The following is a 49,567-nucleotide window of genomic DNA, read 5'->3' as shown; positions in this document are numbered from 1 at the left end:
AAATGCTGGTGGACGCTGTGGTCGTCGACCTCGCCCGACGTGTTGACGGGGGGGGGGTGGGTGCGCCCCCCCGCTCCTACAAGGGCGTGAGGGGGTTCAGGGCTTGGGGTTGATCTCGGCCCAAAGGGTGCTGGACATGCCGAACAGGCGGATGAAGCCCTCGGCCTCGGCCACGCCCCAGTCGGCCGACTGGGCGTAGGTGGCGCCCTTGGCATTGAGCAGGTGCGGCGAGCGCACGGCCACGGCGTCCACGCGGCCACCCTGGGTTTCCAGCACCACCTCGCCGTTCACGCAGGCCTGGCTGGAGGCGAGGAAGGCCTCGAGGTCGGTCTTGAGCGGGTCGTTGTAGAAACCTTCGTACACCAGCTCCACCCACTTGCGCGCCACCTCGGGCTTGAAGCGGTTCTGGTGCTTGGTGAGCACGGCTTCTTCCAGCGCGCGGTGCGCGGTGAGCAGCGCCGCCAGGCCCGGGGCCTCGAAGATGATGCGGCCCTTGAGGCCGATGGTGGTGTCGCCGGTGTAGAGGCCGCGGCCCACGCCGTACTTCGCGAACAGGCCGTTGAGCTTCGCCAGCATGGCGGCGCCGGGCATCACCACGCCGTCCAGCGCAACGGCCTCGCCCTGTTTGAAGGTGATGGCCACGCGCAGCGGCTGCGCCGGCCATTCGGCGCGCGGCGCGCACCAGCCGCGGGCGCCTTCGCCCGGGGCTTCCCAGCGGTCGATTTCGCCGCCGGACATGGTCAGGCCCAGCAGGTTCTCGTTGATGGTGTAGCTCTTTTGCTTGGCGCGCACTTCGAAGCCGCGCTCTTCCAGGTAGGCCTGCTCGTAGGCGCGGGTCTGGGTGTGCTCCTTCTGGATTTCTCGGATGGGCGCGACGATCTGGTAGTCGCCGGCGGCCTTCACCGCCAGGTCGAAGCGCACCTGGTCGTTGCCCATGCCGGTGCAGCCATGCGCGATGGCGCGGGTGCCGATCTCGGCGGCGCGCTTGAGCGCCGCGTCGACGATCAGGTAGCGGTCGGACACCAGCAGCGGGTACTGGCCCTGGTAGCCCTCGCCCGCCATCACGAACGGCTTCACGAAGCCGTCCCAGATGGCCGGGCCTCCGTCCACGGTGACATGGCTGGCCGCGCCCAGTTCCGCCGCGCGGGCCTCGATGTAGGCGCGTTCCTCGGCGTCCACGCCGCCGGTGTCGGCGAACACGGTATGCACGGCCCAGCCGCGCTCCTTCAGCCAGGGAATGCAGAAGCTGGTATCAAGGCCGCCGGAAAAAGCGAGGACGATGTGCTTGTCAGTCATTTCAAAATTTCCTGAATAGCCCCTCTCCCGTCCCGGGAGAGGGGTTGGGGAGAGGGGTTCTTACTGGTTGGCCAACGCCGCCATCACCGCCTTCTGCACATGCAGCCGGTTCTCGGCTTCCTCGATGGCGATGCACTGCGGCGAATCCATCACCGCGTCGGTGGCCTTCACGTTCCGGCGCAGCGGCAGGCAGTGGCTGAACACGCCGTTGTTGGTGAGCGCCATCTTGGCCTCGTCCACGATGAAGTGCTTGTGCGCGTCGCGGATGGGCTTTTCCTGCTCCCAGCGGCCGAAGTACGGAATGGCGCCCCAGCTCTTGGCGTACACCACGTCGGCGCCCGTGTAGGCCTCGGTGATGTCGTGGCTCATGCGGAAGCTGCCGCCCGACTCGGCCACGTTGTCGCGCGCCCAGCCCAGGTAGCGCTCGTCGAGCGCGTACTCGGGCGTGGGGCACAGCAGGGTCACGTCCATGCCCATGCGGGTGGCGATGGTGAGCGCCGAGTTGGCCACGGCGGTGTTGAGCGGCTTGGGGTGGTAGGTCCAGGTGAGCACGAACTTCTTGCCGCGCAGGTCGGCGGTGCCGAAGTGCTCCTGCAGCGCCAGCGCATGCGCCAGCTCCTGGCAGGGGTGGGTGATGGTTTCGAGGTTGATCACCGGCACCGTCGAATACTTCGCGAAGGCGCGCAGCACCTTGTCCTCGCGGTCCACCGCCCAGTCCTGGAACTTCGGGAAGGCGCGCACGGCCACCAGGTCGACGTAGCGCGAGAGCACCCGCGCCACCTCGGCGATGTGCTCCTCGGCCTCGCCGTCCATCACCTTGCCCAGCTCGAACTCGATCGGCCAGGCGTCCTTGCCCGGCTGCAGTACCACCGCGTGGCCGCCGAGCTGGAAGGCGCCGAGCTCGAAGCTGGTGCGGGTGCGCAGCGAGGGGTTGAAGAACACCAGCGCGATGGACTTGCCCTTGAGCTGGTCGCCGGCCTTGCTGCGCTTGAACGCGGCGGCCTGGGCCAGCACGGCGTCGAGCTCGGCGCGGGACCAGTCCTGAGTGTTGAGGAAGTGCTTCATCGCGGGATCCTGAGGGGAAAGGGGAAAACGAAAACAAAAAAGCCCAGCACGAGGCTGGGCTTTTTCCGGTGAACGAGCGACGGCGTCCGGTTACCCAGCGGAGTTGTGGGGTTCCGGTCGGCGCGCGCGCGAGGTCATGCCCGCCGCCATGTAGGCGGAGCTCAGGACGTCGGTGGCGGAAAGGCGCAGGTTCATGGGGCTGGGAGTATGCCGGCCGGGGCGCCCGGCCGCAAGGTCAGCGGACGGCCGCCGAGGGGTCGTCGGGGGTCACCGAGACCCGCACCCGCAGGCGGTTGCCCGGGTCGTACGGCAGGCGGGACATGTATTTCTCGCCCTTGTACATGTATTCCACGTCGTAGCCGACCACCTGGCGCTCCTCGCGCTCGACCTCGACGATCTGGCAGCCGCGGGCCTCGGCCTCGGCCTTGTTGCGGGCCACGTTGTTGCCGATCATGCCGCCGGCGACGGCGCCGGCCACGGTAGCGGCCTTGCGGCCGTCGCCCTTGCCCACCTGGTTGCCCAGGGCGGCGCCGACGATGGCGCCGATGACGGTGCCGTTGGTAGTGCGACGGGAGTCACGGTATTCGACCGTGTCCTCGCAGCGCTCCTCGGGGGTGCGGGTGCGGACGATCTCGACCACCTCGTCCGCGCGCAGGACCTGGGCGTAGCCATAGCTGACGTTTTCCGGCACCGACTGGGCGTATTCGTCGTAGCCGGCGTCCTCGTACGGGTCGGATTCGTACTGCGCGAAGGCCGGGGCCGAGGCCAGGACCAGCAGGGGCAGGACGCGGGTGGCGAAGCTCATGGTTCGTTCTCCGGGCAGACGCTGGAATTCAAGCACCGGACTGCTGAACCCTGGCCTAAGATTTTCGTTAATCACCGGCCGCGGGCTTGCTAGACTCAAGGTTTCCGCCTGCGCCGCGCCATGGAACTGCGACTCTACAACAACCTGAACCGCCAGCTGGAGGTCTTCGAGCCCCAGGACCCGAACCGGGTGACGATGTACGTCTGCGGTCCCACCGTCTACAACTACGTGCACATCGGCAACGCCCGCCCGCCGGTGGTGTTCGGCGTGCTCGCGGGCCTGCTGCGCCGACGCTACGGCAAGCTCGTCTACGCCCGCAACATCACCGACGTGGACGACAAGATCAATAACGCCGCCCGCGAGCTGGGCGTGCCCATCGCCGAGATCACCGGCAAGTACGCCCAGGCCTACGCCGAGGACATGGGCCGGCTGGGCGTGGCCCCGCCCGACGTGACCCCGCACGCCACCGCGCACATCCCGCACATCATCGCCATGATCGAGCGGCTGATCGAGGCCGGCCACGCCTATGCGGCCGAGGGCCACGTACTGTTCTCGGTGCCCAGCTTCGCCGACTACGGCAAGCTCTCGCGCCGCGACCCGGAGGAAATGCTGGCCGGCGCCCGCGTGGAAGTGGCGCCGTACAAGAAGGACGCCGGCGACTTCGTGCTCTGGAAGCCCTCCAGCCCCGACCTGCCCGGCTGGCCCTCGCCCTGGGGCGTGGGCCGCCCTGGCTGGCACATCGAGTGCTCGGCCATGGCCGCGGCGCACCTGGGCGAAACCATCGACATCCACGGCGGTGGCGTCGACCTGCAGTTCCCGCACCACGAGAACGAGATCGCCCAGAGCACCTGCGCCCACGGCGGACGCACCTTCGCGCGCTTCTGGCTGCACAACGGCCTGCTGAATTTCGGCGGCGCCAAGATGTCCAAGTCCATCGGCAACGTGGCCCTGGTGCACGAGCTGCTCGAACAGCACCCGCCCGAGGCCCTGCGCTACGCCCTGCTCTCGGCCCACTACCGGCAGCCGCTGGAGTGGTCGGAAGGCCTGATCGAACAGTGCGTGCGCACGCTCGACCGGCTCTACGGCACCCTGCGCGACCTGGGCGACGTGCCGGTCATCGAGCCCATCGTGCCGGTGGCCATCGAAGCCGCGCTGTGCGACGACCTCAACACCCCGGCCGCCCTGGCCGAACTGGCGCGCATCGCCGGCGAGGCCCGCAAGGCCGAGTCGCCCATTGCCCGCGCCAGCCTGAAGGCCGAGTTGCTCGGCGGCGGCCTGCTGCTGGGCCTGCTGCAGCAGTCGCCGGCGGCCTGGTTCGGCCGCGGCGGCGACGAAGGCGACGACGCCCGCATCCAGGCCCTGGTGGACGAACGCAACGCCGCCAAGCAGGCGCGCGACTTCCTGCGCGCCGACGCCATCCGCAAGCAGCTGGCCGAGGAAGGCATCCTGCTCGAGGACACCGCGCAGGGCGTGCGCTGGAGGCGCGCCTGATGCGCCCCACCGAAGCCAGCGCCGCCGAGGCCCAGGCCGCCATCGCCGATGAATTCAGCTTCTTCGGCGACTGGTCCGAGCGCTACCAGTACCTGATCGACCTGGGCCGCAAGCTGCCGCCCTTCCCCGAGGAATGGAAGACCGAAGCCAACCGGCTGCACGGCTGCCAGTCCATGGTGTGGATCGTGGCGGAAGGCGACGCCGATTCGCTCGAGTTCCACGCCATCAGCGACTCCACCATCGTCTCGGGCCTGATCTACCTGGCGCTGCGCGTCTATTCGGGCCGCAGCGCCGCCGAGATCCTGGCCACCACGCCCGACTACATCGCGGCCATCGGCCTGGCCAAGCACCTTTCGCCCACGCGCAGCAACGGCCTGGCCTCGCTGCTGCAGTTCATCCAGGACACCGCGCGCCGGCACGCCCCGGCCTGAACCAAGGAACCGCCATGCCCCGTCTCCGCCTGCTCGCCAGCTGCCTGGCGCTTGCCCTCGCCGCCCCGGCGCTGGCTTCCCAGCCCCCGTCCCTGGCCCCGGCGCTGCAGGAGATGCCGGCCTCGACCCAGGTGCTGGCGCCGGTGATCGCGCGCTTCCGCGCCGACCTGGCCAGCCTCGAGCGGGTGCGCGACACCACCGCCGGCCCGCGCCGGCAGGCCGCGCTGTACCAGCTCTACCGCGACTGGCAGACGCGCCTGGGCGAACTGGACGTGGCCAGCCTGGGCCTCGAGGACCGCCTCGACGCCGCGCTGTTCCAGCGCGACCTGGCCTACCGCCTGTCCCAGCTCGACTTCCAGCGCCAGCGCTATGAGGAAGCCGCGCCGCTGCTGCCGCGCGTGGACACGCTGATCGCCCTGGCCGAAGCCCGGCGCGCGCTCGAATACCCCGAGGGCCGCGCCAGTGCCGACACCCTGCACCAAGCGCGCCAGGCCCTGGCGGAGCTGCAGGCCAAGCTGGAGAAGGACCCCAAGGCCCTGGGCAGCACGCCCATCGTGGCCTACCGCGCCGCGCGCCTGCTCGAGGGCGTGCGCGGCGACCTGAAGCAGTGGCAGGAATTCCACGCCGGCTACGACCCGGACTTCAGCTGGTGGACCCGCCAGCCTTACGAAGCGCTCGACAAGCAGATGGAGTCCTACGGCACCCTGCTGCGCGACAAGCTCGCCGGCGCCCAGGACCCGGAAACCATCATCGGCGACCCGATCGGTCGCGAGGCCCTGCTCGAGGGCCTGCACCACGAGCTGATCCCCTACACGCCCGAGCAGCTGATGGACCTGGCCGAGCGCGAGCTGGCGTGGTGCCAGCGCGAGCTGGCCAAGGCCGCCGCCGAAATGGGCGCCAAGGACTGGCACGAGGCGCTGGAGATCGTGAAGTCGCGCCACCCGGCGCCGGGCGAGCAGCCGAAACTGGTGGTGGAGCTGGCCGACGAGGCCATCAACTACCTCGTCGACAACGACCTGGTGAGCGTGCCCGAGCTGGCCAAGCGCGACTGGCGCATGACCATGCTCTCGCCCGAATACCAGCTGCAGGCGCCGTTTTTCCTGGGCGGCCAGGACGTGTGGGTGGCCTACCCCACCGACACCATGCCGCACGACAAGAAGCTGATGGCGCTGCGCGGCAACAACCGCCATTTCTCGCGCGCCGTGGTGCACCACGAGCTGATCCCGGGCCACCACCTGCAGTACTTCTACAACACCCGCTACCAGACCCACCGCGAGTTGTTCGACACGCCGTTCTGGGGCGAGGGCTGGGCCCTGTACTGGGAATTCCGCCTGTACGACCGCGGCTTCGCCAAGACGCCGGAAGACAGGATCGGCATGCTGTTCTGGCGCAGCCACCGCGCCGCCCGCATCCTGTTCTCGCTGGGTTTCCACCTGGGCAAGATGACCCCGGACCAGGCCGTGGACCTGCTGGTGGAGCGCGTCGGCCACGAGCGCGAGAACGCCCGCGCCGAAGTGCGCCGCAGCTTCGCCGGCGACTACGGCCCGCTCTACCAGATCGCCTACATGATCGGCGGGCTGCAGTTCCGCGCGCTGCACGAGGAGTTCGTCGTGTCGGGCAAGATGACCGAGCGCGACTTCCACGACACCATCCTCAAGGGCGGCCCCATGCCCGTGGCCGCCGTGCGCGCCCGCCTGCGCGGCGAAGTGCCCGCCGGCGAGCTCAAGGCCGACTGGAAGTTCTACGACTTCAAGTGACGCGGAAAAAACAAAGCCCCGGTTACCCGGGGCTTTGCTCGACTGCCTGAAACCCGGGCTTATTCGCCCATCTGCTTCTGGCGGTGTTCCCAGCGCTCCTGCGCGTCGATGGTGCGCTCGGCGGTGAGGCGGGCTTCGAGGCGCTCGAGGCCGATCTCTTCGCCGGTGTCCACACAGTAGCCGTAGCTGCCGTCCTCGATGCGCTTGAGCGTGCTGTCGATCTTGCTGATCAGCTTGCGGTAGCGGTCGCGGGTGCGCAGTTCCAGGCTGTTCTCGGACTCGCGGCTGGCGCGCTCGGCTTCGTCGCCGACGTCGCGCACTTCTTCCTTGAGGTTCTCGATGGTCTGCTTGGACTCCTCGACCAGGTCGTCCTTCCACTGCAGCAGGCGCTGGCGGAAGTACTCGAGCTGCATCGGGCCCATGTACTCCTCCTTCGGGCTCGGCTTGTAGCCGGCCGGGAGTTCCACGCGCTCGCGCGTCGGGGCGGGCTTGATGCGCTCCGGACGCGGCGCGGCCGGCTTGACGTAGCCGGCACGGACGCCCGTGCTGGTGCGCGTGGCCGGCGCGGCCTTCGCCGCCACCGGGGCGGCGGGCGCGGGCTTGGCGGGCGCAGCCGCCGGCTTGGCCTTGGCGGCGGCCGGGGCCGGCGCGGGCTTGGCCGCCGGCTTCGGGGCCACCTTGGCCGCGGGCTTCGGCGCCGGCTTCGGCGCGGCCTTGGCGGCCGGCTTGGCCGCGGGCTTGGCCTTGGCGACCGGCTTCGCGGCCGGCTTGGCCTTGGCCACGGCCTTCTTCACCGGCTTGGCGGCCGGCTTGGCCTTGGCAGCGGGCTTCGCGGCCTTCTTGGCCACGGGCTTCACAACCTTCTTGGCGACCTTCTTGGCGGGCTTGGCGGCCGGCTTGGCCTTGGCGGCCGGCTTCTTCACCGGCTTGGCGGCCTTGACGGGCTTCTTGGCGGCCGGCTTGGCGGCCTTCTTGGTGGTTTTCTTGGCGGCCACTAGGGCGATTCCTCTCTTTCCTTGAGGCTCGAAGGCGGCGTGTTATAGCCTAGTCCTCCACGAGCGGCAACCTTATGCCGGCAGCAGCCCCGGCGCAATCAGTGAAAAAACCCGTCATCCTGCTGCTGCGCGGCTACAAGCTGGCCATCAGCCCCCTGCTGGGCCAGCGCTGTCGCTTTTACCCCAGCTGCTCCAGCTACACCATGGAGGCCGTGGAGCGTTTCGGCGTGCTCCGCGGCGGCTGGCTGGGCGCGAAACGCATCGCCCGCTGCCACCCGCTCAACCCCGGCGGCGTGGACCCGGTGCCCGACACCTGGCCCGGCAAGGACACGCCATGAGCCTCCGCCCCTTCCGCCTCGCCTGGCTGCTGCTGGTCCTGTCCGGCGCGGGCCACGCCGCCACCGAACTGCCGGCGCGCATTTCCCAGGGCGACCTGGTGCTCGGCCGCACCAGCCCCGGCAGCCAAGTGGCCTACGGCGAGCGCAGCCTGCGCGTGGACGCCGAGGGCCGCTTCGTTTTCGGCGTGGGCCGCGACGAAACCGGCCCGCTGCGCCTCACCGTGCTGCACGCCGACGGCCGCATGGAAACGCTGGAAGCGCCGGTGCAGCCGCGCGAGTGGAAGATCGAGCGGGTGGACGGCGTGCCGCAGTCCACCGTCACGCCCTCGCCGGAAATCGCCGCGCGCATCGCCCGCGAGCAGGCCGAGGTGTCGGCGGCGCGCGAGCGCGACGACGCCCGCAGCGACTTCGCCGCCGGCTTCCGCTGGCCGGTCACCGGCCGCGTGAGCGGCGTGTACGGCAGCCAGCGCATCTACAACGGCGAGCCGCGTTCGCCGCATTCCGGCCTCGACGTGGCCGCCAAGGCCGGCACGCCGCTGCGCGCGCCGGCGCCGGGCGTGGTCACCTTCGCCAAACCCGACCTCTACCTCACCGGCGGCACCGTGCTGCTCGACCACGGCCACGGCGTGAGCTCGAACTTCCTGCACCTGAGCCGCATCGACGTGAAGGTGGGCGAACGCGTCGACCAGGGCCAGGTGATCGGCCTGGTGGGCGCCACCGGCCGCGCCACCGGCCCGCACATGCACTGGGGCATGAACTGGTTCGGCGTACGCGTGGACCCGCAGCCCCTGCTCGACCCCGCCGGCAACCGCTGAAGCGTGACTTCCGGCCTTGGTGGCCGGGGGCCCTTCTGCCAGTATCGAGGCCGGGGCAATCGACCCCGCCACCCGGGAGCTTCCCATGCGCCACCCCGCCTGGTTCGCGGCCTGCGCCGCGCTGCTCTCGCTCCCCGCCCTCGCGGTGCCGCCCGACGGCGGCCACGCCCTGCCGGTGGACGGCGCCATGGACCAGGTGTCCGAGGCCCAGGACCGGCGCATGGTGGAGAAAGTGGCCGCCAACATCGAACGCCTGCGCGCCGAGGGCCGCCTGCCCGAGGGCGTCGCGCCGAAGGTGGGCGGGCTGGCCTGGCCGCTGGGCCCGGTGCCGGGCGTCGGGGTGGACTGGCACGGCATCTCCGGCTTCGTCGACCTCAACCTGGCCTGGCCCAACCAGATCCGCGACTACACCTGCGGCACCCGCACCTACGACACCAGCGCCGGCTACAACCACCGCGGCACCGACTACTTCATCTGGCCCTTCCCCTGGCACCTGATGGACACGGCGCCGGTGGACATCCGGGCCGCCGCGCCGGGCACGCTGATCGAGAAGCAGGACGGCTACAACGACCGCTCCTGCAACTGGGACGGCCCCGACACCGCCAACTACGTGATCATCCTGCACGCCGACGGCACCATCGCGCGCTACCTCCACATGAAGCGCGGCTCGGTGACGCCGCTGCCCATCGGCACGCAGATCGCCGCCGGCCAGGTGATCGGCAAGGTCGGAAGTTCCGGCATTTCCACCGGTCCGCACCTGCATTTCGAGGTACGCGCCAGCAACAACGTCAATGCGCCCACCGTCGAGCCGCACCAGGGCGCCTGCAACGCCTCCAGCTCGACCTGGGCGCAGCAGCGCCCCTACCGCGACCCGGCCATCAACCGCATTTCCACCCACTCCGGCGCACCGGTGTTCCCGAACTGCCCGAACACGGTGGACCAGCCAAAGTTCAAGGACACCTTCCAGCCCGGCGACCCGGTCAGCTTCCTGGCCGCCTACCGCGACATCGGCCGCGGCATGCTCAGCGAATTCCGCGTGCTGCGCCCCGACGGCAGCGAGTTCGCCAGCTGGACCTTCGACATGGCCGAAGACCCCGGCGCGCCCGCGTACTACAACGGCGCCTACTGGTACTGGAACAACGCCCTGCCGGCCGACGCGCCGCACGGCCTGTGGACCTACGAGGCCCGCTTCCAGGGCAAGGTGGAGCGCCACGTGTTCCGGGTGGGCAGCGCGGTGAACGCCATCGCCGACACCCGCGGCCTGATGGGCGCGTGGTTCGAGCCGGCCACCAGCGGCCAGGGCATCGAAGTGCTGTGGATCAACGGGGAAACCCTGCTGGTGTTCTTCTACGGCCACCAGGACGACGGCAGCAATATGTTCCTGCTCGGCCAGCGCACCGGCCCCTTCGACTACGGGCAGCCGCTGGTGCTGGAGATGCGCGCCACCACCGGCGGGCGCTTCAACCAGTTCGACGCGGGCGCCATCCAGCGGCCCGTCTGGGGCAGCCTGACACTCACGTTCGAAAACTGCGACCGCGCGCTGGCCGAACTGGCCGGCGCCGACGGCAACAAGGTGATGGTGCTCGAGCGGCTGGGCCGCACCGAAGGGCTCGGCTGCGACTGAGCCCCGCCGCGGTCAGCGCGAGGCCAGGCCGTCGGGCAGCGCGGTGTAGCCGCCCGGCACGCCCTTGGTGGCCACGGCCACGGCGTCGTGCGGGTGCAGGCTTTCGTGGTGCGAGGCGCGCAGCCAGAAGTCGCTGATGCGCTCGTCGCGCTCCAGCGCGGCCTGCATGCGGCGGGCGGCGTCTTCGCAGAACATCAGGTTCTGGCCGTTGAGCAGGGCGAAGGCCTGCTCGTCCACGCGCTTCACCGCCGTCTGCACCGGCGTCTTGAGCGCCTGCTCGATGCGGTCGATGATTTCCACGATCGGGAAGTTCTGGAACGAGGGCACCAGCCGCAGCTTCACCTCGGCGTAGCTGCGCTGGCTGTGCGGCGTGGCGCGGATGCCCTGCTCGGTGCCCAGCCAGGCCAGCACGGCCTCGCGGTCGAGCGAGCCACCCTCGGCGAAATCGTTGGCGAACTGCTCCTGGATCAGCTGGCGCGCCAGCGCCGCCGAACACGGGCAGGTGCTGGAATAGGCCACCGTCAGGCCCAGCTCCAGCGCGAACTGGCCGCGGTCCATCACGCCGGTGATCGACACCGGGTAGGTCTTCCAGCCGCTGTTGTCGCTGGCCAGCGCCGGGCGGCGCACCAGGTGCTCGAAGCGCAGGCTGACCATGGCGCGGTCGGACAGGTCGGCGTGCGATTCCAGGAAGTCCTTGAGCAGGCGGCGCACGGCGCCCGGCGTGGCCGGCTCGTTCGACAGCGCCTTGTCCACGTGCAGGTACAGGCGCGACATGTGGATGCCGCGCACGTCCGGGCGCTTGAGGTTGACGAAGGCGTTGACGCGGGCACCGGCGGTGCTGGTGCGGCCGTCGTCGCCCACCAGGCTCACGGGCATCTCGATTTCGCCCATGCCCACCCAGTCCAGCACGCCCGCATGGGCCGGCTGGGCTTCCTTGGCCACGTCGGGCAGCACGCGGGCGGTGTTGTCGAGATTGCTGGGGGCCATGGCGGCTCTCCTGGAAAAGACGATCGTCAAGCTAGATGGGGCGCGATGCAGGTTACGTCAATGTGGCCGGGGCGCCGGCGCCGTGCGACGCAACGTTGCGTCTCAGGCCCGCCGGGCGAGCCGCCAGGCCCTCAGCAGCGTGGCCACGGGGCCGGGCGGGTCGAAGCCGCGGCCCCTGGCCAGCCTGGCCAGGCGCGCGCGGTCGAAGCCGCTGCGCAGGCGCCGGAACAGGCTGTCGTGGGCGCGCGCCTCGGGCAGTTCGGCGGCCAGCGCGGCGGCCCAGTCGCGCAGCAGCGGCTCGCCCTGCCCCGCGGCCACCTGGGCGGCGGTGAGGCCGTGGCGGGCCAGCAGGTTCATCGGCAGCAGGGCCTGGTCGTCGGCGGCCAGGCCGGCGGGCAGGCGCTGCAGCAGCAGGTGCACGGCCAGGGCGCGGGCGTCGTGTTCGCCGGCGCGGGCGCCGAACACCGCGGCTTCGACATCGGCCAGCGCCGAGGCCAGCGGTATCACCTGGGCCAGCGCCTGGGTGGCGTCGGCGGGGCGCTGCTCGTCCACCACCTGGCGCATCAGGGCCTGGCCCAGGCGCGGCCAGTCGGCGTCGGCGCCCAGCAGCGGCGCGGTCACCGGGTGGCGGCTGCGGCCGGCGTGCAGGTTGGCCAGCTCCTCGCTCCACCACTGGCTCTTCACCGCGGAAACGCGCACGTCGCTGAGCTCGAAGCCCGCCTCGCGCAGTTCATGCACCAGCGCGCCCCAGGCGCGGAAGCGCGGGCGCTCCTGCTCCGGGCAGAAGACCTCGGCCTGGGCCATTTCCGGTTCGCGCCGGTGCCACTTGGCCACGAAGTGGGCGATGGCCTCGTCGTTCGCGCTCATGGCAGCAGGGCCAGCACGTCGGTGGCGCGGGCGGCGAGGTGGTCGGCCTGCCAGCGGTGCGGGTCGTCGCCGTCCTCGCGGTAACCCCACAGCGCGGCCACGCTGGGCATGCCGGCGGCGCGGGCGGCCTGCACGTCGCGCAGGTCGTCGCCGACGTAGAGCGCATTCGCGGCGTCGATGCCCAGCTGGGCGCAGGCGTGGTGCAGCGGCGCCGGGTCGGGCTTGCGCACGGGCAGCGTGTCGCCGCCCACCAGCACGGCGCAGCGCTGGCGCCAGCCGAAACCTTCCACCACGCCGCGGGCCAGGCCCTCGGGTTTGTTGGTGACGATGCCCCAGCGGATGCCGCGCGCGTCCAGCGCCGCCAGCAGTTCGCCGACGCCGTCGAACAGCAGGCTCTCCACCGCCAGCGCCTCGCCGTAATAACGCAGGAACACCGGCAGCAGCGGTTCGCGCTCGGCCTCGGACAGGTCGGGGAAGGACACGGCCAGCATGGCGCGACCGCCCTTGGAAACCACCTGGCGCAGGCGCTCGTAGGCCACCGGCGGGCGGCCGTGGTCGGCGAGCACGCGGTTCGCGGCGCGCGCCAGGTCCGGCGCGCTGTCCACCAGGGTGCCGTCGAGGTCGAACAGCACCACGCCGGGCGCGTCGGCCATCAGGCTTTCACCGCGCAGGCGAGGTAGTTCACCGCGGTCGGGCCGCCCACCCAGGCCTTGCGGCGCAGCGGGTCGTAGGCCAGGCCGCTCACGTCGTCCAGGCGCAGGCCGGCCGCGCGCAGCCAGGCCGCCAGTTCGGACGGGCGGATGAACTGCTTGTAGTCGTGCGTGCCCTTGGGCAGCAGGCGCGCCACGTATTCGGCGCCGACGATGGCCACCGCGAACGCCGCCGGCGTGCGGTTGAGCGTGGACAGGAACAGCTTGCCGCCCGGCTTGAGCAGGATGGCGCAGGCCTGCAGCACGGCGCCCGGGTCGGGCACGTGCTCGAGCATTTCCATGCAGGTGATGGCGTCGAAGCTGCCGGGCATTTCCTGCGCCAGCGCTTCCACCGACTGCAGGCGGTAGTCGACCTGGCGGCCGGATTCGAGCAGGTGCAGGCGGGCCACGTCGATGAGTTCGGGCGCGAGGTCGAGCGCGGTGACCCGGGCGCCCTCGCCCGCCAGCGCTTCGCTCAGCAGGCCTCCGCCGCAGCCCACGTCTAGCACGCGGGCGCCGGCCAGCACGGCGCGGTCGCGCACGTAGCCCAGGCGCGCCGGGTTGAGCTCGTGCAGCGGGCGCTGCGGGCCCTGCGGGTCCCACCAGCGGCTGGCGAGCGCGCCGAACTTGTCGAGCTCGGCCTGGCTGGCGTTGGCGTGCGTGGCGTTCATGCGCCTCCCTTCAGGCCGGCGATGCGTTCGCGCCAGCGGCGGGCCTTGGCGCGGATGGCGTCGGTGTCGATGTCGAGCAACTGGCCGCCGGAAACGCGCGACTTACCCGCCACCCACACGTCGGCCACCTGGTGGCGGCCGGTGGCGTAGACGAGCTGCGAGACCACGTGGTGCAGCGGCTGGGTTTCCAGCGGCGAGAGATCGACGCACACCAGGTCGGCCAGCTTGCCGGCTTCGATCGAGCCCACCTGCTCGCCCAGGCCCATGGCGCGGGCGCTGCCGAGCGTGGCGGCGCGCAGCGCGCTGGCGGCGTCGAGCGCCGAGGCGTCGCCCGAGACGCCCTTGGCCAGCAGGGCGGCGGTGCGCATTTCGCCGAACATGTCGAGGTCGTTGTTGCTGGCGCAGCCGTCGGTGCCGATGGCCAGGTTCACGCCGGCCTGCTGCAGCTTCGCCGTGGGGCAGAAGCCCGAGGCCAGCTTGAGGTTCGATTCCGGGCAGTGCACCACCGACACGCCGCGGGCCGCGCACAGGGCGATCTCGGCGTCGGTGAGGTCGGTCATGTGCACCGCCATCAGGCGGTCGTTGACCAGGCCCAGGCGGTCCAGGCGCGCCAGCTGGCGCATGCCGTGGGCCTTCATGGCCTCGGCGTTCTCGTGCGCGGTTTCGTGGATGTGGCAGTGCACGACCAGGTCGAGCTGGTCGGCCAGCATGCGCACGCGCTCGAAGCCGGCGTCGTTCACCGTGTAGGGCGCGTGCGGCACGAAGCACAGCGACACCAGCGGGTCGCGGCGCCAGTTGTCGTGCACTTCCAGCGCCTTGTCGAAGTATTCGTCCTGGGTGCGGGCCCAGGCGGTCGGGAAATCAATGACCGGCAGGCCCACCAGGGCGCGGAAGCCCAGGCGCGAATAGGTGCTGGCCTGCACGTCCGGGAAGAAGTAGTTCTCGGCGCAGGCGGTGGTGCCGCCGCGCAGCATCTCGGCCACGGCCAGCTCGATGCCGTCGGCGACGAACTCCGGGCCGATCACCTGGCCCTCGACCGGCCAGATGTGTTCCTGCAGCCAGGTCATCAGCGGCAGGTCGTCCGCCATGCCGCGCATCAGCGTCATGGGGTTGTGGCAGTGGCTGTTGACCAGGCCGGGGATGAGCACCGACTCCGGCCGGCCCACCACCTCGGCGGCGGCGAACCGGGCCCGCGCCTCGGCCCGCGGCAGCACGGCCAGGATGCGGCCGCCGCCGATGGCGACGGCGTGGTCTTCCAGCACCACGCCGTGCGGCTCGACCGGGACGACCCAGCCGGCTTCGATCAGGAGGTCGCAGGCCTGCGGCGCGGCGCTCGTGGTCATCCGGTCACTTCACCCGGGAGACGTACTCGCCGGAGCGGGTGTCCACCTTGATGACTTCGTCCTGGTTCACGAACAGCGGCACGCGCACCACCGCGCCGGTCTCGAGCTTGGCCGGCTTGCCGCCGCCGCCCGAGGTGTCGCCGCGCAGGCCCGGGTCGGTCTCGACGATCTTGAGCTCGACGAAGTTCGGCGCCTGCACCGCGATCGGGGTGCCGTTCCAGAGCGTCACCACGCAGGCTTCCTCGCCCTTGAGCCAGTTCTTGGTCTCGCCGATGCCGGCGGCGTCGGCCTGCACCTGCTCGAAGGTCTCGGGCTGCATGAAGTGCCAGTACTCGCCGTCGGAGTAGAGGAAGTTCATGTCGGTGTCGACGACGTCGGCGGCCTCGAGGCTGTCGGTGGCCTTCATGGTCAGCTCGACCGTGCGGCCCGACTTGATGAAGCGGTAGCGCACGCGGGTGAAGGCCTGGCCCTTGCCCGGCTTCACGTACTCGGTGTCGGTGATCACGCACGGCTCGTTGTTGACGATGATCTTCATGCCGTTCTTGACGTCGTTCATGCCATAGCTGGCCATGCGTATCTCCTGGGTCGGGCTGGCCGCCGCGGTGGGCGGGACGGCTACAATGGGTGATCTTTCCGGGCGCCCAGGCGGGCCCCGTCCAAGCCCGACATGATAACCGGCCCAGCCCCGTCCCTGCAGCAGAGCCCGACCACCCCCGCCCGCTGGCAGCAGCTGTGGCGCGACGCCGTGCGTGACCCGGCCGAGCTGCTGGCGCTGGTGGGCCTGCCCGGGCTTGCCGCGCGGGTTTCGGCCGGTGCCGCCGCGCAGTTCCCGCTGCGGGTGCCGCGCGGTTTCGTGGCGCGCATGCGCCGGGGCGACCCGCACGACCCGCTGCTGCGCCAGGTGCTGCCACTCGACGACGAAGACCAGCCGGCCCCCGGTTATGGCCTCGACGCCGTCGGCGACCTGGCCGCCAGCGGCGGCACCGGCGTGATCCACAAGTACCGCGGCCGGGTGCTGCTGGTGGCCACGGGCAGCTGCGCCGTGCACTGCCGCTACTGCTTCCGCCGCCACTACCCCTACGCCGAGCAGACCGCCGCGGCCGGGCAGTGGCGCGAGGCCCTGGACTACCTGGCCGCCGACACCGGCGTGTCGGAAGTGCTGCTGTCGGGCGGCGACCCGCTGTCGCTGGCCACGCCCAAGCTGGCCGAGTTCACCCGTGCCCTGGCCGGCCTGCCGCACGTGCGCCGGCTGCGCCTGCACACCCGCCTGCCCATCGTGCTGCCCGAGCGGGTGGACGCCGAGCTGCTGGCCTGGCTGTCGGCCCTGCCGCAGCAGGTGGTGGTGGTGGTGCACGCCAACCACGCCAACGAGATCGACGCCCCCGTGGCCGCGTCCCTGGCCCGCCTGCGCGGGGCCGGCGCCCACCTGCTCAACCAGGCCGTGCTGCTGCGGGGTGTCAACGATTCGGTGCCGGCCCTGGCCGACCTCTCGGAGGCCCTGTTCGCCGCCGGCACCCTGCCCTACTACCTGCACCAGCTCGACCGGGTGGCCGGCGCGGCCCATTTCGAGGTGCCCGACGACGAGGCCCGGGCCCTGCACGGCGAGCTGGCCGCGCGGCTGCCGGGCTACCTGGTGCCGCGCCTGGTCCGGGAAGTGGCCGGCGCCCCGTCGAAAACGCCGCTTTGAGCCCCGCCCCGGATGTTGCCCCCGCCGACATTCTGGTATTGTCTCAATCCCCCCGCGCAAGCCATTGATGCATAAGGAGTGACCCCCGGATGGCACAGCAGGACGCCGTGATCCGCCTGCTCCTGGTCGAAGACCGCCTGGAGGACGCTGAACAACTCATCAGCCATCTCCGCAACGGCGGCATGGCCGTGCGCCCGCAGCGCCCGGAATCCGAGGACGAACTGGTGCAGCTGCTGGCCAGCCAGAGCATCGACATGGTGCTGGCCGCGTTCGAGGCGAAGTACCTGCCGCTGGCCACCGTGGTCGAGCGCGTCAACGCCACCGGCAAGGACATCCCGGTGATCGCCTCGGTCACCACGCTCGACGAGAAGACCGCGCTGGCCGCCCTGGCCGCCGGCACCCGCGACGTCGCCATCCGCCACCGCGCCGAGCACGTGCAGGCCGTGGTGCGCTCCGAATTCTCCGCCCTCACCGCCCGCCGCGGCCTGCGCCACCTCGAGGCCTCGCTGCGCGAAACCGAGCGCCGCTGCGACGCGCTCATCGCCTCCTCGCGCGACCCGATCGCCTACGTGCACGAGGGCATGCACATCCGCGCCAACGACGCCTACCTGGAGATGTTCGGCTTCGAGGGCTTCGACGAGATCGAGGGCCTCTCGGTGCTCGACCTGATCGCGCCCCAGCACGCCGACGGCTTCAAGCAGCTGCTCAAGAAGCTGGGCAAGGGCGAGGCCCCGCCCAAGCAGCTCGAGATCCAGGCCCAGCGCACCGACGGCAGCACCTTCGACGCGGTCATGGAATTCACCCAGGCCACCTACGAGGGCGAGAGCTGCCTGCAGATCGTGTTCCGCCAGCAGGTGGTGGACGCCGACATGGTCAAGGAGCTCGACACGCTGCGCCAGCGCGACCAGCTCACCGGCATGTACAACCGCCAGTACTTCATGGGCGAACTCGAGGCCGCGGTGATGCGCGCCACCGAGGGCAAGGACAAGCAGGCGCTGCTGCTGGTCGAACCGGACCACTACGAGAACCTGCTGGCCGAGATCGGCCTGGCCGCCGCCGACGACCTGATCAAGGGCTTCGCGCAGCGCCTGCAGGGCGCGCTCGACGCCGACACCGTGGCCGCCCGCATGAGCGACCACGGCTTCGCGGTGCTGTGCCTGGCGCACGACCACAAGCAGAGCCAGGCCCAGGCCGAACGCCTGCGCGAAGCCTTCAAGGACCACATCCTGGAAATCGGCGAGCGCTCGGTGAACCTCAGCGTCAGCGTCGGCGGCGTGCAGATCGGCGAGAAGATCGCCTCGGTCACCCAGGTGATGGCCAAGTCCAGCCAGTGCCTGGCCTCCTGCGAGGGCATGGGCGGCAACCGCATCGAGATCTTCGACCCGGCGGCGCGCGACCGCGCCGAGGAAGAGCGCATCCAGGCCTGGGTGGCGCGCATCCGCGAGGCCCTGGCCGGCGACCAGTTCGTGCTGCACTACCAGCCGATCATCAGCCTCACCGGCGCCGAGGAAGAGAACTACGACGTCTACCTGCGCATGAAGGGCCCGGGCGGCGAGATCATCCCGCCGGTGACCTACCTGGCCATCGCCGAGGAGCACGGCCTGCTCGACGACATCGACCGCTGGGTCATCGCCCACGCCGTCGGCGTCATCGCCGAGCGCGCCAAGGCCGGCAAGCACACCAACCTGTTCGTGAAGATCACCCCGGCTTCGCTGGTCGAGGGCGGCCTGGAGAACCACATCGCCGAGCAGCTCAAGGCGCACGGCGTGCCGGGCGACCGGCTGGTGCTGCAGATCCCGGAATCGAAGGTGTTCACCCACCTCAAGGCGCTGCAGTCGTTCCAGAAGGCCGTCTCGGCCCTGGGCTGCCGGGTGGCGCTGGAGCAGTTCGGCACGGGCCTGAACTCCTTCCAGATGCTCACCCACTTCGAGCCGGCCATCCTCAAGATCGACCGCAGCTTCATCATGGAACTGGGCAAGAACCCGGACGTGCAGAAGCAGGTGCGCGGCATCGTCGAGAAGGCCCACGAGGCCGGCAAGCTGGCCCTGGCCGAATTCGTCTCCGACGCCGGCACCATGAGCGTGCTGTTCGGCATGGGCGTGGACTTCGTCGAAGGCAACTTCCTGGCCGCCGCCGGCCCGCAGATGAACTACGACTTCGGCTGATCCGGGCTTCGGGTGGCATTGGTTTTTTGCCACGGATGACACGGATAAGAGCCGATAAACACGGATAAGGCAAAAGCGATTGGGTGAAAAAGCAATGGCCCGGAGGCGTGAGCCCCGGGCCATTCTTTTGCCTCTTGAACCGATTCCGCTCGATCCGTGTTTATCGGCTCTTATCCGTGTCATCCGTGTTCAAAACAAAAGCTCACATCGAAGCGGGCATGTCGCGCAGGGCCTGGATGCGCTCGGCGAGCGGCGGGTGGGTCATGAAGAGTTTCTTGAGGCCGAAGCCCACGGCGCCGGAGATGCCGAAGGCGCGCACTTCGTTGGGCAGGGTGCTCTGGCCGTAGGTCTGGGCCAGGCGCTGCAGCGCCGCGATCATCTTCTCGCGGCCGGCCAGGCGGGCGCCGCCGGCGTCGGCGCGGAACTCGCGCCAGCGGCTGAACCACATGGCCACCACCGAAGCCAGCACGCCGAACACCAGGTCGAGCACCAGCACGATCAGGAAGTAGAACGGGCCGGTGCCGCCGTCGCGGTTGCCGCTGAGCGCGGCGTCCACCGCGCGGCCGACCACGCGCGCCAGGAAGATCACGAAGGTGTTGAGCACGCCCTGGATGAGCGCCATGGTCACCATGTCGCCATTGGCGACGTGGCTGACTTCATGCGCCAGCACCGCCTCGGCCTCGTCGCGCGACATGCTGCGCAGCAGGCCGGTGGACACCGCCACCAGCGCGTTGTTGCGGCTGGGGCCGGTGGCGAAGGCATTGATCTCAGGCGCGTCGTAGATGCCCACCTCGGGCATGGCGATGCCGGCCGCCTCGGCCTGGCGGCGCACGGTGTTCACCAGCCAGGCCTCGCCTTCGTTGCGCGGCTGGGTGATCAGGTGCATGCCGGTGCTGCGCTTGGCCATCCACTTGGAGATGGCCAGCGAGATGAAGGCGCCGCCGAAGCCGAACACCGCCGCGAACAGCAGCAGGGCGCCGTTGTTGCCGAGGGTGACGCCGAAGACGTTCTGCAGGACGCTCATGACCAGGCCGAGCAGCACCAGGACGGCCAGGTTGGTGGCTAGGAAGAGGGCGACGCGCTTGAACATGGTTTTCCCTTGCGGTTGGCTGGGGCGGAAAGTCCGCCGTTCTGGGGTTAAATGTACGCAGTGACGGTTAAATTCAAGTCGTGATGGACCCAAGCCCGACCTACCGCGGCCGTTTCGCGCCCTCGCCCACCGGCCCCCTGCACTTCGGGTCGCTGGTGGCCGCGCTGGGCAGCTGGCTGTTCGCCCGGCACCACGGCGGTGAATGGCTGGTCCGCATCGAAGACCTCGACCCGCCCCGTGAAGTCCCCGGCGCGGCCCGCGCGCAGCTGGCCACCCTGGCCGCCTTCGGCCTGGAGGCCGACCAGCCGCCGGTGTTCCAGAGCGAACGTGGCGCGCTTTATGCCGACGCGCTCGACGGCCTGCTGGCGCGCGGCGAGGCCTTCGAGTGCCGCTGCAGCCGCAGTGAACTCGAAGCCGCGGGCGGCATCCACCGCGCCTGCGTCGGCCGCGGCGCCGGGCGCACGCCGGCCATCCGCCTGCGCGTGCCCGACGAAACCCTGGGCTTCGAGGACCGCATCCAGGGCCACTTCGAACAGGCGCTGGCGCGCGAAGTGGGCGACTTCGTGCTTCGCCGCGCCGACGGCTTCTGGGCCTACCAGCTGGCGGTGGTGGTGGACGACGGCGCGCAGGGCCTCACCGACGTGGTGCGCGGCGCCGACCTGCTCGACTCCACGCCGCGGCAGATCCTGCTGCAGCGGCGGCTGGGCCTGCCCACGCCGGGTTACGCGCACCTGCCGCTGGTGCTCGACGCCGAGGGCCGCAAGCTCGGCAAGTCGCTGGCCGCGCTGCCGGTGGACCCCGCCGACCCGGGCCCGGCCCTGGCCGCCGCCTGGCGCTTCCTGGGCCAGGACGCGGCGCGCTGGCCCGCCGCCCTGCCGGCGGCGAAGGCGCTGGAGCGCGCCCTGCCGGCCTTCGAGCCCGCGCGCATTCCGCGGCGCGCGGCGCCGCCGGGCGTGGCCTCCGTCACGAAGCCGTGAAGGCGGCGTGCGCGCTGGCTTGCATGGCACGTCCCCATGCGGGATGCTCGGAAACTCGCCTGCCGTCGCGAACTTCCGGTGCCCTGCATGTCGCACGTCCGCATCATCAAGAAGTACCCCAACCGCCGCCTGTACGACACCGAGATATCCAGTTACGTGACGCTGGAGGACGTGCGGCAGCTGATCGTGGACAAGGAAGACTTCGTGGTGCGCGACGCCCGCAGCGGCAACGACATCACCCGCGGCGTGCTGATGCAGATCATCGCCGAGCACGAGGAGCACGGGCAGCCGATCTTCACCACCGAACTGCTCACCCAGGTGATCCGCTTCCGCGGCGATTCCCTGCAGGGCCACCTGGGCAGCTTCCTCGAGCGCAGCCTGCAGTTCTTCCTCGAGCAGCAGCAGAACGTGCGCGGCCAGATCGGCCAGCTGGTGGGCCAGGCGCCGTGGTCACTGCTCAACCAGCTCGCCGAACGCAACCTCGAACTCTGGCGTTCCTTCCAGCAGGGCCTGGGCGGCGGCACCGGCGCCACGCCGCCGCGCAAGCCGGCCCGCCCCGCCGCCAAGCCGCGCACGCGCTGAAATGGCCACGCCCCCGCGCATCGCCCTGGTCACCGGGGGCGCCGGTGGCATCGGCGCGGAAACCTGCCGCCAGCTCGCCCGCGCCGGCCACCGCGTGCTGGCCGCCGACCTGCCGCTGTCGCCGGAGCGCCACACGCGCTTCGAGGCGGACATGGCCGGGCACGACGTGGTGTTCCTGCCCATGGACGTCACCGACGAGGCCGGCTGCGCCGCCGCCATCGCCAGCGCCCGCGCCAGCCACGGCGAGGTGGACGTGCTGGTGAATGCCGCCGGCATCACCCGCGACGCCACGCTGCGCAACATGAGCCGCGAGCAGTGGGACCAGGTGATGACGGTGAACCTCGACAGCGCCTTCGTGCTCTGCAAGCTGCTGGCCGAGGGCATGGCCGCGCGCGGCTTCGGCCGCATCGTCAACATTTCCTCGGTGAACGGCCAGACCGGCCAGTTCGGGCAGACCAACTACGCCGCCGCCAAGGCCGGCCTGCACGGTTTCACCATGGCGCTGGCGCGCGAACTGGCGCGCAAGGGCGTCACCGTGAACACGGTGAGCCCCGGTTACATCCGCACGCCGATGACCGACGCCATGCCCGAGGCCGTGCGCGAGCAGGTGCTGGCCATGGTGCCGGCGGGCCGTATCGGCGAACCGGCCGACGTGGCGCGGGCGGTGGTGTTCCTGTGCGGCGACGACGCCGGCTACCTCACCGGCGTGAACCTGCCGGTCAACGGCGGCCTGTTCATCAGCTTCTGACGCGGGTCAGAGTTCGCGCACCACGCGGAAACCCACGCGCGCATTGGTGGTTTCGGCCGGTGCCGACTGCCGGTAGGCCGAACGCGCACGCTCGAGCGAACTGGCCCAGGACGCGCCGCGCAGTACCCGCTCGTCGCAGCCCGGGTTGACCCAGGCGCTGCCGTCGCGCGGCGCGCGGCGGTAGCTGTCGTGCCAGCAGTCGAGCACCCATTCCGACACATTGCCGACCAGGTCGAAGGTGCCGAAGGCCTCGGCCGGATAGGTGCGCACCGGCGCCGGGCCCCAGTGGCCGTCGGCATAGGCGGGGATGGCATTGGCCCATTTGCGCTTGAGCCGCGACTCGTCGCCGTCGCCGGTGAGGTTGCCGACCACGCGGCTGGGCACGCCTTCGCCCCAGGGGTAGGCCTCGGTGCGGCCGGCGCGCAGTGCGTATTCGAACTCGGCTTCGCTCGGCAGACGGTAACGCTGGCCGGTCTGCGCGGACAGCCAGGCGGCGTAGGCCTCGGCGTCCTCGAAGGCCACGTGCACCACCGGCAGCTCCGGCTGGGCGGGGCTGCCAGCGTAGTCGCGGCGCCAGTCCACGCGGCCGTGCTCGCCCATCACGCCGCCCTTCTCGTCGTACACGGTGGAGCGGCCGCGCCGGGTGGCGACGCTGCGGTAGCCGCTGGCTTCGACGAAGGCGCGGAACTCGGCCACGGTGGTTTCGTTGCGGGCGATGGCGAAGCCGCGCGCGAAGCTGATTTCGTGGCGCGGGCCTTCGTTGTCGAAGCGGCCCGGCTCCTCCTCGGGCGAACCCATTTCGAAGGCGCCGTGCGCCAGCACCACCATCTCCGGCGCCTCGCCGCCGATGGCCAGCGGCTCGCGGAACACCTGCCCCGGGCGGAAGCGACCGTAGTGCCGCGCCATGGTGATGCGTTCGCCCAGCGCGTCCAGGCCCTGGGCCTGCAGCGACACCTGCTCGGCTTCGGCCAGCCGGCGCGCGGCGAGTTCGAGGTCCAGCGCGTCCACGGCCGCATGGCCCTGGGCCAGCAGCTGTTCGGTGCGCGACTGGCGCAGTTCGACGATGCGCGCGGCCATGTCCTGCAGCGCGCTCGAGTCGGGCACGATGCGCGCGGCTTCGGCCTGCAGGCGCTCGGAGCCGGCGTAGTCGCCTTCCTGCGCCGCCTGCAGCGCGCGGTTGAGGTGCGCGGCCTGCAGCCGGGCCAGGCCGTCGCGGGCCGGCGCGTAGTCGGGGAACGCCGCCAGCGCCTCGCGGTACGCCACCACGGCGCCGCCACCCTCGGGCTTGAAGATGCGGTTGGCGGCGGCGCGGGCTTCGGCCAGGCGCACGCTTTCCTGCGCACGCCGGGCCGCGGCGATGGCCTCGCGGTAGGCGGCCAGGCCCGGGTGCTGGGGCTGGGCGCGGGTGCAGACGCGCTCGTAGCGCTCGGCGTCGGCGAAGCGCGCTTCGGCCAGGGCGGCGCGGCCGCGGCCCTGAAGCTCGGCCAGGATGCGTTCGACGCCCGCGAGCGCGGTGGCTTCCGTGGCGTCGGTGGCGAGCACGCCCAGGTAGCGCTCGAGCGCGCCGGGCGCGGGGGCCTCGGCTTCGGCGGCACCTTCGACCGCGGCGGCATCGATGGGCGCCGGCACCGGCTCGGCCAGCAACCGGCCTGCGGCTTCGTCGGCGGCGGCGGCCTTGAGCGCCTGGCGGATGCGGTTCGCGGGCACCGGGGTGATCTCCGGCGTCCAGGCCGGCACCACGGCCTCTTCGGCCAGCGGCGCCAGCACCACCTCTGCCTCGAGTTCGGCCGGGTCCACGGGCGCGGGCGCCCCGGCAGGCGCGGCGGCATCGGGATCGGGGGACGCGCCGCAGCCCGCCAGCAGCAGGGCGGCCAACAGCCCGACCGGGAGGATTCGCTCAAGCGTGGTCATCGTCGTGGAACGGCGGCGCCCCTGGCGTCGGATCGGTCTGGCGAGCCGAACTTAGGCTAAGGTGCCGGCTCCTGGCAACCGCAGCGAACCCCGTGCACCACTGGATCTCCTCCCCGCAAGCCCTTTCCGAAACCCTCGCCCGCTGGGCCGGCCAGCCCCTGGTGGCGCTGGATACCGAATTCATCCGCGAACGCACCTACTACCCGCAGCTGGCCCTGGTGCAACTGGCCGTCCCCGGCGAAATCCTCCTGGTGGACCCGCTGGTACCGGGCATGGCCGAAGCCCTGCGCCCGCTGCTGCTCGACCCGGCGGTGACCAAGCTCATGCACAGCGCCAGCGAAGACCTGCAGGCCCTGCAGCGCGGCTGCCAGGCCCTGCCTTCGCCGCTGTTCGACACCCAGGTGGCCGCCGCCATGTGCGGGCTGGGCGCCGGCCTGGGCTACCAGAAGCTGGTGGAACAGGTCATCGGCGTGCAGCTGGCCAAGGGCGAAACCCGCTCGGACTGGCTGCGCCGCCCGCTCAGCGACTCCCAGCGTGAATACGCCGCCGACGACGTGCGCCACCTGCACGCCGTGCACGCCTTCCTGGACAAGGAACTGGCCGAACGCGGCCGCCACGCCTGGCTGCGCGCCGACGCCGAACGCGCCCTGCGCAACGCCGCCCAGGACGGCGACGACCCCTACCCGCACCTGGGCGTGCGCAGCGCGCAGGGCCTGGACGCCGACGGCCAGGTGCGCCTGTGCCGCATGCTGCGCTGGCGCGAGGGCGAAGCGCGCCGCGCCGACAAACCCAAGAGCTGGATCCTCGACAACGAACTGGCCGTGGCGCTGGCCCGCCGCCCGCCGGCGGACTTCCGCGAATTCGGCGCCGTGCTCGACCGCCATCCGAAGGCCCCGCGCAAGTCGCGCGGCGAGCTCTGGGAAACCCTGTCGGCCCCGGTGACTGCCGCCGACCGCGACATACCGATGGTCAGCGGCGACGCCGTCGACAAGCAGCGTCTGAAGGCCCTGCAGCAGGCCGTGGCCGCCGTGGCCGAGGCCCAGGGCCTGCCCGAAGGCCTGCTCTGCGCCCGCCGCCACCTCGAGGCCCTGCTCGAGGGCCGCGGCTGGCCCGAGGCCCTGGAAGGCTGGCGCCGCGAGCTGCTGGAACCGCGCCTGGCGCCGATTTTGTCCGGCCGCTAGCCATCGCCGGAACATGCCTCTATAATTTCCCGACCTTCCGTGGGGGGGTAGCTCAGCTGGGAGAGCGCGTCGTTCGCAATGACGAGGTCGTGGGTTCGATCCCCATCCTCTCCACCACGATTCCGAAAGGGCCGGGCCGCAAGCCCGGCCCTTTCTTTTTCACCGGACCCACGTGACCCGCACTGCCACCGCCTTCTCCCCCGCCTCGGTCGGCAACATCGGCGTCGGCTTCGACCTGCTGGGCCACAGCGTGGCCGGCCCCGGCGACCGGGCCACGGTGCGCCGGGTGGACGCCCCGGGCGTGCGCATCACCGCCATCCGCGGCGTCACCACCGACCTGCCGTTCGAAGCCGCGCGCAACACCGCCGGCGCCGCCCTGCTCTCGCTCGCGGCCGCGCTCGGCCTGCGCCACGGCTTCGAAGTGGAACTCGACAAGGGCATCGCGCTCGGCTCCGGCATGGGCGGCTCCGCCGCTTCCTGCGTGGCGGCGCTGGTGGCCGCGAACGCCCTGCTCGATGCGCCGCTGCCGCGCGAGGCGCTCTACCCGCACGCGCTCACCGGCGAATCGCTGGCCAGCGGCGCCCGCACCGGCGACAACGTCGGGCCCATGCTGCTCGGCGGCCTGGTGATGGCCACGCCCGACCGCCTGGTGCGGCTGCAGGTGCCCGCGGCCTGGCACTGCGCGCTGGTGCACCCGCATTTCGTGCTCGAAACCCTGGTCGCGCGCGCCGTGCTGGCGCCGCCCTACCCGTTGGGCACGGTGGTCGAGCAGGGCGCCAACCTGGCGCAGGTGCTGCTGGGCTGCGAGCGCGGCGACGAGGGCCTGGTCCGCGCCGGCCTGCGCGACGTGCTGGTCGAACCCCGGCGCGCGCCGCTGGTGCCCGGCTTCGCCGCGGTGAAGCAGGCGGCGCTGGACGCCGGCGCGATGGGCGCCAGCCTCTCCGGCGCCGGCCCCAGCGTGTTCGCCTGGTGCACGGACGCCGCCACCGCGCGGCGCGCGGCCGAGGCGATGCAGCAGGCCTTCGCCGGCGCCGGCCTCGAGAGCGACGCCCATGTTTCGCCGGTGGCCGGCCCCGCGGCCTCGCTGGTGGACCCGGACTGAGCGCACTACTGGGGGCCACCGGGGGTTTCTGCGATAATCCGCGCGCCCTGGCCCCGTAGCTCAGCTGGATAGAGCGTCCCCCTCCTAAGGGGAAGGTCGTACGTTCGAATCGTATCGGGGCCGCCAATTCCCCGGCCGCAGCGCGGCCGCACCTTTCCGGAGCACGCAATGACCCACGCAGTCCTCACCGCCCTTGGCTTGACCGGCCAGGAATCCGGCACCTACCTCGGCCATGGCGAGTGGTCGGCCACCCGCGACGCGGGCGTGATCGAGCCGGTCAACCCGAGCAACGGCGAGGTGCTGGGCAAGGTCTATGCGTCCTCGCAGGCCGACTACGACCTGATCCTCGAACGCGCCCAGGCCGCCTTCAAGGTCTGGCGCACCACCCCGGCGCCCAAGCGCGGCGAAGCCATCCGCCTGTGCGCGGAAGCCCTGCGCAGGCACAAGGACGCGCTGGGTTCGCTGGTGGCGCTGGAAATGGGCAAGTCCAAGCCGGAAGGCGACGGCGAAGTGCAGGAGATGATCGACATCGGCGAATTCGCCGTCGGCCTCTCGCGCCAGCTCTACGGCCTGACCATGCACTCCGAGCGCCCGGGCCACCGCATGTACGAGCAGTACCACCCGCTGGGCATCGTCGGCATCATCTCGGCCTTCAACTTCCCGGTGGCGGTGTGGGCCTGGAACAGCTTCGTGGCCGGCGTCTGCGGCGACGTGTGCATCTGGAAGCCCTCGCCCAAGACCCCGCTGTCGGCCATCGCCTCGATGAAGATCTGCAACGAGGCCCTGCGCGCCGGCGGCTTCCCGGACATCTTCTTCCTGTTCAACGACGCCGGCAGCGACCTGGCCGCGCACTTCGTCGACGACAAGCGCATCCCGCTGATCAGCTTCACCGGCTCCACCCGCGTGGGCCGCCACGTCGGCGAGCGCGTCGCGCGCCGCATGGGCCGTTCGCTGCTCGAGCTGGGCGGCAACAACGCGATCATCGTCGACCCGTCCGCGGACCTGAAGCTGGCCATCCCGGCCATCGCCTTCGGCGCCGTCGGCACCGCCGGCCAGCGCTGCACCACCACCCGCCGCCTGTTCGTGCACGAGTCCATCTACGCCGACGTGCTGGCCAAGCTGGTCGCGGCCTACAAGCAGGTGGAGAAGAAGATCGGCGACCCGACCGACCCGGCCAACCTGATGGGCCCGCTCAACAGCGCCGACGCCGTGGACGCCTACCTCGACGCCATCGCCAAGGCCAAGGCCAGCGGCGGCAAGGTGGAAACCGGCGGCGCGCGCATCGACCGCCCGGGCAACTTCGTGCTGCCCACCATCGTCACCGGCCTGAAGAACAGCGACGAGATCGTCCAGCACGAGACCTTCGCGCCGATCCTGTACGTCATGCCGTACTCGGACCTCGAGGACGCCATCGCCATGCAGAACGACGTGCCGCAGGGCCTGTCGTCGGCGATCTTCACGCAGAACCTCAAGGCGGCCGAGGCCTTCCTGGCCGCGTCGGGCTCCGACTGCGGCATCGCCAACGTCAACATCGGCACCTCGGGCGCCGAGATCGGCGGCGCCTTCGGCGGCGAGAAGGAAACCGGCGGTGGCCGTGAATCCGGTTCCGACGCGTGGAAGGTCTACATGCGCCGCCAGACCAACACCATCAACTACTCCGACGCGCTGCCGCTGGCCCAGGGCATCAAGTTCGACCTCTGAGGCAGACCATGAACACGACTCCCCGGCAGACCAGCGCCCTCGCGATCACCAGCCTGGTCACCGGCATCCTCGGCTGGACCTTCCTGCCGCTGCTGGGCAGCCTGCTCGCCATCATCACCGGCCACATGGCCCGCGCCGAGATCCGGCGCGCGGCCGGCCAGATGGACGGCGACGGGCTGGCCATCACCGGCTTGGTGCTGGGCTGGGCAACGGTCGTGGTCACGGCGCTGACGATCCTGGCGTTCATCCTCTTCTTCGGGGGGCTGGCGGCGCTGCTGGCCCTGCTGGGCGCCAGCGGCAACCTCTGACCGGCGGGTGCGCATGTACTCGCTGGCCAAGCCTTTCCTCTTCCACCTCGACGCCGAGCGGGCCCACGACGTGGGCCTGCGCGGCATCGAGGCGGCCTATCGCCTGGGCATGAACCCGCTGCTGGCGGGCAAGCCCAAGCCGCTGCCCACCAAGGCCTTCGGCCTGGTGTTCCCGAACCCGGTGGGCTGCGCCGCCGGCCTGGACAAGAACGGCGCCCACGTGGACGCGCTGCTGGCCCTGGGCTTCGGCTTCGTCGAAGTGGGCACGGTCACGCCGCGGCCGCAGGAGGGCAACCCGAAGCCGCGCATGTTCCGCTTGCCCGAGCACAACGCGGTGATCAACCGCCTGGGCTTCAACAACGGCGGCGTGGACGCGCTGGTGCGCAACGTCTCCCGCGCGCGCCGCAAGGGCGGCCTGCTGGGCATCAACATCGGCAAGAACAAGGACACCCACAACGAGGACGCGGCCGAGGACTACCTGTACTGCCTCGAGCGGGTCTACCCGCTGGCCGACTACGTCACCGTCAACATTTCCTCGCCCAACACCGCCGGCCTGCGCGAGCTGCAGGAAGAGCAGCAGTTGCGGCGCCTGGTGGGCGAACTGCGCGAAGCGCAGGAGCGCCTGGGCGCGCAGCACGGCAAGCGCGTGCCGATGCTGGTGAAGATCGCCCCCGACCTCTCCGACGACGACGTGGACGCCTGCGCCCGCGTGCTGTCCGACCTGAAGGTGGACGGCGTGATCGCCACCAACACCACCCTCGACCGCCTGCCGGTGGAAGGCCACAGGCTGGCCAGCGAAGCCGGCGGGCTGTCGGGCGCGCCGCTTTACGGCAAGTCCACCGCGGTGCTGCGCCGCCTGCGCGGCCGCCTCGACGACGGCATCCCGGTGATCGGCGTGGGCGGCATCCTCAGCGGCGCCGACGCGGCCGGCAAGATCACCGCCGGCGCGCTGATGGTGCAGTTCTACACCGGCCTGGTGTACCGCGGCCCCGAGCTGATCGGCGAATGCGTGGACGCCATCCGCCGGCGCCGCGAGGGCGTGGCGTGAGCGGCTACCAGCTGGCCGAGAACGTTTCGCTGGCCGGCCGCAACACCTTCCGCGTCCCCGCCCGCGCCGCGATGATGGCCGACGTGTCGCGCGCCGACGCGCTGGCGGAACTGTTCGAATTCGCCATGCTGCGCGACGGCCCGGTGCTGGTGCTGGGCGAAGGCAGCAACCTGCTCTTCGCCGGCGATTTCCCCGGCGTGGCCATCTGCCTGACCATGGCCGGCGTGCGCATCGTGCGCGACGACGGCGACACCGCCCTGGTGCGCGCCGAAGCCGGCATGAACTGGAACGACCTGGTGGCCTGGACCCTGGCCCGCGGCCTGTGCGGCCTGGAGAACATGGCGCTCATCCCGGGCACTGTCGGCGCCGCGCCAATCCAGAACATCGGCGCCTACGGCGTCGAGGTGGGCGAGTTCATTGAAACGGTCGAGGCCTTCCAGCGCGACACCGGCCAGATCAAGCGCCTGGCCGCCGCCGACTGCGGCTTCGGCTACCGCGACAGCCTGTTCAAGCGCGAGGCCGACCGCTGGGTGGTCACCGCGGTCGAACTGCGCCTGCCGCGCCAGCGCGAGCTGCGGCTAGACTACGCCGGCGTGCGCGAGGAGCTCGCCGCCATGGGCATGGCCACGCCGCGCGCCGTGCACGTGGCCGAGGCCATCAGCCGCCTGCGCACGCGCAAGCTGCCCAACCCCGCCCTGCTCGGCAACGCCGGCAGCTTCTTCAAGAACCCGGTGGTCGACGCCGCCACCGCCGAAGCCCTGCAGGTCGCGCACCCCGGCCTGCCCGCCTTTCCCGGCGGCGACGGCAAGCGCAAGCTCTCCGCCGCCTGGATGATCGAGGCCTGCGGCTGGAAGGGCTTCCGCGAAGGCGACGCCGGCATCGCCGCCCAGCACGCGCTGGTGCTGGTGAACCACGGCCACGCCACCGGCGAACAGCTGCTGGGCCTGGCCCGGCGCGTGGCCGCCTCGGTGCGCGAACGCTTCGGCGTGGCGCTGGAGCCCGAGCCGCGCATCATCGGCGCCCGGTTCGACGACGCGGCGTGAACCCCGCCCGCGACCGCCCCGTGGACGTGCCGCGCGCGGTGGCGCTGATGGTCGCCGGCACCGCGCTGTTCGGCCTGATGGCGGTTTGCATCCGGCTGGCGTCGGCCCAGCTGCACGCCTTCGAGATCGCCTTCTTCCGCAACTTCTTCGGCCTGGTGTTCATCCTGCCGATGCTGTTCCGGCACGGGCCCGGCATCCTGCGCACCAACAAGCTCGGCTTCTACGCCGGCCGCTGCGCCATCGGCATGGTGTCGATGCTGGCGGGCTTCTGGGCCATCGTTCACCTGCCGCTGGCGCAGGCGATCGCGCTGTCGTACTCGAGCCCGCTGTTCGTCACCATCGCCGCCGTGATCTTCCTGGGCGAGGTGGTGCGCGCGCGCCGCTGGACCGCGGTGATCGTCGGCTTCCTGGGCGTGCTGGTGATCGTGCGCCCCGGCTCCGACGCCTTCACCGCCGGCAGCCTGGTGGCGGTGCTGGCGGCCGTGGCCAGCGCCAGCGCCGCCATCAGCATCAAGTTCCTCTCGCGCACCGAGCACCCCGACGCCATCGTGCTCTGGACCACGATGATCTGGGTGCCGATGTCGCTGCTGCCGGCCGTGCTGGTGTGGGAGACGCCGGTGGGCATCACCTGGCTCTGGATCGTGCTGGCCGGTTTCCTCGGCACCACGGCGCACATGCTCTGGACCCGCGCGCTGCGCCTGGGCGAAGCCTCGATGCTCACGCCCATCAGCTTCCTGCAGGTGCTGGTGGTGGCGGTGTTCGGTTGGTTCCTGTTCGGCGAGGTGCTCGACCGCTGGACCGTGCTGGGCGCGGCCATCATCTTCGGCTCGAACGTCTACATCGCACGGCGCGAGGCGCGGCTGGCGCGGCAGGCGGTGACCGACCCCGAGATCAACCCCGAGACGCCCTCGCCGCGCTGAGGCTCAGGGCAACGGCTCTTCTTCCAGCGACTCGCGCAGCCGGTCGGCGACGCGGCGGGCCGGCGGGTCCAGGCTTTCCGGCGCGGCGTCGAGCAGCGGCCTGACCTGCGCGGCGAACAGCGCGTCGGCCTCGGCGCGTTCGCCGAGCACCCGCAGCGCGCGCACCACCGGCAGTGCACCGGCGGCCACTTCCGGGTGACCCTCGCCCCAGGTGGCCTGGCGGGCCGCCAGCGCCGCGCGGTAGGCCGCCAGCGCGGCACGGGCGTCGCCGGCGTCCAGGTAGAGGTCGCCCTCGGTGTCGAGCAAGTGGTGCACCTGCGGATTGCGTTCGCCCAGCACCCCGACCACGTCGGCCTTCACTTCGCGCAGGTAGCGCAGGGCCTCGTCGTCGCGGCCGGCACGGCGCAGGGTGCCGGCGTGGTTGGCCTTCACGAACAGCGTGTCGGGGTGCGTGGGGCCGAGCAGGCGGGTGCGGCCGGCGATGACCTCCTCCTCAAGCGCCAACGCCTCCTCGTAGCGCTCCAGCCGCGCCAGCAGCGCCGACACGTTCAGGCGCGAACGCAGCGCGTCGGCCGAACCGGCGCCCAGCACGCGCTCGCGCGCCTCCTGCACCTCGCGGGCGATGGCCAGCGCCGCCTCCACCTCGCCCTGGTCGCTGAGCATGTTCGACAGGTTGCTGCGCTGGTTGAGCGAGTATGGGTGCTCGCGCCCGAGCTTGCGCTCCTGGATGTCCACGAGCTGGCGCTGCAATTCCAGCGCGCCTTCGACGTCGCCGCCCATCACCCGCAGGATGGCCAGGTTGCTCATCGAGGCCAGCGTGTCCTCGTGTTCGGGGCCCAGTTGCGCGGCGCGCTTCGCATAAAGCCCTTCCAGCGCCTCGCGGGCCTTGGCCTGCTCGCCGGTGCGGGCGTAGCTGATGGCGAGGTTGTTGAGCAGCCCCTGCACCTTCGGGTCGTCTTCGCCGCGGGCGGCCAGGGCGCGCGCGTGCAGCGCCTCCTGCAGGTCGCGGGCACGCGGCCGGTCGCCCAGCGAGGAAATCAGCTCGCTCTGCTTGAGCTCGATGGCCAGCCGCAGGTCGCCCACCGGGTCGAGTCCGGCGCTGCGGGCCAGCAGGTCTTCCACCAGCGCCATCGCCTCCTTGGCCTTGCCGCCGGCGTGCATGGCGTTGGCCTGCTTGAGGCGGGCGTCGAGCGTGTCGGGGTGGTCGGGCCCGAGGCTGGCCTCGCGGTCGTCGGCGACGCGGGTGAAGCCGGCTTCGGCCTCGGCCACCAGCGCCATCGCCAGGTACACGTCGGCCACCGACTCGCGCAGGCCCGCGGCCAGCGCCGGCTGCCCGGCGAATTCGCGCTCGATGGCATCCTCGGCGCCGGCCAGCACGTACTGGCCCAGCAGGGTGCGCGCCAGGTCGGTCGGGCTGGCCTGGGCCAGCACCGCGTCCAGGGCGGGCAGCTGGCCCGGCGCCGATTTTTCGATCTGCGCGCGCAGGCCGGTGGACAGGCCCACGCCCATGGCCTCCACGTCCACGCCCTCGAGCATGGACTGCTGGAAGGCCACCACGCGCTCGAGCTCGGCGCTGCGCTGTTCGGCCAGCGCGCGCTGCTGCCGCGCCTGCTGCAGGCCGTAGAGCGACAGCGCCAGACCCGCCAGCACCGCCAGCGACACCGCCGCGGCGGCGACCAGCGCCACGCGGTGCCGGCGCAGGTACTTGCCCAGCACGTAGCGCCGGCCGGCGGGCACGGCGGCCAGCGGCTGGTCGTCGAGGAAACGCTGCAGCTCCTGCGCCAGCTCGGCGGCCGAACTGTAGCGCTCGGCGCGGTCGCGGCGCATGGCCTTGAGCACCACCCAGTCGAGCTCGGTGCGCAGCACGCGGCGCAGGCGCGGCGCGCTCAGGCCCAACTGCCCGGCGCGGGCGACGGCATTGCCCGGCGCCAGCACGAGGATCTGTTCCGACGGCGGCGGCACCGTGGTGCTGGCGGTGCGCGGCGCATCGGCGGTGGCCGTGCCCACGCCCGGCCGGCGGCCGGCCAGCAGTTCGTACAGCAGCACGCCCAGCGAATAGACGTCGGAGCGGGTATCCACCTCGATGCCGTCCAGGCCGGCCTGCTCGGGGCTCATGTAGTCGGGCGTGCCGGCGCGCTCGAGTTCGCCGGCCCGTTCGCCCGCGGCCAGCGAGCGGCTGGCGGCGGTGGCGATGCCGAAGTCGATGATCTTGGGCAGCGGCCGGCCGTCCACCACCGACACCAGGATGTTGCCGGGCTTGAGGTCGCGGTGGATCACGCCCTTCTGGTGGGCGTGCTGCACGCCCTCGCAGACGCGGATGAACAGCTCCAGGCGCTCGCGCAGCGGCAGCGACTGCTGCTCGCAGAAGCTGGTGAGCGGGCTGCCCTCGATGAACTCCATCGCGAAGAACGGGAAGCCTTCCGGCGTGGCGCCCGCGTCGTACACCTGGGCGATGGCCGGGTGCTTCATCTGCGCCAGCAACTGGCGCTCGACCTCGAAATAGGCCAGGTGGCGGGCATCGAGCCGGCGCGCGTGCAGCAGCTTCAGCGCCACCGTGCGGCGCACCGGTTCGAGCTGCTCGGCCCGGTAGACCTCGCCCATGCCGCCGCGGCCCAGCAGGGCCTCGATGCGGTAGCGGCCCAGGCGGGCGCCGGGCGCCAGCGCGGCGCCTTCCGGCGCCGGCGCGGGGCCGGCGGCGGAGCGCGTCGGCAGCCCTTCCGTCGGTGCGAGATCGTCCTCGTTGTGGCCCGCCATGCGTTCCCCTCCAGGCTCCCGCGGATGTTAACGCAAGCCCGCGCGAGGGCCGGCAATCCGGCTAAACTCGCCCTGTCCTCTGCCGTCCCCCGAGCCGCATGAGCACGAACGACCAGGAACCGATCACCACCCAGCTGACGATGCTCAGCGGCGGCCCGCGCCGCAGCGGCCCGCGTTCGGCCTGCGTGGTGGTGATCCACGGCGAGGGCCTGGGCAAGCGCGCCGACCTCGAGGACCGCCCGATCATCGTCGGCCGCTCGCAGGAGGCCGACCTGCACATCCCGCACAAGTCGGTCTCGCGCCAGCACTGCCAGATCTGGCGCGACGGCGACGCCTACCGCATCCGCGACCTCGAGGCCACCAACCGCACCCGCGTGAACGACCTGCCGGTCACCGAAACCCTGCTGGCCGACGGCGACCACATCACGCTGGGCGAATCGATCCTCAAGTTCATCAGCCACTCCAGCGTGGAGGCCCGCTACCACGAGGAGGTCTACCAACTGGCCACCCACGACGCGCTCACCGAGGTCTACAACCGCCGGCACTTCGTCGAGCTGGTGGACAAGGAAATCGCCCGCGCCACCCGCCACGGCCGGCCGCTGGTGATGTGCATCATCGACGTGGACCTGTTCAAGCCGGTGAACGACAAGTACGGCCACATCGCCGGCGACGGCGTGCTGCGGCAGATGGCGGCCATCCTGCGCGGCTTCGTGCGCGGCGAGGACGTGGCCGCGCGCATCGGCGGCGAGGAGTTCGCGGTGATGCTGCCCGAGGCCAGCCTCGACGACGCCCGCGCCTTCGCCGAGCGCCTGCGCGAGGCCGTGGCCGCGGCCACCTTCGTGCTGGGCGGCGAGCCGCAGCGGATCACCATCAGCATCGGCATCGCCAGCCTGGCGCCGGGGCGCGGCGACCGCAGCGCGCTGATGAAGGCGGCTGATGCCGCCCTCTACCGGGCCAAGGACGAAGGCCGCAACCGCGTCTGCGTCGAGGCCTGAGGCCGGCTCAGCCGGCGTCGCGGGCGGCGTAGCGGCGCGCGACGTATTCGTCGATCACGCCCAGGAACTCGTCGGCGATGCCCTCGCCGCGCAGCGTCATGGCCTTCTCGCCGTCGATGAAGACCGGGGCCGAGGGCGCCTCGCCGGTGCCCGGCAGGGAAATGCCGATGTCGGCGTGGCGCGATTCGCCGGGGCCGTTGACCACGCAGCCCATCACCGCAAGCGACAGGTTCTCGACGCCCGGGTACCTGAGCTTCCACACCGGCATCTGGCCGCGCACGTGCTCCTGCACCTTCTGGGCCAGCACCTGGAAGAATTCGCTGGTGGTGCGGCCGCAGCCCGGGCAGGCGGTGACCAGCGGCGTGAACGCGCGCAGGCCCATGGTCTGCAGCAGTTCCTGCGCCACGATCACTTCCTGGGTGCGGGACGCGCCCGGCTCCGGCGTGAGCGAGATGCGGATGGTGTCGCCGATGCCTTCCTGCATCAGCACCGCCAGCGCCGCCGCCGAGGCGACGATGCCCTTGCTGCCCATGCCGGCCTCGGTGAGGCCCAGGTGCAGGGCGAAGTCCGAACGCGCGGCCAGGTCGCGGTACACGGCGATCAGCTCCTGCACGCCGCTGACCTTGGCCGAGAGCACGATGCGTTCGCGCGGCAGGCCGATTTCCACGGCGCGTTCGGCCGACTCCAGCGCCGACACCACCAGCGCCTCGCGCAGCACGCGGGAGGCGTCCCAGGGCTCGGCGCGGGCGGCGTTTTCATCCATAAGGCGCGCGGCCAGGGCCTGGTCGAGCGAGCCCCAGTTCACGCCGATGCGCACCGGCTTGCCGAATTCGATGGCCTTCTCGACGATGGCCGCGAACTGGGTGTCGCGCTTCTTGCCGAAGCCGACGTTGCCCGGGTTGATGCGGTACTTCGCCAACGCCTCGGCGCAGGCCGGCTCGGCCGCCAGCAGGCGGTCGCCGTTGTAGTGGAAGTCGCCGACGATCGGCACCGGCACGTTCATCATGTCGAGCTTGTCGCGGATGCGCGGCACCGCGGCGGCGGATTCGGGGTTGTTCACCGTCACCCGCACCAGTTCGGAGCCGGCGCGCCAGAGCTCGGCCACCTGCTTCACGGTGGCGGCGACGTCGGCGGTGTCGGTGTTGGTCATCGACTGCACCACCACCGGCGCGCCGCCGCCGATGCGCACCTTGCCCACGTCGACGCCGCGGGTGCCGCGCCGGGGCATGGCCTTGGCCTCGCTCATGCCGCCTCCCCCGTCGTTTCAGCGCGGCGTTCGCCCAGCAGCACGTAGTCGCCGGCGTTGAGCAGCACCTCCACGTCCTCGAGCAGGTCGGGGCCGCGGGCGCCGACTTCCGGGATGTAGCTGGAGGCGTCGTGGATCACTTCCACCCGGCTGCCGGCGTCGATGGCCGCGCCGCAGACGAAGCAGCGGCCGCCGGCGCCGTCGATGGGGAAGACTTCCACCGCGCGGTGCACCTGGCGGCTGCCGCCGTCGGCGCTGACCACGCGCAGGGCCACCGCGCTGGAGCGGCGCGAAATGAGCTCCACGCCCGCCGACAGGCTGCCGTCGGGTTCGTAGCGCAGCCAGCGCATCACGCCCACCATCCAGGCCAGCTCCTCGCCCTGCTCGCCGAAGCCCAGGCCCACCAGCTCGCCGACGCGGGCGCGGGCCTGTTCGGCGCTGTCCCAGGCCATGCGGTAGCCGCCCAGGCTCTGGTCGAGCACTTTCGCGGTGAAGCGCGGCACGCGGGTCATGGCGGCGGCGCCCTGGGTCCAGGCCGCGCCGGCGATCACGTGCACCGTGCCCTGCGCGGACTGCCGCATGAAGGTGTCGAAATCGCGCTGGCCGGCCAACAGGTAATGCAGGCCGCTCAGGCCCAGCACGGTGTCGAGCGAATGCCCGGCGGGCAGGCGCACCAGGCCGCGCGCGGCCATCTGGCCGAAGGCGCGGCGCAGGCGGATCAGCAGGTCGTTGCCGACGCGCACGCCCAGGCCGGCGGCCGGCGACAGTTCGGCCTGGCCGTCGCGCACGCGGCCGAGCGCGCGCTCGACGTCGTCGCTGAAGGCGCGCAGGTCGAGCCAGCGCGAATGCGATTCGTCGCTGGCGCCCGGGCCGCGGTCGGCGTCCTCGGGCACCACGGGCGCGATGCCCTCGGGCTGGCGGTCGAGCAGCGCGCAGCGCGCCGCGTAGCCGCGGGTGAGCGGCCACATCGTGTCCTGCTCGGCCTGGGCGAAGGCATAGGGGTTCACCGAGGCCATCAGCAGGGTCTGCACGTAGATGGTCTGCACGTCCTGGGTGGCGCCGGCGGCCTTGTCCTCGCAGCCCTTGCGCTCGAGCTTGAGCGCGGTGGCGAACCGGTGCAGGCGGTGCAGGCCCTGCCAGGCGCCCACGGGCGCCGGGCGGTACACGCGCCAGGCCAGCGCCAGCGCGCGCGAATGGTGGAAGGCCGAACGCACCAGCGCCTGCAGCACCGCTCCGCCGCGCAGGAAGGGCACTGCGCCGGCCGGTGCGCACAGTTCGCAGGCCGCCTGCCGGTAGCCCACCGCCAGGTGCATGTGCAGGGTTTCGGCCACCGTGGCCGCGCGCGCCTTGTCCGGCGGCAGCGGCAGCGGACTGCCGGCGAACTGGCGTTCGAGCAGGGTGATGGCCTCGAGCGTGGCGCCGCGCAGCTCTTCCAGCGCAGCCAGGCGCTGCCCGCCCTCGAGCTTCTGGCCCAGCAGGCCGGCCAGCGCGCGGGAAATCTCCTGCTCGGCCGCCTGCGGATTGGCGCGCGGCAGCGCGGCCACCCAGGCCTTCACCTTCTTCGGGTCGGCCGGGAAAGGCGCGGCGCCGCCGGTGGCGGGCGGCAGGTCCTGGCACAGGCGGCGGTAGCTATCGCTCATTCGGGGTCCTCGCGAGGGGCACAGTTTAGACCGGGGCGCGGCCCCGCCCCACCCCCGCCAACGGGGCAAGGTATCCTGTCGGGCCGTCCCCGGCCTGATCCATGTCCACCCTAGCCCGCGAACGCCAGGTCCTGCGCCCGTCCCAGCTCAATGCGCTGGCGCGCGACCTGCTGGAAGGCAGCTTCCCGCAGGTCTGGGTCGAGGGCGAGATCAGCAATTTCTCCCGGCCAGCCTCGGGCCACGCCTATTTCACGCTCAAGGACGACCGCGCCCAGGTGCGCTGCGCCCTGTTCCGCGCCAACGCCCAGCGCCTGCGCTTCGCCCCGCGCGACGGCCTGCAGGTGCTGGCCCGCGGCCGGCTGACGCTCTACGAGGCGCGCGGCGACTACCAACTGGTGCTCGACCACATGGAAGAGGCCGGCGAAGGCGCGCTGCGCCGGGCTTTCGAGGAGCTCAAGGCCCGGCTCGCGGCCGAGGGCCTGTTCGACACCGCCCGCAAGCGCCCCCTGCCCGCCTTCCCGCGCCGGCTGGGCGTGATCACCTCACCCCGCGGCGCCGCCGTGCGCGACGTGCTGAGCGTGCTGGGCCGGCGCTTCCCGCTGCTCGAGGCCGAAGTGCTGCCGGTACCCGTGCAGGGCGACGGCGCGGCCGCGCAGATCCTCGACATGCTCCGCCGCGCCGGCGCCAGCGGCCGCTACGACCTGCTGCTGCTCACCCGCGGCGGCGGCTCGCTGGAAGACCTGTGGGCCTTCAACGACGAGGCGCTGGCGCGCGCCATCGCCGCCTCGCCGGTGCCGGTGGTGGCCGCCATCGGCCACGAGGTGGACGTGAGCCTGGCCGACTTCGCCGCCGACCTGCGCGCGCCCACGCCCTCGGCCGCGGCCGAGCTGCTGGCACCCGACGGCGCCGCCCTGCAGGCGCGCCTGCGCCGGGCCCGGCAGCAGTTGTCCGCGCTGGCGGCCCGCCGCCAGGCCGCCGCCGCCCAGCGCGCCGACCAGGCCTTCCTGAAACTGCAGGCGCTGCGCCCGCAGTTGCGCCTCGAACGGGGCCGCAGCCGCCTGGCCGAACTGCGCCGGCGGCTGGAGCAGGCGCAACAGGCCCCGCTGGCGCGCCGCGCCGAGCGCCTGGCGCGCCTGCTGCGCCGGCTCGACCAGGCCCACCCGCGCCGCCGCCTGCAGGAACAGCACCACCGCCTGGCGCTGCTGCAGCGCAGCCTGGCCGCCCTGCCCGCCCGGCTGCTGGAACCGCGCCGCCTGCACCTGCGCGGGCTGGCGCGCGCGCTGGAAAGCGTGAGCCCGCTGGCCACGCTGGGCCGCGGTTACGCCATCGTGCAGCGGGAAGACGGCCGGGTCGTGCGCAGCCCGGCCGACGCCGCGCCGGGCGAGCGCGTCACCGCGCGCCTGGCCGACGGCCAGTTGCGGTTGCGGGTGGAGCCGGACGCCGGCTAGTCGGCGTCCAGGATCGCCGGCGCGCGCCCCAGGGCCACCGGCCCGGCGAACTCCACGCCCTCGGCGCGGCCGTGCTTGGCGCGGTACATCGCCTCGTCGGCCTTGCGCAGCAACCCTTCGGATTCATCGCCGTCCTCCGGGAAGCGGGCGATGCCGATGCTCGCGCCCACCACCACCCAGTGGCCCTCGATGGGCACCGGCCGGCTGATGGCCGCCTGCACGCGCATGGCCACGGCGCGCAGCCAGTCCTCGCTGGTGCTGGCGTCGGTGCCCACGATCACCAGGAATTCGTCGCCGCCCATGCGCGCCACCACGTCGCCGGGGCGCACCGATTCGCTCAGGCGCTTGCCGATCTCGGCGAGAAGGCGGTCACCGGCGGCATGGCCGTAGGTGTCGTTCACCGGCTTGAAGCCGTCGAGGTCAAAGGACAGCAGCGCGAAGCCGCCGTCGCCGCGCCGGCCGCGGGCGATGCGCCGTGCCAGCTGCTGCAGCGCCCAGCGGCGGTTCGGCAGGTTGGTCAGCGAATCCATGCCGGCCAGCCGGCGGATCTGCTGGCGGTCGTGCAGGATGCGCGCCGTGGCCAGCGCCGCCAGCAGGCTCAGGCCGGCGCGGAACGGGAACCCCGGCGTGCTCCACCACGGGCGGGCGTCCCAGCCCTCCTTGGGCACGGCCGAAATGAGCCAGCTGCCGCCGGGCAGGAAGGCCGGCACGCGGACGGCCTTCGACTCGCGCGGCAGGCGGGGGCCGCGCACGATGTCGCCGCCGGGGCCGGAAGCGTCGCGGCCGACGATGCTCAGCACCAGCTCCTTTTCCAGGGCGCGGATGCCGGCGTTGCGCAGCATCAGGTCGTAGTCGAGCGCCAGGCTGACGGCGCCCCAGAGCCGCGGCACGCCGTCGCGGTCCACCCAGCGCGGCATGCGCACCGCCAGCGCGCGGTCGCCCTGGCGCATTTCGAAGGGCCCGGCCAGCACCGGTCCGTCCTGGCTGATGGCACGCAGCATGGCTGCCTTCTGGATCGGGTCGTTGAGCAGGTCCAGGCCCAGCGCGGCCTCGTTACCCTCGCTCGGGTGCACGGCGCTGATGACGAAACCCGGCGCCAGGCTGAAATTGAGGATCTGTGGCTGGCCCCGGCTCAACTCCTCGGCGAGCAGCGCGAATTCTTCCCGCGACAGGCCCTCGTGGCGCACCACCTGCACCGCCAGACCACTCACCAGGCCGACACTGCGGTAGATCTCGGTCTCGAGCCGGGCGCGGAAATCCGACAGGTCGCGCTGCACTTCGGCCTGGCGCTCGCTGAAGTAGCGCTCGCGCTCGAGCTGGGCGGCATTGATGCTGAAATACAGGCCCGCCAGCAGCACCGCCAGGCCGATGAGCAGGTGCCGGCCGGGCCTCAGCCAGCCGCCGGCAGGGTCGGCGGATTCGGCGCCGAGCGGTTCGTCATTGGCACGGCGGGAGGCCATGGGCGGCAATGTACAACGCCGGCCCGCCGCCCGCCCGGGCGGCTTCTCGGGCGGCGTGAAAGCCCGTACGCTGGCGTTCATGCAGGCGGAGCCCACCGACGAGGAACTGATGCTGGCCTACGGGGCCGGCGACGTCACCGCCTTCCAGCTGCTCTACGCCCGGCACCGCGCGCCGCTGTTCCGGCACCTGCAGCGCCAGGTGCGCGACGCCGCACTGGCCGAGGAGTTCTTCCAGGACACCTGGCAGCGCGTCATCTCCGCGCGCGGCCGCTACCGCCCCGAGGCGAAGTTCGCCACCTGGCTCTACCAGATCGCCAGCAACCGGGTCACCGACTACTGGCGCGCGAAATCGCACCGCCCCGACCCGCCGGCGAACGCCGACGAGATCACCGAGCGCCAGCCGGACCACGACACCCCGGAGCGGCGCCTGTCGGCCTTCGAGGAGCGCCGCCGCCTGCAGCTGGCGCTGGAGGAGCTGCCGCCCGAACAGCGCGAGGCGGTGCTGCTGCGGCTCGAGCAGGAGCTGAGCCTCGAGGAAATCGGGGAAATCACCGGCGTGGGCCGCGAAACGGTGAAGTCGCGCCTGCGCTACGCCATGGACAAGCTGCGCGCGAGGCTGCGGCCATGAGCCACCGACCCCCGCGCGGCCACCGGCACGTTGACACCGGCGCCACCCCAACCCGGAGCCACGCCATGCGCCATCTCGTCCTCAGCACCCTTTCCGTCGCCCTGCTCGCCGCCTGCGCGCACAAGGTCGCCGAAGAACCCGCCGAACAGTCCGCCGACGCCGCGCTCGAGAGCATCGAAGTCACCGGCAGCCGCGTTGGCGCGCAGGATGCGCGGCGCCTGCGGCACGCCGAGGCGCCCGCGCCCGCGATGGTCGTGGGCATGCCGGCGCCGCTGCCACCCCCGCCGCCGGCCTACGCGGAACCCAACACCGAGAACTACGCCGCCTTCGACGACAACCGCGTCGTGCGCACCGCCGAACAGCCGGTGTCCACCTTCTCCATCGACGTCGACACCGGCAGCTACAGCAACGTGCGCCGCATGCTGGCGCGCGGCCAGCTGCCGCCCAAGGACGCGGTGCGGGTCGAGGAGATGATCAACTACTTCGACTACGGCTACCCGGGCCCGGCCAGCCGCGACACGCCCTTCCGCGTCACCACCGCGCTGGCGCCCGCGCCCTGGGACGGCAAGCGCGTGCTGATGCAGGTGGGCATCCAGGGCTACGACGTGGAGCGCGCGGAGATCCCGCCGGCCAACCTGGTGTTCCTGGTGGACACCTCGGGCTCGATGGCCACGCCCGACAAGCTGCCGCTGCTCAAGGAGAGCTTCCGGCAACTGGTGCCGCGCCTGCGCGCGCAGGACCGCGTCACGCTGGTGGTGTACGCCGGCAGCGCCGGACTGGTGCTGCCGCCGACGCCGGGCGACCGCCACGGCGAAATCCTCGACGCGCTCGGCCGGCTCGAGGCCGGCGGTTCCACCAACGGCGGCGAAGGCATCGAGCTGGCCTACGCCATGGCGAAGCAGGCCTACATCGAGGGCGGCGTGAACCGCATCGTGCTGGCCACCGACGGCGACTTCAACGTCGGCATCTTTGATCCGCGCGCGCTGGAAACCAAGGTGGAGGACGGCCGCAAGGCGGGCATCGCGCTCACCACGCTCGGCTTCGGCGAGGGCAACTACAACGAGGCCCTGGCCGAGAAACTGGCCGACGTGGGCGACGGCAACCACGCCTACATCGACACGCTGATGGAAGGCCGCAAGGTGCTGGTCGAGGAAATGAGTTCGACCCTGCTCACCATTGCCAGCGACGTGAAGATCCAGGTGGAGTTCAACCCGGCGCAGGTGGCCGAATACCGGCTGGTCGGCTACGAAAACCGCCAGCTCGCCCGCGAGGACTTCAACAACGACCAGGTGGACGCCGGCGAGATCGGCGCCGGCCACGACGTGACGGCGCTCTACGAGCTGTGCCTGGTCGGCGCCGGCTGCGAATCCAGCGACCCGCTGCGCTACGCCCCGGCCGCCGCCGCGCCCGCCGGCGGGCCGGAGCTGGCCTTCCTGAAGCTGCGCTACAAGCAGCCCGGCACCGAACGCAGCGTGCTGATGGAGCGCCCCGTCACCCGCCGCGAACTGCAGGCGCAGGCGCCGGAAAGCCTGCGTTTCGCCGCCGCCGTGGCCGCCTACGCCGACCTGCTGCGCGGGGGGCGTAACATGAAGGGCTTCGGATGGGACCAGGTGGAAGCGCTGGCGCGCGACGCGCGCGGCGACGACCCCTGGGGCTACCGCGGCGAATTCCTGCGCCTGGTGGCGCAGGCGCGCAGCCTGTCCGCCGCGCAGCCCGCCGACGGCGGCGCGCAGGTCAACCAGGAGTAAAGCGCAGCGATGAACACCCCGCAGGACCCGCGCCAGACCCCGCTCCAGGACGACGAAGCCGCCCTGGCCCGGGTGCTGCGCGCGCTGCCCGCGGGGGAGCCGTCGGCGCGGGTGGACGCGGCCATCCTGGCCGCCGCCACCGACGCGGTGGGGCCGCGCGAAAACGCGGCCCCCTCGCGCCGGCGCCTGCCGGCCTGGGCGCTGGGCACCGCAGCCGCCGCCGTGCTTGCCGTAGCCGTCGGCCTGCAATTGCGGCCACGGCTGGCGCCGCAAGTCCCGGTGGCGGCCGACGCGCCGGTACTTGTGCAGGAAGCCGCCAAACCCGCCGCCAAGATGGCCGAAGGGACGGCTGCGGAAGCCAGCGCCGATGGTTCGGGCGACCCCGCCGCCGAACTGGCGCCTCCGCCCCCTGCCCCCCCTCCGCCGCCCGCCCCGGCGGCCGCGCCCCCGGCCGAAGAACCCGCCCTGGACCAGATCGTGGTTTCGGGCACGCGCATCACGCCCGAGGCCGTCAAGCCCCAGGACGCCGCGCGCGCGGCCGGCGACGTGGAATCGCGCCGCCAGCGCGCGGCCGGCGCCGCCGCCCAGCGCACCGAAGTGATGCTGGAGCCGGCGCCCATGGCCGCGCCGCCGGCCCCGGCCCTGGCCCGGCCCGCGCCCCTGCCCCCCGTGGACGACGATGCCACGCTGGCGCCGGCAGAATGGATCGAACGCATCCGCGAGCGCATGCAGCAGGGCGACACCGCCGGCGCCCGCGCCAGCCTGCTGCGCCTGCTGCAGGCCCACCCCGACACCGACGTCCCGGCCGACCTGGCCCCGCTGCGGTCGTGACCGCGGGCTTCACGCTCGCCGGCCCGGCCTCGTTCGAACTCGAGGCCAAGCGCAGCCGCTTCCTCGCCCGCGCCCTGCCGGTGGACACGCCCGAGGACGCGCTGGCCTTCCTGCGCGAGGTGGCCGACCCACAGGCCACGCACAACTGCTGGGCCTACCGCATCGGCGCCTTGTACCGCTCCTCCGACGACGGCGAACCCGGCGGCAGCGCCGGCCGTCCCATCCTGGCCGCCATCGAGGGCCAGGGCGTGGACCAGGTGATGGTGGTGGTGACGCGCTGGTACGGCGGCACCAACCTGGGCGTGGGCGGGCTGGTGCGCGCCTACGGCGGCGCCGCGGCCGAATGCCTGCGCATGGGGCCAAAGCGGGAGATCGTGGTCTGGAGCGAGGCCGAGCTGGCCTGCGACTTCGCCTATTCCGGCGCCGTGCACGCCCTGCTCGACGGGCTGGGCGCGGCGAAGCTGGACGAATCCTTCGACGAGGCCGGACTGCGCTTGCGTTTCCGCCTGCCCGCCTCCAGCTTTGAGACGGTGGCGACGCGCCTGCGCGACCTCAGCCGCGGCAGCGCCCGCCTGCACCGCATCGACACGGAATCCCCATGACCGACCCCGCCCCGGCCAAGCCGCCCGTCAATTCCCTGCGCGGCCTGCTGCCCTTCCTGCGCCCGCATCGCGGCCTGCTGGCCGCTTGGCTGGGTGCGCTGGCGCTGTCGTCCTCGGCCACGCTGATGCTGCCGGTGGCGGTGAAGCACATGATCGACCAGGGCTTCGCCGCCGGCAGTTCGGTGGACCGCTGGTTCGGCCTGCTGTTCGCGGTGGCGGTGCTGCTGGCCCTGGCCACGGCGGCGCGCTTCTACTTCGTTTCGCTGCTGGGCGAACGCGTGGTGGCCGACCTGCGGCGCGCGCTCTACGGCCACCTGCTGTCGCTGGACCAGGCCTTCTTCGAACGCACGCGTTCGGGCGAACTGCTCTCGCGCCTGTCGGCCGATGCCGAGCTGCTGCGCAGCGTAGTGGGCTCGAGCATGTCGGTGGCCCTGCGCAGCGGCATCACGGTGCTGGGCAGCGCCGTGATGCTGGCCGTCACCAGCCCGCGGCTGGCGCTGTTCGTGCTGCTGGGCATCCCGCTGGTGGTGCTGCCGATGGCGCTGTCGGGCCGGCGCGTGCGCGGCGTAGCCAAGGACAGCCAGGACCGCGTGGCCGACGCCAACGCCCGCGCCGGTGAAACCCTGGGCGCCATGCACACGGTGCAGAGCTACGCCCGCGAGGCCTTCGAAAGCGACCGCTTCGGCGCCGCCGTGCAGGTGGCGCTGGGCACGGCGCGCAGGCGCATCCGGCTGCAGGCCATGCTGACGGCGGTGGTCATCGTGCTGGTGTTCGGTTCGATCACGGCGGTGCTGTGGGTGGGCGCGCAGGACGTGATCAGCGGCGCCATGAGCGCCGGCACCCTGGGCCAGTTCGTGCTCTACGCGCTGATCGGCGCCGGTTCGGTGGGCGCACTGGCCGAAGTCTGGGCGGAAGTGCAGCGCGCGGCGGGCGGCATGGCACGCATCAACGACCTGCTGCACGAACGCTCGGTGCTGGCGGTGCCGCCGCAGCCGGCCATGCTGCCGCTGCCGGTGCGCGGCCACGTGCGCATGCAGGGCGTGCGCTTCCACTACCCCACCCGCCCCGACGCGCCGGCGCTGGAGGATTTCAGCCTGGAAGTGCGGCCGGGCGAAACCGTGGCCTTGGTCGGTCCCTCGGGCGCGGGCAAGAGCACGGTGTTCCAGCTGCTGCTGCGCTTCCACGACCCGGAGGCCGGCGAAGTCACGCTCGACGGCATCGACCTGCGCACGCTGGCGCCCGCCAGCCTGCGCGCCCAGGTGGCGCTGGTGCCGCAGGACCCGGTGATCTTCGGCGCCACTGCGCGCGAGAACATCCGCTACGGCCGCCTCGAGGCCAGCGACGCCGACATCGAGGCCGCCGCCCGCAGCGCCGAGGCGCACGAATTCCTGGCGGCCCTGCCCCAGGGCTACGACAGCGAACTGGGCGAACGCGGCGCCCGCCTCTCCGGCGGCCAGCAGCAGCGCCTGGCCATCGCCCGCGCCCTGCTCAAGGACGCGCCGGTGCTGCTGCTCGACGAAGCCACCAGCGCGCTCGATGCACAGAGCGAACGCGCCGTGCAGCAGGCCCTGGAGCGGCTGATGCGCGGCCGCACCACGCTGGTCATCGCCCACCGCCTGGCCACCGTGCTCAAGGCCGACCGCATCGTGGTGATGGACAAGGGCCGAATCGTGGCCCAGGGCACCCACGCGGAACTCCTGGCCCAGGGCGGCCTCTACGCCGAGCTCGCCCGCCTGCAGTTCGACATGGGAGGGCCTTCAGGCCCGAGGGGCGACTCCGGGGAGCTTCGGGCCTGAAGGCCCTCCCACAAAAAAACGAAGCCCCGCCGGAGCGGGGCTTCGTCTTGAACAGGGTTGGCGTGGCTCAGGCCGGGGTGACGTTGGACGCCTGCGAACCCTTCGGGCCCTGCACCACCTCGAAGCTCACGCGCTGGCCTTCCTGCAGCGAGCGGAAGCCCTTGGCGCTGATGGCGGAATAGTGCACGAACACGTCCGCGCTGCCGTCCTCGGGGGCGATGAAACCAAAGCCCTTGGCGTCGTTGAACCACTTCACGGTGCCGAAACTCATGTACTTGACCTCGAATGCTGGAAGAACGGGCGTGCTCCGTGTGCCGATGACCCGGTCCCGTGCACGGACCGAGTATGAACAAGGGCAAAACGGTTGACAATCACCCCAACAGCGCTTCCAGCAGCGCCGGCAGGTGGGCGCTGGCGACCTCCACGTTGGCCAGCACTTCGGCCAGGGTGATCTCCTCGTCGCCGCTGCAGCCGGCCGCCCAGTTGGCCACGATGGCCAGGCAGGCGTAGTCCAGGCCAAGCTCGCGGGCCAGGCCGGCCTCGGGCATGCCGGTCATGCCGACCAGGTCGCAGCCGTCGCGGCGCATGCGGGCGATTTCAGCCTTCGTTTCCAGGCGCGGGCCCTGGGTGGCGCCGTAGCAGCCGCCGTCCACCAGCGGCGTGCCCGAGGCCGCGGCCGCGGCCAGCACCTCGCGGCGCAGGGCCGGGGTGTAGGGGTCGCCGAAGTCCACGTGCAGCACCTCGCCGCCCTCGCCGTCCCAGAAGCTGGAGGTGCGGCCCCAGGTGTAGTCGATGAGCTGGTCGGGCAGCGCCAGCACCTTCGGGCCGAAGCGTTCGGTGATGCCGCCGACGGTGTTCACGGCCAGCACGCGGGTGGCGCCCAGTTCCTTCAGGCGCCAGAGGTTGGCGCGGTAGTTCACGCGGTGCGGCGGCAGCGAATGGCCCTCGCCGTGGCGCGCCAGGAAGGCCACGCGCTTGCCCACCAGCCGACCTACCCGCACCGGGCCCGAGGGGCGGCCGTAGGGTGTGTCGCCCTCGAGCGCCTCGGGGTCCTGCAGCGCGGCCAGCCGGTAAAGGCCAGTGCCGCCGATGACGGCCAGCTCGATCGCCGACATGGTTCAGTCCTTCAGGGCGTAGATGGCCGGCAGGTTGCGGCCCTGCTCGTGGTAGTCCATGCCGTAGCCGTAAACGTAGCGGTCGGGCACCTCGATGGCGACGTAGTCGGCGGTGATGCCCGGCGCGCGGCGGTCGTGGTGCTTGAGCGCCAGCACCGCCACCCGCACGTCGGCGGCGCCCTCCTGCTCGCACCACTGCTTCACCGCCAGCAGCGTGTGGCCCTCGTCGAGGATGTCGTCGGCCACCAGCACCCGGCGGCCGCGCAGCGACGTGGCCGGGCGGTGCAGCCAGGTGAGGTTCGCGCCGGTGGTGGCGCCGCGGTAGCGGGTGGCATGCAGGTAGTCGAACTCGAGGTCGGTGGCCAGCTCCAGCGCCAGCTGCGAGGCGAACAGCATGCCGCCGTGCATGATGGTCAGGTACACGGGGCGCTCGCCACCGGCGTAGTCGCGGTCGATCTCGGCGGCGATGCGGCGGGTTTCGCGTTCGATGGTGGCGCGGTCGAACAGCAGGTCGGACGCGGCCAGCGCGGTTTTCAGCTCGGGGGACATCTCAGGCGACTCCTTGCTCGAATCGGCGCAGCGCCTCGCGGGCCCCATCGTAGCGCGCGTCGGCGGCCAGGGCGTGCCAGTCGGCGTGCCGGCGGCCGGCCAGCGCCGCCAGCGCGTCCGGCGCCGGCGCCGCGCGGTCGTCCACGGCCCGGAGCGAATCGGGCACCAGCGCCGGTGCGCACACCAGCACCACGTCGCAGCCCGCGTCGAGGTGGGCGTCGATGCGCGCCTTCACCCCGCCGGCCGACTCGGCCGCGGCCATGCCGATGTCGTCGCTGAAGACGATGCCGCCAAAGCCCATGTCGCGGCGCAGGATGTCGCGGATCCAGCGCGGCGAATAACCCGCCGGCTCCGGCGCCACGGCCGGGTACTTCACGTGCGCCATCATCACCGCCTCGGCGCCGGCGGCGATGCCGGCCGCGAACGGCACCAGGTCGTGCGCCTGCAGTTCGGACAGCGGCCGCGGGTCGACGGCGTCGTCGAAGTGCGTGTCCTCGAGCACCGAGCCATGGCCCGGGAAATGCTTGAGCGTGGCGGCCATGCCGGCTTCGTGCATGCCAGCCACGTAGGCGCGGGTGAACTCGGCGACAATGGCCGGGTCGGCGTGGAAGGCACGGTCGCCGATGGCCAGGTTGCCGCGGCCCAGGTCAACCACCGGCGCGAAGCTCAGGTCCACGCCGGTGGCGCGGATTTCGCTGGCCATCAGCCAGGCGTGCTCGCGGGCCAGGGCCAGCGCGGCCTCGCGGTCGCGTTCGTACAGCTTGCCGAAACCCTCGAGCGAAGGCAGCACGTGGTAGCCATCGCGGAAGCGCTGCACGCGGCCGCCTTCCTGGTCGACGCACAGCAGCTGCGGGCGCGGCGCGGCGGCGCGGATGGCGGCCGACAGGTCGGCCACCTGGTCGCGCGAGGCGAAGTTGCGCTTGAACAGGATGACGCCCGACACCGCCGGGTGCTGCAACCATTCGCGCTCTTCGGGGGCCAGCTCCAGGCCGCCGATTCCGATCACCAGCATCAGGCTTGCTCCTCCGCGCGCCAGCGCGAATACGGGCGCTCGGCGAGCGCCAGGTTGTAGTAGCGCAGCTCTTCGGTCACTTCCCGGCCCAGCCAGGCCGGGCGCT

Annotated in this window: 46 protein-coding genes and 2 tRNA genes (1 of these 48 cut by a window edge); 27 read left to right on the top strand and 21 right to left on the bottom strand. The window is 71.9% G+C overall.

Annotated elements, in window-relative coordinates; all coding sequences use genetic code 11:
- Positions 1–96: 96 nt before the first annotated feature.
- The 3 genes from ACE3Q2_RS01205 to ACE3Q2_RS01195 all read right to left on the bottom strand — a co-directional run bounded on the left by ACE3Q2_RS01205 (position 97) and on the right by ACE3Q2_RS01195 (position 3,166).
- Positions 97–1,296, bottom strand: a complete 1,200-nt coding sequence (locus tag ACE3Q2_RS01205; RefSeq protein WP_374472170.1) for an argininosuccinate synthase — start codon at positions 1,294–1,296, stop codon at positions 97–99.
- Between the two features lie 60 nt (positions 1,297–1,356).
- On the bottom strand, positions 1,357–2,361 hold the full coding sequence (locus tag ACE3Q2_RS01200; RefSeq protein WP_374472168.1) for an N-acetylornithine carbamoyltransferase: 1,005 nt from the start codon (positions 2,359–2,361) through the stop codon (positions 1,357–1,359).
- 235 nt (positions 2,362–2,596) lie between these two features.
- Entirely contained in the window at positions 2,597–3,166 is a 570-nt protein-coding gene (locus tag ACE3Q2_RS01195; protein ID WP_374472166.1) for a glycine zipper 2TM domain-containing protein, read from the bottom strand.
- A 120-nt stretch (positions 3,167–3,286) separates the two neighbouring features.
- Here ACE3Q2_RS01195 and cysS point away from each other — a divergent pair, with 120 nt between their 5' ends.
- The 3 genes from cysS to ACE3Q2_RS01180 are packed head-to-tail and all read left to right on the top strand — an operon-like array spanning position 3,287 to position 6,845.
- Positions 3,287–4,657 carry a cysteine--tRNA ligase gene (cysS, locus tag ACE3Q2_RS01190; RefSeq protein WP_374472164.1) on the top strand — a complete coding sequence of 457 codons (1,371 nt, stop codon included), beginning with the start codon at positions 3,287–3,289 and terminating at the stop codon, positions 4,655–4,657.
- Positions 4,657–5,088: a SufE family protein gene (locus ACE3Q2_RS01185; RefSeq protein ID WP_374472162.1), complete on the top strand. Its 432-nt coding sequence runs from the start codon at positions 4,657–4,659 to the stop codon at positions 5,086–5,088. The genes cysS and ACE3Q2_RS01185 overlap by 1 nt, the downstream gene beginning before the upstream one ends.
- A gap of 14 nt (positions 5,089–5,102) precedes the next feature.
- Positions 5,103–6,845 (top strand): DUF885 family protein, encoded by a 1,743-nt coding sequence (locus ACE3Q2_RS01180; RefSeq protein WP_374472160.1) that lies wholly within the window; start codon positions 5,103–5,105, stop codon positions 6,843–6,845.
- Positions 6,846–6,904: 59 nt separating this feature from the next.
- Here the strand turns inward: ACE3Q2_RS01180 and dksA are convergent, their stop codons facing one another.
- Positions 6,905–7,840, bottom strand: coding sequence for an RNA polymerase-binding protein DksA (dksA, locus tag ACE3Q2_RS01175; protein WP_374472158.1), 936 nt, complete (start codon positions 7,838–7,840; stop codon positions 6,905–6,907).
- Positions 7,841–7,941: 101 nt separating this feature from the next.
- On the opposite strand from dksA, the gene yidD reads away from it, so the two are divergent.
- From yidD to ACE3Q2_RS01160, 3 genes are all read left to right on the top strand, one after another.
- Positions 7,942–8,178 carry a membrane protein insertion efficiency factor YidD gene (yidD, locus tag ACE3Q2_RS01170; RefSeq protein WP_374472156.1) on the top strand — a complete coding sequence of 79 codons (237 nt, stop codon included), beginning with the start codon at positions 7,942–7,944 and terminating at the stop codon, positions 8,176–8,178.
- Positions 8,175–8,993: a M23 family metallopeptidase gene (locus ACE3Q2_RS01165; protein ID WP_231697425.1), complete on the top strand. Its 819-nt coding sequence runs from the start codon at positions 8,175–8,177 to the stop codon at positions 8,991–8,993. Before yidD ends, ACE3Q2_RS01165 begins: the two co-directional genes overlap by 4 nt.
- An 85-nt stretch (positions 8,994–9,078) precedes the next feature.
- A complete protein-coding gene (locus ACE3Q2_RS01160) occupies positions 9,079–10,617 on the top strand; it encodes a peptidoglycan DD-metalloendopeptidase family protein (RefSeq protein ID WP_374472154.1) in 1,539 nt (512 codons plus the stop codon).
- A 12-nt stretch (positions 10,618–10,629) separates the two neighbouring features.
- On the opposite strand, the gene folE2 is transcribed toward ACE3Q2_RS01160, so the two are convergent.
- From folE2 to efp, 6 genes are all read right to left on the bottom strand, one after another.
- Entirely contained in the window at positions 10,630–11,604 is a 975-nt protein-coding gene (folE2, locus tag ACE3Q2_RS01155; RefSeq protein ID WP_231697424.1) for a GTP cyclohydrolase FolE2, read from the bottom strand.
- Between the two features lie 102 nt (positions 11,605–11,706).
- Positions 11,707–12,471 carry a hypothetical protein gene (locus ACE3Q2_RS01150; protein WP_374472152.1) on the bottom strand — a complete coding sequence of 255 codons (765 nt, stop codon included), beginning with the start codon at positions 12,469–12,471 and terminating at the stop codon, positions 11,707–11,709.
- Positions 12,468–13,124 (bottom strand): phosphoglycolate phosphatase, encoded by a 657-nt coding sequence (gph, locus tag ACE3Q2_RS01145; RefSeq protein ID WP_374472150.1) that lies wholly within the window; start codon positions 13,122–13,124, stop codon positions 12,468–12,470. The genes ACE3Q2_RS01150 and gph overlap by 4 nt, the downstream gene beginning before the upstream one ends.
- On the bottom strand, positions 13,124–13,831 hold the full coding sequence (gene ubiG / locus ACE3Q2_RS01140) for a bifunctional 2-polyprenyl-6-hydroxyphenol methylase/3-demethylubiquinol 3-O-methyltransferase UbiG (RefSeq protein WP_231697421.1): 708 nt from the start codon (positions 13,829–13,831) through the stop codon (positions 13,124–13,126). The genes gph and ubiG overlap by 1 nt, the downstream gene beginning before the upstream one ends.
- Positions 13,828–15,174 carry a TRZ/ATZ family hydrolase gene (locus ACE3Q2_RS01135; RefSeq protein WP_231697420.1) on the bottom strand — a complete coding sequence of 449 codons (1,347 nt, stop codon included), beginning with the start codon at positions 15,172–15,174 and terminating at the stop codon, positions 13,828–13,830. Before ACE3Q2_RS01135 ends, ubiG begins: the two co-directional genes overlap by 4 nt.
- Before the next feature lie 4 nt (positions 15,175–15,178).
- The gene (gene efp, locus ACE3Q2_RS01130) at positions 15,179–15,745 is read right to left on the bottom strand and encodes an elongation factor P (RefSeq protein WP_231697419.1); all 567 of its coding nucleotides are present in this window, start codon (positions 15,743–15,745) and stop codon (positions 15,179–15,181) included.
- Positions 15,746–15,841: 96 nt separating this feature from the next.
- Between efp and epmB the strand changes: the two genes are divergently transcribed.
- Both epmB and ACE3Q2_RS01120 read left to right on the top strand, forming a co-directional pair.
- The gene (gene epmB, locus ACE3Q2_RS01125) at positions 15,842–16,861 is read left to right on the top strand and encodes an EF-P beta-lysylation protein EpmB (protein ID WP_231697418.1); all 1,020 of its coding nucleotides are present in this window, start codon (positions 15,842–15,844) and stop codon (positions 16,859–16,861) included.
- A gap of 89 nt (positions 16,862–16,950) precedes the next feature.
- Positions 16,951–19,026 (top strand): GGDEF domain-containing protein, encoded by a 2,076-nt coding sequence (locus tag ACE3Q2_RS01120; RefSeq protein WP_231697417.1) that lies wholly within the window; start codon positions 16,951–16,953, stop codon positions 19,024–19,026.
- 202 nt (positions 19,027–19,228) lie between these two features.
- Here the strand turns inward: ACE3Q2_RS01120 and htpX are convergent, their stop codons facing one another.
- Positions 19,229–20,116, bottom strand: coding sequence for a protease HtpX (htpX, locus tag ACE3Q2_RS01115; RefSeq protein ID WP_374472144.1), 888 nt, complete (start codon positions 20,114–20,116; stop codon positions 19,229–19,231).
- Positions 20,117–20,199: 83 nt separating this feature from the next.
- On the opposite strand from htpX, the gene gluQRS reads away from it, so the two are divergent.
- From gluQRS to ACE3Q2_RS01100, 3 genes are all read left to right on the top strand, one after another.
- Positions 20,200–21,093: a tRNA glutamyl-Q(34) synthetase GluQRS gene (gluQRS, locus tag ACE3Q2_RS01110; protein WP_374472142.1), complete on the top strand. Its 894-nt coding sequence runs from the start codon at positions 20,200–20,202 to the stop codon at positions 21,091–21,093.
- An 87-nt stretch (positions 21,094–21,180) separates the two neighbouring features.
- Positions 21,181–21,675, top strand: coding sequence for a polyhydroxyalkanoate synthesis repressor PhaR (phaR, locus tag ACE3Q2_RS01105; RefSeq protein ID WP_374472140.1), 495 nt, complete (start codon positions 21,181–21,183; stop codon positions 21,673–21,675).
- Position 21,676: 1 nt separating this feature from the next.
- Entirely contained in the window at positions 21,677–22,423 is a 747-nt protein-coding gene (locus tag ACE3Q2_RS01100) for a beta-ketoacyl-ACP reductase (RefSeq protein ID WP_374472138.1), read from the top strand.
- A gap of 6 nt (positions 22,424–22,429) precedes the next feature.
- Here ACE3Q2_RS01100 and ACE3Q2_RS01095 read toward each other — a convergent pair whose 3' ends face one another.
- Positions 22,430–24,298 carry an SUMF1/EgtB/PvdO family nonheme iron enzyme gene (locus tag ACE3Q2_RS01095; RefSeq protein WP_374472136.1) on the bottom strand — a complete coding sequence of 623 codons (1,869 nt, stop codon included), beginning with the start codon at positions 24,296–24,298 and terminating at the stop codon, positions 22,430–22,432.
- A 128-nt stretch (positions 24,299–24,426) separates the two neighbouring features.
- On the opposite strand from ACE3Q2_RS01095, the gene rnd reads away from it, so the two are divergent.
- The 9 genes from rnd to ACE3Q2_RS01050 all read left to right on the top strand — a co-directional run bounded on the left by rnd (position 24,427) and on the right by ACE3Q2_RS01050 (position 31,637).
- On the top strand, positions 24,427–25,515 hold the full coding sequence (gene rnd / locus ACE3Q2_RS01090; protein WP_374472134.1) for a ribonuclease D: 1,089 nt from the start codon (positions 24,427–24,429) through the stop codon (positions 25,513–25,515).
- 41 nt (positions 25,516–25,556) lie between these two features.
- Positions 25,557–25,632 (top strand) — tRNA-Ala (locus tag ACE3Q2_RS01085).
- Between the two features lie 55 nt (positions 25,633–25,687).
- Positions 25,688–26,617 carry a homoserine kinase gene (locus ACE3Q2_RS01080; RefSeq protein WP_374472132.1) on the top strand — a complete coding sequence of 310 codons (930 nt, stop codon included), beginning with the start codon at positions 25,688–25,690 and terminating at the stop codon, positions 26,615–26,617.
- A gap of 49 nt (positions 26,618–26,666) precedes the next feature.
- Positions 26,667–26,743, top strand: a tRNA-Arg gene (locus tag ACE3Q2_RS01075).
- A 42-nt stretch (positions 26,744–26,785) separates the two neighbouring features.
- Complete coding sequence (locus ACE3Q2_RS01070; protein WP_374472130.1) at positions 26,786–28,318, top strand: aldehyde dehydrogenase family protein; 1,533 nt, start codon at positions 26,786–26,788, stop codon at positions 28,316–28,318.
- An 8-nt stretch (positions 28,319–28,326) separates the two neighbouring features.
- Positions 28,327–28,626 (top strand): DUF4190 domain-containing protein, encoded by a 300-nt coding sequence (locus ACE3Q2_RS01065; RefSeq protein ID WP_374472128.1) that lies wholly within the window; start codon positions 28,327–28,329, stop codon positions 28,624–28,626.
- Positions 28,627–28,639: 13 nt separating this feature from the next.
- The gene (locus tag ACE3Q2_RS01060) at positions 28,640–29,674 is read left to right on the top strand and encodes a quinone-dependent dihydroorotate dehydrogenase (RefSeq protein WP_374472126.1); all 1,035 of its coding nucleotides are present in this window, start codon (positions 28,640–28,642) and stop codon (positions 29,672–29,674) included.
- Positions 29,671–30,717, top strand: a complete 1,047-nt coding sequence (gene murB / locus ACE3Q2_RS01055; RefSeq protein WP_374472124.1) for a UDP-N-acetylmuramate dehydrogenase — start codon at positions 29,671–29,673, stop codon at positions 30,715–30,717. The genes ACE3Q2_RS01060 and murB overlap by 4 nt, the downstream gene beginning before the upstream one ends.
- A gap of 47 nt (positions 30,718–30,764) precedes the next feature.
- Entirely contained in the window at positions 30,765–31,637 is an 873-nt protein-coding gene (locus ACE3Q2_RS01050) for a DMT family transporter (RefSeq protein ID WP_374472234.1), read from the top strand.
- Positions 31,638–31,640: 3 nt separating this feature from the next.
- Here the strand turns inward: ACE3Q2_RS01050 and ACE3Q2_RS01045 are convergent, their stop codons facing one another.
- Positions 31,641–34,391, bottom strand: coding sequence for a tetratricopeptide repeat protein (locus ACE3Q2_RS01045; RefSeq protein WP_374472122.1), 2,751 nt, complete (start codon positions 34,389–34,391; stop codon positions 31,641–31,643).
- A 98-nt stretch (positions 34,392–34,489) separates the two neighbouring features.
- Here ACE3Q2_RS01045 and ACE3Q2_RS01040 point away from each other — a divergent pair, with 98 nt between their 5' ends.
- Positions 34,490–35,386: a GGDEF domain-containing protein gene (locus ACE3Q2_RS01040; protein ID WP_231697403.1), complete on the top strand. Its 897-nt coding sequence runs from the start codon at positions 34,490–34,492 to the stop codon at positions 35,384–35,386.
- Positions 35,387–35,393: 7 nt separating this feature from the next.
- Here ACE3Q2_RS01040 and ispG read toward each other — a convergent pair whose 3' ends face one another.
- On the bottom strand, positions 35,394–36,632 hold the full coding sequence (gene ispG / locus ACE3Q2_RS01035; RefSeq protein ID WP_374472120.1) for a flavodoxin-dependent (E)-4-hydroxy-3-methylbut-2-enyl-diphosphate synthase: 1,239 nt from the start codon (positions 36,630–36,632) through the stop codon (positions 35,394–35,396).
- A complete protein-coding gene (locus tag ACE3Q2_RS01030) occupies positions 36,629–38,272 on the bottom strand; it encodes a hypothetical protein (protein ID WP_374472118.1) in 1,644 nt (547 codons plus the stop codon). The genes ispG and ACE3Q2_RS01030 overlap by 4 nt, the downstream gene beginning before the upstream one ends.
- Before the next feature lie 101 nt (positions 38,273–38,373).
- Here ACE3Q2_RS01030 and xseA point away from each other — a divergent pair, with 101 nt between their 5' ends.
- Complete coding sequence (gene xseA, locus ACE3Q2_RS01025; protein ID WP_374472116.1) at positions 38,374–39,720, top strand: exodeoxyribonuclease VII large subunit; 1,347 nt, start codon at positions 38,374–38,376, stop codon at positions 39,718–39,720.
- Here xseA and ACE3Q2_RS01020 read toward each other — a convergent pair.
- Positions 39,717–41,180, bottom strand: a complete 1,464-nt coding sequence (locus ACE3Q2_RS01020; RefSeq protein ID WP_231697399.1) for a diguanylate cyclase domain-containing protein — start codon at positions 41,178–41,180, stop codon at positions 39,717–39,719. The genes xseA and ACE3Q2_RS01020 overlap by 4 nt on opposite strands.
- A 79-nt stretch (positions 41,181–41,259) precedes the next feature.
- Between ACE3Q2_RS01020 and ACE3Q2_RS01015 the strand changes: the two genes are divergently transcribed.
- The 5 genes from ACE3Q2_RS01015 to ACE3Q2_RS00995 all read left to right on the top strand — a co-directional run bounded on the left by ACE3Q2_RS01015 (position 41,260) and on the right by ACE3Q2_RS00995 (position 46,785).
- Positions 41,260–41,808, top strand: a complete 549-nt coding sequence (locus ACE3Q2_RS01015; protein WP_374472232.1) for an RNA polymerase sigma factor — start codon at positions 41,260–41,262, stop codon at positions 41,806–41,808.
- 65 nt (positions 41,809–41,873) lie between these two features.
- On the top strand, positions 41,874–43,556 hold the full coding sequence (locus ACE3Q2_RS01010; protein WP_374472114.1) for a von Willebrand factor type A domain-containing protein: 1,683 nt from the start codon (positions 41,874–41,876) through the stop codon (positions 43,554–43,556).
- 9 nt (positions 43,557–43,565) lie between these two features.
- The gene (locus ACE3Q2_RS01005) at positions 43,566–44,387 is read left to right on the top strand and encodes a hypothetical protein (RefSeq protein WP_374472112.1); all 822 of its coding nucleotides are present in this window, start codon (positions 43,566–43,568) and stop codon (positions 44,385–44,387) included.
- Positions 44,384–44,989, top strand: a complete 606-nt coding sequence (locus ACE3Q2_RS01000) for a YigZ family protein (RefSeq protein WP_231697395.1) — start codon at positions 44,384–44,386, stop codon at positions 44,987–44,989. Before ACE3Q2_RS01005 ends, ACE3Q2_RS01000 begins: the two co-directional genes overlap by 4 nt.
- Positions 44,986–46,785: an ABC transporter transmembrane domain-containing protein gene (locus ACE3Q2_RS00995; RefSeq protein ID WP_374472110.1), complete on the top strand. Its 1,800-nt coding sequence runs from the start codon at positions 44,986–44,988 to the stop codon at positions 46,783–46,785. The genes ACE3Q2_RS01000 and ACE3Q2_RS00995 overlap by 4 nt, the downstream gene beginning before the upstream one ends.
- Positions 46,786–46,852: 67 nt before the next feature.
- Here ACE3Q2_RS00995 and ACE3Q2_RS00990 read toward each other — a convergent pair whose 3' ends face one another.
- The 5 genes from ACE3Q2_RS00990 to ACE3Q2_RS00970 form a co-directional block, all read right to left on the bottom strand.
- Positions 46,853–47,056 (bottom strand): cold-shock protein, encoded by a 204-nt coding sequence (locus ACE3Q2_RS00990; protein WP_231697393.1) that lies wholly within the window; start codon positions 47,054–47,056, stop codon positions 46,853–46,855.
- 100 nt (positions 47,057–47,156) lie between these two features.
- Positions 47,157–47,900, bottom strand: a complete 744-nt coding sequence (locus ACE3Q2_RS00985) for an S-methyl-5'-thioinosine phosphorylase (protein WP_374472108.1) — start codon at positions 47,898–47,900, stop codon at positions 47,157–47,159.
- A 3-nt stretch (positions 47,901–47,903) separates the two neighbouring features.
- The gene (locus ACE3Q2_RS00980) at positions 47,904–48,449 is read right to left on the bottom strand and encodes a hypoxanthine-guanine phosphoribosyltransferase (RefSeq protein ID WP_374472106.1); all 546 of its coding nucleotides are present in this window, start codon (positions 48,447–48,449) and stop codon (positions 47,904–47,906) included.
- Between the two features lies 1 nt (position 48,450).
- Complete coding sequence (nagZ, locus tag ACE3Q2_RS00975; protein ID WP_374472104.1) at positions 48,451–49,461, bottom strand: beta-N-acetylhexosaminidase; 1,011 nt, start codon at positions 49,459–49,461, stop codon at positions 48,451–48,453.
- Positions 49,461–49,567 carry the 3' end of a CYTH domain-containing protein gene (locus ACE3Q2_RS00970; protein WP_231697389.1) on the bottom strand. Its footprint extends 397 nt past the window's final position, so only the last 107 of its 504 coding nucleotides appear in the window; its start codon lies off the right edge, out of view; it ends in the stop codon at positions 49,461–49,463. Before ACE3Q2_RS00970 ends, nagZ begins: the two co-directional genes overlap by 1 nt.

The sequence above is a fragment of the Arenimonas sp. genome (genome assembly GCF_041913985.1).
Classification (GTDB): Bacteria; Pseudomonadota; Gammaproteobacteria; order Xanthomonadales; family Xanthomonadaceae; genus Arenimonas.
The sequence above is the reverse complement of the archived record's forward strand: the minus strand, read 5'-3'. Positions and strand labels throughout refer to the sequence as shown.

Excerpts from the sequence above, each read along its gene's own strand:
- ACE3Q2_RS01195 (WP_374472166.1), bottom strand. The coding sequence starts at position 3,166 with ATGAGCTTCGCCACCCGCGTCCTGCCCCTGCTGGTCCTGGCCTCGGCC.
- ACE3Q2_RS00980 (WP_374472106.1), bottom strand. The coding sequence starts at position 48,449 with ATGTCCCCCGAGCTGAAAACCGCGCTGGCCGCGTCCGACCTGCTGTTC.
- ACE3Q2_RS00995 (WP_374472110.1), top strand. The coding sequence starts at position 44,986 with ATGACCGACCCCGCCCCGGCCAAGCCGCCCGTCAATTCCCTGCGCGGC.
- ACE3Q2_RS01040 (WP_231697403.1), top strand. The coding sequence starts at position 34,490 with ATGAGCACGAACGACCAGGAACCGATCACCACCCAGCTGACGATGCTC.
- gluQRS (WP_374472142.1), top strand. The coding sequence starts at position 20,200 with ATGGACCCAAGCCCGACCTACCGCGGCCGTTTCGCGCCCTCGCCCACC.
- ACE3Q2_RS01205 (WP_374472170.1), bottom strand. The coding sequence starts at position 1,296 with ATGACTGACAAGCACATCGTCCTCGCTTTTTCCGGCGGCCTTGATACC.
- nagZ (WP_374472104.1), bottom strand. The coding sequence starts at position 49,461 with ATGCTGGTGATCGGAATCGGCGGCCTGGAGCTGGCCCCCGAAGAGCGC.
- ACE3Q2_RS01015 (WP_374472232.1), top strand. The coding sequence starts at position 41,260 with ATGCAGGCGGAGCCCACCGACGAGGAACTGATGCTGGCCTACGGGGCC.
- ACE3Q2_RS01135 (WP_231697420.1), bottom strand. The coding sequence starts at position 15,174 with ATGACCACGAGCGCCGCGCCGCAGGCCTGCGACCTCCTGATCGAAGCC.
- htpX (WP_374472144.1), bottom strand. The coding sequence starts at position 20,116 with ATGTTCAAGCGCGTCGCCCTCTTCCTAGCCACCAACCTGGCCGTCCTG.
- gph (WP_374472150.1), bottom strand. The coding sequence starts at position 13,124 with ATGGCCGACGCGCCCGGCGTGGTGCTGTTCGACCTCGACGGCACCCTG.
- ACE3Q2_RS01050 (WP_374472234.1), top strand. The coding sequence starts at position 30,765 with ATGGTCGCCGGCACCGCGCTGTTCGGCCTGATGGCGGTTTGCATCCGG.
- ACE3Q2_RS00985 (WP_374472108.1), bottom strand. The coding sequence starts at position 47,900 with ATGTCGGCGATCGAGCTGGCCGTCATCGGCGGCACTGGCCTTTACCGG.
- phaR (WP_374472140.1), top strand. The coding sequence starts at position 21,181 with ATGTCGCACGTCCGCATCATCAAGAAGTACCCCAACCGCCGCCTGTAC.
- ACE3Q2_RS01060 (WP_374472126.1), top strand. The coding sequence starts at position 28,640 with ATGTACTCGCTGGCCAAGCCTTTCCTCTTCCACCTCGACGCCGAGCGG.
- cysS (WP_374472164.1), top strand. The coding sequence starts at position 3,287 with ATGGAACTGCGACTCTACAACAACCTGAACCGCCAGCTGGAGGTCTTC.
- ACE3Q2_RS01165 (WP_231697425.1), top strand. The coding sequence starts at position 8,175 with ATGAGCCTCCGCCCCTTCCGCCTCGCCTGGCTGCTGCTGGTCCTGTCC.
- ACE3Q2_RS00990 (WP_231697393.1), bottom strand. The coding sequence starts at position 47,056 with ATGAGTTTCGGCACCGTGAAGTGGTTCAACGACGCCAAGGGCTTTGGT.
- ACE3Q2_RS01070 (WP_374472130.1), top strand. The coding sequence starts at position 26,786 with ATGACCCACGCAGTCCTCACCGCCCTTGGCTTGACCGGCCAGGAATCC.
- ubiG (WP_231697421.1), bottom strand. The coding sequence starts at position 13,831 with ATGAACGCCACGCACGCCAACGCCAGCCAGGCCGAGCTCGACAAGTTC.
- ACE3Q2_RS01030 (WP_374472118.1), bottom strand. The coding sequence starts at position 38,272 with ATGAGCGATAGCTACCGCCGCCTGTGCCAGGACCTGCCGCCCGCCACC.
- ACE3Q2_RS01160 (WP_374472154.1), top strand. The coding sequence starts at position 9,079 with ATGCGCCACCCCGCCTGGTTCGCGGCCTGCGCCGCGCTGCTCTCGCTC.
- ACE3Q2_RS01180 (WP_374472160.1), top strand. The coding sequence starts at position 5,103 with ATGCCCCGTCTCCGCCTGCTCGCCAGCTGCCTGGCGCTTGCCCTCGCC.
- ACE3Q2_RS01100 (WP_374472138.1), top strand. The coding sequence starts at position 21,677 with ATGGCCACGCCCCCGCGCATCGCCCTGGTCACCGGGGGCGCCGGTGGC.
- ACE3Q2_RS01200 (WP_374472168.1), bottom strand. The coding sequence starts at position 2,361 with ATGAAGCACTTCCTCAACACTCAGGACTGGTCCCGCGCCGAGCTCGAC.
- ACE3Q2_RS01045 (WP_374472122.1), bottom strand. The coding sequence starts at position 34,391 with ATGGCGGGCCACAACGAGGACGATCTCGCACCGACGGAAGGGCTGCCG.
- ispG (WP_374472120.1), bottom strand. The coding sequence starts at position 36,632 with ATGAGCGAGGCCAAGGCCATGCCCCGGCGCGGCACCCGCGGCGTCGAC.
- ACE3Q2_RS01005 (WP_374472112.1), top strand. The coding sequence starts at position 43,566 with ATGAACACCCCGCAGGACCCGCGCCAGACCCCGCTCCAGGACGACGAA.
- ACE3Q2_RS01065 (WP_374472128.1), top strand. The coding sequence starts at position 28,327 with ATGAACACGACTCCCCGGCAGACCAGCGCCCTCGCGATCACCAGCCTG.
- ACE3Q2_RS01150 (WP_374472152.1), bottom strand. The coding sequence starts at position 12,471 with ATGAGCGCGAACGACGAGGCCATCGCCCACTTCGTGGCCAAGTGGCAC.
- epmB (WP_231697418.1), top strand. The coding sequence starts at position 15,842 with ATGATAACCGGCCCAGCCCCGTCCCTGCAGCAGAGCCCGACCACCCCC.
- ACE3Q2_RS01010 (WP_374472114.1), top strand. The coding sequence starts at position 41,874 with ATGCGCCATCTCGTCCTCAGCACCCTTTCCGTCGCCCTGCTCGCCGCC.
- ACE3Q2_RS01020 (WP_231697399.1), bottom strand. The coding sequence starts at position 41,180 with ATGGCCTCCCGCCGTGCCAATGACGAACCGCTCGGCGCCGAATCCGCC.
- ACE3Q2_RS01185 (WP_374472162.1), top strand. The coding sequence starts at position 4,657 with ATGCGCCCCACCGAAGCCAGCGCCGCCGAGGCCCAGGCCGCCATCGCC.
- xseA (WP_374472116.1), top strand. The coding sequence starts at position 38,374 with ATGTCCACCCTAGCCCGCGAACGCCAGGTCCTGCGCCCGTCCCAGCTC.
- efp (WP_231697419.1), bottom strand. The coding sequence starts at position 15,745 with ATGGCCAGCTATGGCATGAACGACGTCAAGAACGGCATGAAGATCATC.
- ACE3Q2_RS01120 (WP_231697417.1), top strand. The coding sequence starts at position 16,951 with ATGGCACAGCAGGACGCCGTGATCCGCCTGCTCCTGGTCGAAGACCGC.
- folE2 (WP_231697424.1), bottom strand. The coding sequence starts at position 11,604 with ATGGCCCCCAGCAATCTCGACAACACCGCCCGCGTGCTGCCCGACGTG.